Below are 52,196 nucleotides of genomic sequence, written 5' to 3'. Positions count from 1 at the left end.
AAGGCGGGCCCCGGAAGCGCCTATCTCCCGGAGCCCACATCGACCGTACAGGAGGCCCGATGGGCGACCCCACGAACCCCTACGACCCGGACCACTGGGTCGACCACGAAGACGCCTAGGAGGCGCAATGAGCACCACGACCACCCGCTGCTGGGCCTTCACCCACGCCGAAGGACCCACCAAGGGCGACCCCTACGAGTACGGCGAGGGGGCACCGCACTTCCCCACCCGTGAGGCCGCCCTCGAATGGCTCGGCAGCCTGAACGACCACCCCAACCTGAACCTCGCCGAGCTCACTCACGAGTGCCACACCGTCACCTGCGCCACGTGCGGCGGCTCCGACGACGAGTTCCACTACACCACCCAGGAGGCCGAGGCCGCCGCCCGCGACTGGGACTGCCCGACCTGTGCCTGACACGTCGGGACCGGGGCGCCCAATTCGCCCCGGTCCCACCCCAGCAAACCACAAGCGCCCCTGACCGCCGACAACACCAAGGAGACACCGTGAGCACCGACAACCGCCCCCACCAGATCGACCTCATCGACTGGGACGGCGACTGCGAAAACGACGGTCACGTCTACGACGGCGACGGCATCTGCGTCCGCTGCGACCGCGAGAAGTAGCACCCCAGCCCGACCGGGCCCTTTGGGCAGCCGGACACCGCGTGCAAAACGCGGACGGGCGCCAGAACAGACCAGACCGAACAGGAAGGAGAGGCCATGAGGACCACAGCCTGCGCCGCCCTCGGAGCCACCACCGTGCTCCTAATAGCCGCAGCCGCCGGCACACCCGACACCACCGCCGCCGCCCTGCTCGCCCTCGCCGCCATCGGGTGCGTGGCCTCCATCGCCTTCATCGCCACGAGAAGGAAGGCGCCATGACCGCCCTCCCGCCCGAGATCGCCGCGTGGCTCGCCGACGCCATGCCCGACGGCACCGACCAGCCCTGCACCCACTACGACGCCGCACACGGCCGCACCTGCGGGGCCACACCCACACGCCAGTACATCCCCGGGCGGCGGTGCTGGCACCACGCACCCGACCGGAAGAAGGACACCCAGTGACCTACGAAGACAACGTCAACGACCACATGGACCGCCTCACCGTCGCAGCCGAAGCCCTCATCACCCACTGGTCCGACATCCAGGTCCGCGGCCACCTCAAGGAGCACCCCGACCTCGTGCTGCACGACCTGGACCTGATCGCCGCCATGGTCCGCAAGGTCCGCGCCAAGGCCAAGAAGGAGAAGGCCGACTGGGGCGAACTCCAGGCGGACCCGCACGAGGACTTCGAGGACCGGCTCGCGTACTACCAGGCCCACACCTGCGACTGCGACCACTGCTACAAGGCCGTCCGATGAGCCGCCTCGGTGACGCCATCCGCGCCCACGACCGCACCCTCGCGCACCTCGCCGCCGTGTACGCCGACGAGATCACCCGCGGCGGAGGCGAAGACCGGCAGGTCATCGAAGCCCTGGAGCTGCTGCGCCACCAGGCCCACCACTGGGTCGACGAAGCCATCGACACCGAGGAACTCCGCCGGCCGCCCGGAGGCAACGCCTGGAGGGCCCGCAGGTACCGCGAACTCGAAGTCCCGACCGCCTGACCAACCGACCGACCACAACCCACGGGGGCCACATGGGATACGAGCTGTACCGGCACATACTCAACCACGCACCCGGCGACCTCGACGCCGCCGCGCGCCTGGTCCTCGCCGTCATCGCCGACGACGCCAACGAGCACACCCGGCGCAGCTACCTCGGCATGGACCTGCTGTCCCACCGGACCGGGCTGATGCCCGACGCCGTCGGCAAGGCCCTGCGCCGTCTCGCCAAGGCCGACATCGAGATCCGCGTCCCCCTCGGAACCGACAAGAACGGGAAGCCCGTGTTCGCACTCAAGGGCCACCGCACCGTGTACCTGATCCCGGTGTTCCCGGAGCGGGAGTTCATACCCCCAAAGGTCGGCCTACAGGCAGACCTTTGTGACCAAAGCCCGGCCCACAGGCAGACCAAAGACGACGCAAAGGTCTGCCTACAGGCCGCAAAGGTCGGCCTACAGGCAGACCCTCCTCCTCAGTCTCCTCATACTTCTTCTTCTGCCGAAGAAGACGAGGGCGACGACAGCGGCATGCTCCCCGGGTTCGGCGACAAGGCGCCCGCCAAGAAGACCAAGGAGAAGAAGGAGCCCTCCTGGGAGCTCATCGAAGCCCGCAAGATGGCTGACGGGTTCTTCGACAAATACGGCAAGTTCTACACCCAGTCGAAGGTGTCCGTCCGCAAGGTCATCGAGACCGCACTGCGCAACGGCGTCGACCGCAACATGCTCGCGTTCGCCCTCGACGCCGTAGGGAAGCAGCGCAAGAACGTCACCGGAGGCACTCTCCAATACGCCCTCCAGAGGCTCCACGAGACTCGCGGCCACGCCGGAACGGACCCCATGGCCTCCCGCCGCACCGCCACCGAGTGCTCCGAGCACCACATGCCGCTCCCGTGCGCCGGGTGCCTCGCCGACCTCCGCGCCGGAGACGACGAGGTGCCCCGCCGCCTCCTCGCCGAGCACGGACCTCAGGCCCGCCCGGACCTCGCCGAACGACTCAACCAAGGAGAAGCCGCCTGATGACGGTTCACGACATCACCCCGCGCATCCCCCACGACCCCGACACCCCACCGCACGACATCGGCGCCGAACAGATCATGCTCGGAGCCGCCATGCTCGACTCCCGCGCACTACGGGACCTCACCGATATCGCCGGACCCATGGACCTGTACCGGCCCGCCCACCAGATCATCCTGGAGACGATCATGGGCATGGCCGACCTGGGCCTGCCGGTCGAACCCGTGGCGGTCCACCGGGAGCTCGCCAAACGCAAGAAGGACGCCGTCACCGGCGGCGCCCTGTACCTGACCGAGCTCACCGGGAAGGTGCCCACGGTCGCCTCCGCCACCCACTACGCGAAGATCGTCGCCGACCTCGCGTTCCAGCGGCGCCTCATCGCCGCGGGGGAGCGCATCGCCCAGATCGGGTGGCAGGGCGAAGGCGACCCCATCGAGCTCGGCGAGGTCGCCTCCGAGGCCCTGCGCGGCGCCCTGTCGGCCGGCGTCACCGGGGAGCCCGACACCGAACTCCTCGGCGATGACGCCGCGTACATGGACGCCCTGGAGAAGCCGCTCTCCACGGAGAACATGGTGCCCGCCCCCTATGCGGACCTCGCCGAGAAGATTGGCGGGGGGTTCCTGCCCGGCCAGCTCATCTGTGTGGCCGGCCGGACCGGCGGCGGCAAGTCGACGATGGGCATCGACATCGGCCGCGTCGCGGCGATCCGCCACAAGATGCCGACCCTGTACATCACGCTGGAGATGCCCGCCGACCAGGTCCGCAACCGCATCTACTCGGCGGAGGCCAAGGTGGCGTCGTCCCGCTTCACCGAGCACTCCCTCACCGAGGGCGACTGGGAGCGGGTCGCGAAGGTCCGCCCGGCGGTGAACGCGGCTCCGATGTGGATCGCCAAACCCGCCAAGTGCACGCTGACGATGATCCGCCAGCGCCTCCAGGCGATGGGCCGCCGCGGCTACCCGCCCCGCCTCCTGGTGGTTGACCATGTCGGCCTGATGTCGTCCACCGGCAAGACCGAGTCGCGGTACACGGAGGTGTCGGACTACGCGCGGGGCCTGAAGCTGATCGCCCTGGAATTCGACATCGTCGTGGTGATGCTCTGCCAGGTGAACCGTGCGGTCGGCGGTCGGGCGGATGCCATCCCGCGGGTGTCGGACCTGCGCGACTCCGGGGAGTTGGAGCAGTCCTCGGACATGGTCGTGATGGTGCACCGCCCCGACTACGAGCTGTCGGACAAGATCGACGGCCACGAGCGGGCGGGCGAGGTGGATCTGTACATCGTGAAGCACCGCAACGGCCCCACGGCGGTCGTGACCGTCGCCTCCCAGTTGCACTACTCGCGCTTCGCCGACTTGGCGCAGGCATGAGCACACCCCCCGTTGATTCGAGAAGGAAGCCCTGGATGACCCCCGACGAAAAGACCAGCCTCTACCGCTTCTACAACAGCCGCCACCAACTGATGTACATCGGCATCACCAACAACATCACCCGGCGCCTCACCCAGCACGACGCCGACAAGCCCTGGTTCCACCAGGCCGCCACGATCAAAGTCGAGCACTACCCCACCCGCAAGGAAGCTCTCGCCCACGAGGCCGCCGCCATCGTCGCGGAAAAGCCCCTCTACAACATCCACCACAACCAGGGGCGGACCGCCCAAGCTCCCGCGGGCCGCTGGGAGTTCCAGAACCTCAGGTCGGGGTTCAGCCGACAGGTCGACCTGTGGCTGTACCCGGAGCTGGAATGCTCAGCCATCCTCGGCGAGTACATCGAACTCACCCCGCAGCAGCAGTTCGACACCTACGTCGACTTCCTGCGCCGCAAGTACCCGAAGTGGATCGATAGCGACGCGGTCCCCATCACCTGGTTCGTGGCCGGCCCCGGAGTCATGGAAGCGGCTCCCCTCCAGGGCGGGAGCAACGCCCTCGGGGAGGACTTCCTGTCGCACTTCACTTGGCCCTATGAGGTTGGCACGGGCGAGTCGCTGGACTGGTTCTCGCTGCCCGTGGTCAACGACCGGTTCCCCGGGTTCGCGGAGGGCCTCAACTGGACACCGTCTCCGTTGCAGCCGTTCTGTCCGATCGCGAGCCTGATCGGCAGCCGCAACCGGTCGTTCGATCAGCACAGTGTGCGTCGTCGGCTGGAGAGCAAGCGCCGATGGTCCCGCAGCGGAGAGCCCGGGTTCATGGACGCTCCGGAGAACTTGGTCGGCGACTCCTTGGACGAGCACACCTTCGAGGACGAGGGGGACGTGCCGTGGTGACCGCGGTGGCCCACTACAGCCGGATCGTCGACATGGCCGGCACGGGCTGGGCGGGGGGTGCCCGGTGAGGCTTCTGGATGTGTTCTGCTGCCAGGGCGGCGCGTCGGCCGGCTACGAGGCCGCGGGGTTCGAGGTGACCGGTGTGGACCTGGCCCCGCAGCCCCGCTACGCCAAGCGGTTTCCGGGCCGGTTCGTCCAAGCGGACGCGATCGAGTTCATCCGGGCGCACGGCCACGAGTTCGACGCGATCCACGCGTCCCCGCCGCGCCAGGCGTACTCCCTGACCCAGCGCATCCGCGGACGCGAGCACCCGGACCTGATCGGACCCACCCGGCAGGCGTTGGAGGCGACAGGGCGGCCGTGGGTGATCGAGAACGTCCCCGACGCCGCCGACGAGCTCCGTAGCCCGGTGGTGCTGTGCGGGGCGGCGTTCGGGCTCAGGACGTACCGGCACCGCCTGTTCGAGGCCGGCGGCGGACTGACGCTGGAGCAGCCCGGCCACGCCCCTCACACGGAGCCGACGGTGAAGATGGGCCGCCCGCTCAAGCCCGGCGACTGGTACCACGCGGTCGGCAACTTCTCCAACGTGCCCTACGTGCGCCGCGACATGGGGGTGGGGTGGATGGCCCGCGACGGCATCCGCGAGTGCATCCCGCCGGCTTACGCCCGCTGGGTGGGGGAGCGGTTGATGGCTGCGGCTTCGGCCCCGGTGCAGTTGACGCTTCCGGCCGCATGACGACGCCCCGCCAGCTCGAACCTGGCGGGGCGCGTCCCCAGCATCGCACAGGCGCCTCTGTGGCGCACGCTGACGACCGAACAGGGTTTGTCGGCAGTCCGTATAAGACTCAAGAATGCTGAGCGCTCAGCGCTCATCTCAGCCCCAGGAGGGGACATGGCCGAAACCGACCCCCGATACCCCGACGCTGACCGCGGCTTCGAGATCCGCGTGTCCCCCGACGAACGCAACGTCGCGATCTACGACCCCGGCAACGCCCCCTGGTTCATCCCGATCGACCGCGGCCGGTTCGTGCGCACTGCCGACCTCGACAAGGCCGGATGGAAGCAGTACGTGCCCGCCACCGACCGCGACACGATCCTCGCCCTGGTCGCCGACTGGGCACACCGGTCCGCTGAGTACGGCGGCCTCGGCCCAGGTGACCTCGTGTGGGCGTTGGAGCAGGCCGGGTACACGCTGCCCAGCCCGAAAGAAGCCCGCGCAGTGGTGGGGGAGGCGTGATGACCGACCCGCCATGCGCCCCCAAGATCCGCTACCGCGACCGCATCGCCGCACTCATCGCGCTCGAATCCACCCGCCGACGCGAACACCGCCGCCCCAAGAACGAGGTTCGCGCGTACCGGTGCCGGCACTGCGCCGGATGGCACCTCACCTCGCAACCCAAACGCACCAAGGAGAACTGATGGCCACCGACGACCTACTCCGCCGCGCCGCCCGGCGCCTCCGTGAAACCTCGGGTGACGCCGACACGTGGACATGGCTCACCGCCACCGCGAAGGCCGTCACCGCGATCGCCGACCGGGCCCCCGGCGTCCACCAGTCCCACCACGGGCGGGCACCCGAGCTGGCTGTCAGCGACCACCTGACCGTGTTCAGTCCCCTCGTCGGCACGACCCTCGCGGACTGGCTGGAGCACCACGCCCTCCAGCACGACGCCTACGAGTGCGACGAGGACAACGAGACCAACACCTGCCCTGCGCTGGCTGTGGCTCGCGCGATCACCCTCGAAGACCTCAACGACGCACTCAGCAAGGAGCCCTGATGTCCCTGCCGACCATGTCCGTGACCGCCCGCATCGCCGCCGACGTGGAGATGCGACCGACCCAGTCCGGCACCCCCATGGCGAAGCTCCGCCTCGTCGCGAACAGCCGCCGCCTCAACAAGCAGACCGAGCAGTGGGAGGACGCCGACACGTGGTGGGGGACCGCCACCGCGTTCGGCCGCACCGCCGAAGCCATCGCCGACGCAGGGCTCGCCAAGGGCGACCTCGTGACCGTCACCGGCCGGATCAAGACCCGCGACTGGGAGGACAAGACCACGGGGGCGAAGCGCAGCGCGGACGAGGTGACGATCGACACGATCGGGCGGGCGCTCACCCCGCAGCGCCAGCAGCAGTCCGGCTACGCGGCGAACGGCAGCTTCGGGCAGCCCCGGCAGGCCCCCGCTGACGACCCGTGGGGGCAGCGGCGCACCGACGACGCCCCGCCGTTCTGACAGCCCCGGGGCGGGTTTCGGCCCGCCCCACCACACAGGAGGACCAGTGAGCCCCACCCACGAAACACCCCCGGTCCACTTCGGAGAACCCCGACAGACGTGGTGCCCCACCTGCAAGGTGAACTCCGTCGCGAACACCCCCATCTACGCGCTCGCATCAACCGGCCCCTACTGCATCGGAGAGTGGTCTCTGTGCGACAGGTGCGGATTCAGCCCTTACAGCGAGCCCCACACCCAGGAGGACCAGTGACCCAGCGCCCCGGCTACACCGCCACCTACGACGTCATCGACAAGCTCGACGACTACCTGCCGCCCGACCCCGCGCACCGCAACGCCATCATCTGGCGGGCCGTGCAAGCCGCATTGGATGCCGAAGACGCCGCCGGAACCGAAGCCGTCGCCGAACTCGCGACCGAACTCGCGGAAGAGCGCACACTCGTCAACCAGCTCCGCGCCGACCTGGACCACGCCGAACGCGACAACCGGCGGCTCACAGCAGTCATCAAGCGCATCCGGGAGCTGCACCGCCCCGAGTCCGACCAGTACCACGGCAAATGCGTCGAGTGCGCGGAATGGTGGCCGTGCCCGACCATCCGAGACCTGGAGCAGTGACCGTGGGGCGGCCCGCTCCCGCCCCGGAACGCACCCCACCCCACCAACGTCCAACCCGGCGTGGACGAACTCCTTGCCCAACTCACCCCCGTCATCGTGCAGCTCATCCCGGTCATCATCGGTGCGCTCATCGGATGGGGAGCCACCACCTACCAGGCCAACCGAACCCACAAACTCCAGACCGACCGGGACCGACAGGTCCACTACGAAAAGCTCCTCCGCCACCTTCACGCCGAACGCGCCAAAGGCTTCATCGAAGACGACTTTGACCGCTTCGAGAATGCCCGACTCATGCTTGGCCTCATCCCCCCGGGCCACGGCCGAAGGCAGAAGCGGCGAATCAGCCAGATCGAGGCCGCCTGCGTCGGCGCCATTGAATGGATGGAACACCTCCAGTACCTGGAGTTCCGTGCGTACTCCGGGGTTCGCGGAAACGCTTCGGGTATGTACCTCCAGCTCGCGGACCATGCCGTACAGGTCATCAGCGCCGCCTACCACGGAAACCCCATCCCGGGGCGCCCCGACTACTACGACAAACTTGAGGCTGGCAGTAAAGCGGTTGATGAGCACTACGAGATGATCAACGCCGAACGAGAGGCGGACGAGCTGGAACGCCTCGAAGAGGAGAAACGTCGTCGTGCGGTCGAAAAGCCCGTACCATCACCCGAGGAGGGGGAGGCGAAGTGACTCTTGTGGAATTCCTCAACGCGAGGCTCGACGAAGACGAGAAGGCAGCGAAGGCAGCGACCCCCGGCAAGTGGGGCGCGCAACCCGGCCCCACGCCCTACGTCCTCAACGACGAATGGGAAGTCGTCACCGACGCCTACAAGCCCTCCGAGCCTGGCCACCACGTCGTGTACACCGGCTACGAGGGCGGCGGTGTGACCAGTGAGCAGAACGCCGTCCACATCGCCCGCAACAGCCCCACGCGGACACTGCGGGAGGTCGCCGCCAAACGGCAGGCCATCGTGGAAGCCCAGGAAGCCAACGAGCTCGTCAGTGAACGCTTCCGGCTGCCCATCGACCAGGGCGTGAGCGGGTACATGCTGCGACTCATAGCGGTGTCCTACGCCGACCACCCCGACTACCAGGAGGCGTGGAAGCCGTGACCGCGGATCTTCCGATGGCACCCCGGACATGAGTGTGGGGCCGAGTCCCCCGACCACGGCCCCACACAACCCCCGTAGAAGACCAAGAAGCGGATCCCTACAGGTCACAGTCTAGACCGACCACGGGGGACCCGATGACGAACACCTGCGCCTGCGGACGCCCACTCCACGACGCCCACCTCTGCACCGGGTGCATCAACCAAGCCACCGACGCCCTCCGACGCGTCCTCGACGGCCTCGACGCCGACCTCACCACCACCATGGCCAAACAAGGCACCCGCCCCACCTCACACAGCGGCGGCCACGGCAAAGCCAGCGAAGCACCCATGCCACTGCTCTGGCACGCCAGCGAAGCACGCACCGACATCACCACCGCCCTTCGCGAATGGGTCACCGACGCCCGCACCAGCGCATCCCCCATCCACAGCCCCACCTGCAAAACCTGCACCCACCGCCGCTGCCAGGACATCCACCGCCAAACCCGCCCCCTCGAAACCATGGGCGCCATGGCGCACTGGCTCCTCCCCCTCGTCGGATGGTCCGCGCGCCGCCCGTGGGGACCCGAACGGGCGTACACCCTCATCGCAGCCGTCCAGAAGGCAGTGAAGGCGGTCGACACCCCGGAGGAGCGGATCGGTGTCGGACGCTGCCCTCGCTGCGACCACCCCGTGTACGCGCCCGCGTCCCGCATCATCGCGTACTGCAAAACGGAGGACTGCGGCGGCATCGTCGATGTCCAGCAGTGGCAGCAGTCGTTGCAGCAGCTCGCGTGGGACCACCAGGCCGGCGCTACCGAGTTGGCGTCGTTCGCGACCAAGCACCTGGGGATGTCGTTGAAGGCGTCAACGATCAGGTCGTGGGCGCATCGGGGCAAGCTCTCCCCTGCGAACCCGGGCGAGGCGACGCCCCGGTACCGGTTCGCGGATGTTGCGGCTCTCGCGGGTGCTGCGTGAACCCCCGCAGGGTATTGACCCGACCGTGATCCTGCGGTAGTTGCGCGCGAGGCTCTGCAACGCTAGAGTTCTTCAAGGTGGACGAAATGTCCCCAGACTTCAGGCCCGGTGAGCCCCGCTCCCGGGCCTTTGTCGTGCCCGGCGCACCGTCCCCGCGCCGGGCGCACTACGTCCCGGCGCTCCGCATCGGGGGGTTGCGTCGAGCGCCGGGACCACCCCCAAAAAGGAGGCGGCCATGACCTCCGAACCCATCCCCTACAGACCCGAGTCGGACTTCACCCCACCCCGCGACGACTGCCCGCACCCCCACCACTGGCACGCCGACACCGCCGGAGCCACCGAAACCGAAGTCGTCGAACTCATCGGCTCGCTCGTCCGCGCACTCCAACCCGACCTCGTCATAGAGACCGGGGTGCTGCATGGCACCACCACCCGCGCCATCGGCGAAGCGCTCGCACGCAACGGTCACGGCAGGTTGCACGCCCTGGAGATCGACGAACGGTACGCGCAGGAAGCCGCCCGCGCGGTCGCGCACCTGCCCGTCACCGTCCACCAGCGGCCGTCCACCACGTTCGTGCCCCCGGCGCCCATCGACCTCGCGTTCCTCGACTCCAGCCTTGAGGCCCGCCCGCAAGAGCTCATCGACTTCGCCCCGTACATGCACGACCGCACCATCATCGTCGTCCACGACACCGGACCCCAGCACCCCGTGCGCGCGTCCATCGCACCCGTGGCGGACAAGCTCGGGTTCACCCTGTTGGACCTGCCGACCCCGCGCGGTCTCACGATCGGGCGAAGGCAGTGAGCGGGGGATGGGCGGGGTCGAACCGGTCCGAGCGCCTTCCCTCGAACTGGCGTAGCGAGATCCGCCCTGCGGTGTTCGCGACCTACGGGACCGTGTGCCACGTGTGCGGCAAGGACGGGGCGAACGAAGCCGACCACGTTATCCCGGGCGATGACCACTCGCTGGAGAACCTGCGGCCCATCCACAAGTGGCCGTGCCACGCACGCAAGTCCGCACGCGAAGGCGGACAAGCACACGCCGCAAGGCAACGACTCAGGTACAGGCCAACACCCAAGCACCCCGGACTGAGGTGACCCGCATGGCCCGTAGACCACGCACCCGAGGCAGCGCAGAGTCCCTACGCCGCTACTGGTCCACAGGAGAAGGCGGACGAACCAAGATCCGATGGGGCACCAGCGGCGACTACCGGCGCTGCGTCCGCCACCTCACCAAGTACATGGGGCCACGCGCGCGCGGATACTGCGCCAACCTCCACCGCAGAAACACAGGCATGTGGCCCGGCGACAGACGCAACCGGTGAATGACACCAAGACCAGGTAAAATGGGGGCAACAACCAAAGACTGAGCCCGGCGGGTGCGCTAACACCCCCGGGCGACGGCCGACCTGATGGAAGCAGGATCGACGTGAACAAGGCTACCCCAGCCTTCACCTGCCTTGCATGCGGTGAGACCTTCACCCGCAAGCCAGGAACCCGAGGCCCCGCCCCCAAGCACTGCTCCAAGGCGTGCAAGGCCGCCTCCCGTAAAGCACGCGAAGAAGCCAACGGCATCCGCGAACGCAACAAGGTCAAGCAGCAGGCACGAGCCCAAGCAGCAGCGAAACGGGCCACACCACGCGAGCAGCCGCAGAAGCCCTGCCCCTACTGCGGTGCCCTCATGGACAACCTCAGGCGCAAGCAGTGCGGCGCTGATGCATGCCAGAGGGCGCGAGCAGCAGAACGCATGCGGTCATGGCAGCAGCAGTACATGGCAGCAGCAGTACAAGGAACAACACGGCCACTGGCAGACGCGCCCATACGACAAGAGCGATAAGGCACGCAAGCAGGCCAGCGTTCGCCGTCACCGTAGACGAGCACTCGAAGCCCAAGCCTTCGTTGAGGACTTCACACCCGAGTCCATCTACGAGCGAGACTCCTGGACCTGTCATCTGTGCGGGCAGGGCATAGGCAAAACCACCAAGGCACCCGACCCAGGTGCTCCGAGCATCGACCACATCGTGCCCCTCTCGCGAGGCGGAAAGCACGAACGGTCGAACGTCGCCGCAGCGCACTTCGGATGCAACGCCCGCAAGGGCAATCGAACTGCGTCAGTGCAGGTCGTGGCAGCCAACTAGACCAGCAAGTCGGAGGGGGTGGGGGCTTTTCCCTCCCCCCACCTACTGCTGCCTCCGGAACGTATAGCGCCCCGGAATGTTCCCGATCTCTTGGCTCTTGAGATCTTTTCGTTACCCGACGGCGCCCTGGTGGCGCTTTGACCCTGGAGGTCGTGTCGCATGGGTACTGGTATCCGTGGTCGTGTCCCTAAGCGCCCTGAGCAGCGGATGGGGCACCGCACGAAGGCGGAGTTGGCGACGACGAAGGCCCCGGCGGCCGCGGTCGTTCAGGCTCCTGACCCTGACCCTGATTGGCATCCGATCGCCCGCATGTACTGGGATTCGTTTCACGAGTCCGGGCAGGTGCGGTTTTGGGAGCCGTCGGATTGGGTGGCGGCTTTCGACGCGATGGAGGAGATCACCCGGTACAAGGAGTCCGGCCGACGTAGCTCGCAGATGCGTGCGGCGATCGACAGCATCCTGGCCCGCCTCGCCGTCACGGACGGGGACCGGCGTCGGCTGCGCATTGAGCTGACTCGCGGCCTGGAGGAGGCGGAGGACGGCCCGGCTGAGGTGGCGGTGATGGATGACTACCGCGCCCTCTACGGATGAGCTAGGGCTTCCGCCCGGCTACTACCTGGACCCTGCTACGGGTGCGTGGCTGACGCTGCCATGGCCGGGCGACCACGCTCTGCCGTGGGGGCACCCGTCCCGCCTGGAGTTGCTGCCGCCGTCGTTGGGTCCGGCGATCATCCGGTGGGCGGAGTCCACGCTGGTGCATCCGCTGACCGGGGCTCCGTGGCGGTTCACGCCGGGCCAGAAGCGGTTCCTGCACCTGTGGTACGCGGTCGCTGAGGACGGCCGGTGGGTGTACCGGTCGGGGGTGAAGCGCGGCGCGAAGGGCGTCGGCAAGGACCCGCTCGCTGCGGCGATGGCCCTGGTCGAGTTCGTGGGGCCGGTCGAGTTCGTCGGGTTCGATGAGTCGGGGCGTCCGCTGTCGCGGATGCGGAAGATGTCGCTGGTGCAGATCGCGGCGAACTCGGAGTCGCAGGCGAAGGACGTCCTGCGGGTCCTGAACGCGATGATCTCGAAGAAGATGAGGCTGCGGTACGGGATCACCCCGGGCAAGCTCCAGACACAGACGCGTAGCGGCAGCATGATTGAGCTGCTGACGAACTCCGAGCGGTCCGCGGAGGGTGACCCGCCCACGGCGGTGTTCCTGAACGAGTCCCACCATATGACCGTGTCCAGCGGCGGCGAGGGCATTGCCGAAGTGGTGCGCCGCAACGTCGGCAAGAGCCCCGATTACATCGGTGCGCGGGTGCTGGAGCTGACGAACGCTCACCAGCAGGGCATGGACTCGATCGCGGAGCGCTCCTACGAGGCGTGGCAGGCCCAGGCGGCCGGCAAGACGCACCACCGGGACATCCTGTACGACTCCATCGAAGCGGACCCGTCGACGGACCTACTGGACGTGGAGTCGCTGGAGCGCGGGTTGCGGCAGGCGTACATGGACGCCCCGTGGATCGACATCCCGCGTGTGATCGCTGAGGTCCAAGACCTCCGAACCAGCGTCGCGGACAGCATCCGCTTCTACCTGAACGGGTTGGCAGCGGCTGAGGACGCGTGGGTGGACCCGCGCCGGTTCGATGCCTTGGCACGCCCCGACGTCGTCGTCGAGGACCGGGAGCGCATCACCCTGTTCCTGGACTGCTCCAAGAGCTCGGATGCCACGGGCCTTGTCGGGTGCCGTATCAGCGACGGCCACATCTTCACGCTGGGCATGTGGCAGCGCCCCCACGGGGAGCGCGGCAAGGGGTGGCTGGCGCCCCGCCATGAGGTAGAAGCGACCGCCCGCGCCGCCCTGGAGCGCTACAAGGTCATGTGGTTCGGCATCGACCCGTCGCCAGCCCGGGACGACGAGGACGAGTCGCTGTACTGGAAAGAGATGATCGACGGCCTGCACCGCGACTGGCACAAGCGCCTGTTCCTGTGGGCGACGCCGGGTTCCCAGCTCGGCCATTCGGTCATGTTCGACATGCGGATGTCGGCTCGTGGCGCTCGGGAGCGCAACCAGCGGTTCACCGAGGAGGCGATGGAGGTTGCTCGCCTTGTCGATGAGGAGGACGGGGTGCCGTTCACGTGGGATGGGCACGCGGGGTTGCGGATGCACGCCCACAACGCCAAGAGGCGCCCGAACCAGTTCGGTTTCACTCTCGGGAAGGTCACCCGGGACTCTTCGAAGCTCGTTGATCTCGCGGTGTGTGCTGTCGGCGCCCGACTGGGGCGGCGTCTGGTGATGAACCATCCGAAGTTCCGTAAGGGCGCGAAGACGCGCAAGGGAAGGGCGGTGGTGCTCCGATGACCTTGTCCATCCCTGAACTGCCGCTGATCACGCTGAACGACGACGAGCAGGCGACCTTCGAGGCGCTGCGCGGCGAACTCCAAGTGCACCGGTGGAAGCTCGACATCCTGGACGCCTACTACAACGGCGATCAGATCATCGAAGACCTGGGCATCTCGATTCCGCCGCAACTCCGTGGCCTGCACACCGTCATCGGGTGGCCTCAAACCGGTGTGGACGCCCTGGAGTCGCGGCTGGACATCGACCAGATCCGGTACGCGAACGGGTCCAACTCGGACGAGTTGACGGAGATCTGGGGTGCGAACCAGCTCTGGCACGAGTCGCAGCTCGCACACCTGGATGCGTTCGTGTTCGGGCGGGCCTACGCCGCTGTGGGAACGGGCGGGTGCGGCACCTCTGAGTGCCCGCCGCTGATCACCGTCGAGTCCCCTAGGGACATGACCGTCTTCTACGACGTGCGCGCCCGCGCGACCACGGCGGGTCTGCGCGAGTACGTGGAGGAGGGGGGCGTCCGGGCGGCGACCCTGTACCTGCCGGATTCGACGATCTCACTGATCGAGGCCGAGAACGGCTGGGAGATCGTGGACCGCGACGACCATGAGGTCGGAGTGGTGCCGATCGTCCGCTTCAGCAACAGGCAGCGCACCGCGGACCGGATGGGTCGCTCGGAGATCACGCCGGCGGTCATGTCGATCACGGACGCGGCGTGCCGGACCCTGCTGGGGATGGAGGTGTCGCGGGAGTTCTTCGCGGCGCCTCAGCGGTACATCCTCGGTGCGTCGGAGGGCGCGTTCGAGGACCAGGAGGGCCGCCCGGTCGGCGCCTGGGAGACCTACGTCGGCCGCGTGCTGGGGCTGGAGCGCGACGAGGACGGGCAGCTTCCCGAGGTCGGCCAGTTCGCTGCGGGCGACCCCAGCGCGTTCACGCGGGTGCTGGACCAGTACGCGCGCATCATGGCCACCCAGCTCAGCGTTCCGCCGCAGTTCTTGGGCTACACCACGGACAACCCCGCCAGCGCTGACGCGATCCGTAGCAGCGAATCCCAGCTGATCAAGAAGGCCGAACGCAAGCAGAGCCTCTTCAGTACCCCGTGGGCGGATGTGCTGCGGCTGGCGCTGATCTGGCGGCACGGAGACATGCCTGACGCCGCACGGAATATCGACATCGGCTGGGTCAACCCAGCGACGCCGACCGTGTCCGCGCAGACGGATGCCGCGGTCAAGCTCGTCCAGGCCGGCATCATCCCCGCCGACAGTGATGTGGCGCTGGAGATGGTGGGACTGCGCGAGGAACAGCGCGCCCGCGTGCGCGCGGACCGCCGCCGCTCTCAGGGCCGTCAGCTCCTCCAGGAGATAGGCGCCCGCGCGAACACTGAAGCCTCCGAGGAGGTGGCGGATGCCGTGGTCGGCGACGAGAGCGGTTGAGCACCAGGACGCACAGCGCGGGTTGATGGTCGCTCTGCTGCGTGACATCGCGGCGCTGTGGGGCATCATCACGCTCGGGGATTTCGGGCGGACGGTGCCTCAGTGGCAGGCTGCGGTGACGGTCACCGTGAACCGGTACGCCTTGGCAGCATCAACGCTCGCTGCGGACTACTACGAGTCGGAGCGCGAGCTCGCCGACGCCAGCGGGGTCTTCACCCCCGACCTTGTGGATGTCCCCGAGGAGAAGTCGGCGGCGTCGCTCCGGTGGGCAACCTCGGATCTGTGGATCCCGGAGCAGCGGGAGCCGCCTCCGATCGAGCAGCGCCTCGCCGCAGCAGAGACCAAAGCCGCTGGGGCCGCAGAGAAACTCGTCGCGGACGCAGCCCGAGAGACCATCGTCGAAGCCGTCCAGGCGGACCCTGAGGCCCGCGGATGGGTGCGTCAAGCCGCTCTCGGGGCCTGCTTCTTCTGCAAGCTCATGGCCATCCGAGGGCCCGTCTACAAGGACGCGGACTCGGCTGGCCGTGACGCGAACGCGCTCTTCGAAGGTGAGGGCGACTTCAAGTTCCACGATCACTGCCACTGCCACGCGGCTCCCGTGTTCCGGGGCCAGTCGTGGTCTCCGCGCCCTGAGGTGCGGGAGTGGAAGCGTATCTATGACGAGTCCACGAAGGACGTCACGGGCGGCAGCGCAGCAATGCGCAACGCCTTCCGGCGCGCGCTCGCCGACACCTAGACCTCTCCCGCCCGGCGCGGGAGCAACCCCATGAACCCCAGGAGGGTTTCTCAGCCATGCCCGAAGAGCCCACCGGCCAGGAGCCGACCGAGGTGACCGAAGAGCAGGAGCCGACCACGCAGGAGGAGCCCAAGGGCTCATCCGACCCGTGGGCGGACCCGGAGAAGGCCCGCAAGGAGATCGAGAAGCTCCGCAAGGAGGCCGCCTCGTACCGCACGAAGTACAAGGAGGCCGAGCCGCTCGCTCGCAAGGCCAAGGAGATGGAGGACGCGCAGAAGACCGCTGAGGAGCGGCTGACTGCGCAGCTCGCGGAGGAGCAGAAGCGCCGAAGCGCCCTCCTGGACCGTGCCGTGCGCGCGGAGGTGCGGGCGCTGGCCGCTGACGGGTTCGCGGACCCGGCCGATGCGGCTGCATTCCTCGACCTGGCCTCGTATGCGGGCGAGGACGGCGACGTCGACTCCGACCAGATCAAGGCCGACCTGGATGACCTGCTCAAGCGCAAGCCCCATCTCGCGAAGCAGAGCGAACCCCGCCGTCCGGCGCCGGACCGCTCCCAGGGCTCAAGTGGCAACACCCGATCCAAGTCCGACCCGGCGGCCGAGTTCGCCGGTTTTCTGGGTCAGCGGCTTCGCTGACCGCTAGGAGAAACCCACCATGGCCACTGAGCCGCTTCAGCTTTCTGATGTCAACGCCAACCTGCTGCCCCGCAATCTGACGGGGCCGATCTTCGAGCGCGCCAACGAGCTGTCCGCGGTCATGCGGCTGTCTCGCCGTGTGCCGCTGTCGATGGACGCCACCACCTCCATCCCCGTTCCCCTGGACGTGCCGACCGCTGACTGGGTGGACGAGGGCGCTCGCAAGCCCCTGTCGTCCGGCGGTGTCGGTGTGAAGACCATGACCGGCAAGAAGATCGCCGTCCTCATCCCCGTGTCCATGGAGGTCGCGCGCACCAACGCCGGCGGACTGTGGACTCAGCTCCAGTCGGACCTGCCGCTGGCGTTCGCGCGGGCCTTCGACTACGCCGCGATCCACGGCAAGTCCATGAAGGGCGCCACCGGACCCTTCCCCGGCTACCTCGCGCAGACCACCAACACCCAGACCCTGGGTACGTCCTCGCAGGCCACCGGCGGCATCTACGCCGACCTGGTCAAGGGCATGGAGCAGGTCGTCGATGCCGACTACGACTTCTCCGGGTTCGCCGCGGACTCCCGCCTCAAGCCCAAGCTGCTGCTGTCCACCGACACCACCGGCCGACCGATCTTCGTGGACACCACCACGCAGGGCACCGACGCCGGATCCGGGCAGGGCACCCTGATCGGTGAGCCGATCATGTACTCCCGTGGCGTGTCCGGGAAGTACCGCCGCCAGTCCACCCTGGCCGACACCGGTCTGCGGGCGATCGGCGGCGACTGGCAGCAGTGCGCCTACGGCGTCGGCATGGACATCAGCGTGAAGATCTCCCGGGAGGCGACCTACGTCGATGAGGACGGCGTCGTTCACAGCGCGTTCCAGGAGAACCTGGTGCTGCTGCTCGCGGAGGCGTACTACGGGTTCGTGGTCGGTGACGCGGACGCGTTCGTGAAGTACATCGTGGCGGGCGGTGGCTCGTGACCGAGCGGAAGCCCGCTCCGCGTAAGCCCCGGGCGCGTAAGACCGGGGCCTCCGCAGGGGCGAAGAAGGCGCGCTCTCTCGGGAAGGCCGACGACCCGTTCAAGGTGCTCGCCAGGGTGCACGCGTACCCGCCCACCCACAACGCCGGCGCGGAGTGGATGCTCCACAGTCTGCTTCGGGCACTGGTGGAGCGCGGCCATGAGGTGACGGTGTCGCTGTCCCGGTACACGGTGCAGCGTGAGCCGTACACCCTGGATGGTGTGCGGGTGGTGCCGCTGGCGGCGGACCTGGATCTGGCGGGGGAGGTGCGGCGCTCCCGGGTGGTGGTGTCGCACCTGGAGAACGTGCCCAGTGCGGGTGCGCTCGCGCGCGGGTTCGGCAGCAGGTTCGTGGTGATCGGCCACAACACCTTCGCCCGCAGCTTCCAGGACGCCGCGAACGCGGCCCTGGTGGTCTACAACTCGGACTGGATGATCGAGCAGGCTGACGCCTACTACGAATCCCACCAGCCCGCCCCGGGGCGGACCATCCGGGTGTCGCCGTCGGTTCTCGCGGACGACTACCGGACGACCCCGGGCGACGCGGTCACCCTGGTCAACCTCAACGAGGCCAAGGGCGGCCACCTGTTCTGGGAGCTCGCGAAGCGCATGCCGGACCACAAGTTCCTCGGGGTGCGCGGCGCCTACGGGGAGCAGGTCGTCCCGCAGCAGATCCCCGACAACGTCGAGATCATCGACCACGTCAGCGGCCACGAGATGCGGGATGCGGTGTACGCGCGCACGCGGGTTCTGCTGATGCCGTCGGCGTATGAGTCGTGGGGGCGTGTGGGGGCTGAGGCTCTGGCGTCCGGGATCCCGGTCATCACCCATCCCAACCCGGGGACGGTGGAGATGCTCGGGTCGGCGTCGATCCTCGCGGACCGCACGGACCCGGACGCGTGGGTGGCGACCCTGGAGCGCCTGGACGACACCAAGGAGTACCAGGCTGCGTCCAAGCGCGCCTCGGAGCGCTCCGCTGAGCTGGACCCGCACGACGATCTGGTCGCGTGGTGTGAGGCCATCGAGTCCCTGTAGGAGGTCCCGATGGAGGTCACCACTGAGGAGTTGCGCCTCTACCTGGGGCTGCCGGACATCGACGCGGACCGGGCGGCGCTGCTGCTGGAGCAGGCTGCGTCGCTGGCCCGGTCGATCGTGGATCCGCTACCCGATGGGGCGAAAGCGGTCATCTTGTCGATGGCGGGGCGGGCGTACTCGAATCCTCAGGGCATCTCGGGGGAGACGATCGGCCCTTATAGTGTGCAGCGCCCGCAGGCGGGCCTGTACATGACCCGGGATGAGCGCCGCACTTTGTCCCGCTTGGCGGGCAGGGGCGGGGCGTTCACAGTGGACCCGACCCCGGTTGACGCCGGGCCCGTCTACCCGCCCATCGTGGACCCGTGGGGGCCGTGGTGACCGGGGCGCCGTTCCCGCACGGCGAGACTGTGGTTTTCCTCCGGGAGACCCCGGGCGGCACCGACGACATGGGCCTGCCCACCCCGGGCACGGTCGTGGAAACCCCGGTAGAGGGGTGCGCGATCTGGCCCCGCACATCCTCCGAGCAGGACCAGGCCCGCTCCCAGGTCATCGTCGGTCTCACCGTGTTCATCCCGCCCGGGGTGGACGTGCCCGCAGCGGACCGCGCCCGGGTACGCGGCACCGTCTACGAGGTCGACGGCGAACCCGGGTTCTACCGGTCGCCGCTGACCGGGCACGCGTCCGGCACGGAGGTGGCCCTGAAGCGGGTCACTGGCTGAGCCTGGCGACCTGCGCGTCGTACTGCTCGCGGGTGAGCATCCCGCGCTGGTGCATATCCCAGAGCTGCTGGATCTGCTGCGGAATGGACGCTCCAGCGGACTGCTGGGGTGCCTGCGGCTGGGGCATGTGCATGCGGGAGATGGCGTCCTCGATGGCCTGCCGGAGCTGCGTGAACTGGGCAGCCGTTTTGCTGGTGAAGATCACCGAGTTCTCGTCCTGGGCGGCCTGCATGGTGCGGGCGCCCTTCTGGGCCTGACGCTCCATGCCGCCGTTGATCGTGAACTGGATGAACCCGTTGCTGAGCACACCCGGCGGCTTCAGCTGGACCGCGCTGATCTGGCCGATGTGCAGCCGCTTCTCACCGCGGCCGTGCGTGAGCCTCTGCGCACCGTGGCGGGTGATGGTCACCCACTGCCCGTCGAACGTGATCGTGGCGCCCATGTGGCCGTGAGCGGTGAGCATGACGGTGTCCTCCCGGAGGGTGGGGGCGCGAGCGGGAACGCCAAGGGGGCTTCCCAGAATGCCAGGGAGGAGGCCCGGTGGCGACCAAGAAGCCGAAGTTCAACCCGGACATCGACGGCATCGGACGGATCCTCGCGAGCCCGCAGATGCAGGCCGCGATGGCCGAACGCGCCCGTGCCCTCCAGGCACGAGCCGAGGCGCTGGCGGCAGAGCACCGCAGGTCCGGCCAGTACATGAACGCGTTCTCCATCTCCTCCACCGCAAGGGGCGGTGTGAAGCACGACCGTGCGGAGGCGACCCTGCGCAACAACGCGCCGCACGCCACGCTCGTGGAGTGGGGCGGGGAGCACATGGACGCCCAGCGGATCATGGGCCGCGCCGCCGGCGAAGTGTCCGCGAAGAAGACCAAGCGGAAGAAGGCGCCGTGAGTGTGCTCGTGGAGCCGCTGCTCATCGCGTGGCTCACCCAGGACATCCCCGGACTCGCGGGGGTTGCTCCGGAGACTCCGCCGAGCCTGGAGACGAAACTGCCGTTCGTGCAGGTCGCCCGCCTTTCCGGGCCCGATGACGGGTTCCGACTCGACTACCCCAGCGTGGACGTCACCGCGTGGGCTCCGACCCGTCTCGCGGCCGCGCAACTCGCCGAGCAGGTACGGGAGTCGATCCTGCGGCTGTGGCGGCACGGCGTGTACCGGGGGGCGGTGGTCACCGATGTGGAGATCCGCCCCGGACCCCGGTGGCTGCCCTACGACAACACGGCGGTGCGCCGCTACCAAGCCACCTACCACCTGACAACCCACCCCGCCTGAACTGGCGAAACATCAACCCTCGGCCGCTCGGGTCGGGGGTTTTCTCATGGAGGAAACCATGGTGCAGATCGAGAGGTCCGCAGACCTCACTCTGGTCGGCGCGAACGGCGGCGGGTGGGTTGCCCCCCGGCGGACCGCCCAGCCCGCCGAGCTCGAAGAGGCCCCCACGGGGCTGTGGAAGCCGCTCGGCGCGGTCAACGGCGACGGCCTCAACCAGTCGTTCGAGGAGGACCAGGAGTCCTTCATTCCCTGGGGCCTGACCACCCCGTTCCGCAAGGTCACCACCAGCTCGGAGCGGTCCTTCTCCGCAACCCTGTGGGAGACCATGCGGCCCGCCGTGCTCTCCCTGATGTACAAGAAGACCATCGAGGAGATGACCCCCGACGAGGTCACCGGCAAGCTCCAGTTCGCCGAGTCCGGGACCGGTCAGCCCGACCCGCGCGCGTTCATCTGGGACGTCTACGACGGCCCGGCCATCCACCGGTACTACATCCCGGAGGGCGAGGTCACCAACCGCGGCGACGTCGAGCACGCTACGACCGCGATGCGCGGCTACGAGCTGACGTTCTCCGCCTACCCCGACGAGGCCGGCAACACCATCTACCACTCCCTGTACGTGCCCGCGGCGATCGGAGGCTTCGACTCGTGACCGACACCATCCCCGAGGCCCTGGAGTCCCAGCAGGCCGAAGCCGAAGCCGAAGGCCAGGAGTACGTCCTCGTGGCCATGGGGGAGGACACCTACCGGGTGATCCCCCAGAAGCAGTGGCGCATCAGCTTCCTGCGGCACCTCAACGAGGGCGACTTCGAGGCGTGGGCGGAGTGCGTCATGCACCCCGAGGACGCCGAACGCTTCATCGAGAACGACCCCACCCTGGACGAGTTCAAGGACTTCTCCAAGGCCGCCGCCCGCGCTAGCGGTGATGGCCTGGGGAAATCCAGCGGACGGCGGCGCTCCTAGAGCGCTTCCCCGAGGAGATCGAACACGACCTCGCCCAGCGGGGCGTGGACGTCCTGGGCCTGTACCGCGGCGGACAGTCGTGGCGGCAGGTGCGCATCACCATCGAGCACCTGCCGCCCGAAACCGCCACCAAGACCGCGATGCGCCTCGCCGCTGAGGCCGAGGGGGTACAGCCCGACGAGGACGCCTCCCCGGCTGACGCCCCGCACTCCGCTCTGGAGATGTCCGTGATCGCGCTGCGTGATGACGTCCGCTACCTCACCTACGTGGTGCAGGCCTCCAACGGCGGCAAGGGCAAGCCGCCGGAGCCGCTGGAGCGGCCCGGGGTGCGCTCGAAGAAGAACCGCAGACTCAAGCCCGTCGAGGGCGCCATGGCCGAGCACCTTTTCCGGCGCATCAACGCCGCCTAGCACGCCCGGGAGGTGGTCCCGTGGCAGGCGAGTTCACCGCTGGCGACGTGATCGTGCCGGTCAGCCCCGACGCTCGCGGATTCATCCGTGAGCTGCGCCGCGAGATCATGCCCGGCGCCTACAAGGTCGGCGTGGACATCGGCCGCGGCATCTCCCGGGGTGTCAACGACGCCCTGCGAGGCGTCGACATCGAGGTCGGCGCTGACACCACCAAGGCCAAGCGCAGCCTGGACGAGGTGCAGCGCCAGGCCCGGTCGATGCGGGATGCCACGATCGCTGTGGACGCGGACACGGGCCGGGCCCAGGCCGGACTGGCAGCGGTGTCCGCGCAGGCGCGCGCGCTCGACGGCGACGACGTGAACATCCGCGTGGACGTCAGCACCCACCAGGCGACCGCTGGTCTGCTGGCCCTGTCGGTGGCCGCCGCGGGCGTGACGTCCATCCCGATCGGCGCGACCCTCGGCGCGGGGCTCATCTCGCTCCTGGGGCCCCTGTCGGCTGCGACCGCCGGTTTCGGCGCACTCGCCGCGGTCGCCATCCCGTCCATCGGGCGCATCGGCGAAGCCCTCAAGGCGCAGGAGGCCGCGGCCAAGGCTACGGCTCCGGCAACGGCCCAGGTGGGCCGCTCTGCCGCGCAGGCCGCCATCCAGCAGATGCAGCTCGCACAGGCCTCCCGCGCGGTCGGTCAGGCCCAGGAGCAGGCGGCGATCCAGCGTGCGGCGGCAGTGCTGCGAGTGCAGGACGCCGAACGGTCGCTGGCGGACGCCCAGCGCGACGCCAAGCAGGCCCAGGAGGAGCTGACCAAGGCCCGCGCTCAGGCGCGCCGCGAGCTCCAGTCGCTCCAGCTCCAGATCTCCGGAGCGCTGCTCGATGAGGAGCAGGCCGCCCTGTCGGTGACGCAGGCCCAGGAGCGGCTCGCGGACGCCCGACGCAACGCGGTCGACGGTATCGACGAGCACACCGGGGCGACCCTGTCCGCGACCGTGTCCGAGTCCGACCTGAAGGCCGCCGAGCTTGCGGTGAAGCAGGCCGAGCAGGCCCACAAGGAGCAAACGGCCCGCCGCAAGGAGCTCCAGCGGCAGGAGAAGCAGGCCGCGAAGAACGGCGTCGAGGGCGCCGATGTGGTCGTGCGGGCGCGGGAGCGTCTGACTCAGGCGACCCGCCGCGTGGAGGACCAGGAGCGGTCCCTGGCGCGCGCCCGCGCGGACGTCGCCAAGGCGGACCGTGACGGCGCTCGCGCAGTGGAGCAGGCGCGCCAGCAGCTCCGCATGATGCAGCTCCAGCAGGAGGCGTCGGCTGCTGCTGCGGGTACTGGCGCGGTGGCCATGGGCGCGTATGCCGACGCCATGGCGGACCTGTCGCCGGCGGCCCGCGACCTGATGGCGGACTGGGTCAGCCTGACGGACGCTTTCGACGAGTGGCAGCGGGCCCTGGAGCCCGTGGTCCTGCCGATCTTCGGCGGGATGCTGCGGATGGTCGAGTCCCGGCTGGATTCGCTGACTCCGATCGTGTACGGGGCATCGGCTGCTGTCGGCACCCTGCTGGGTGACATGCAGCGCGCCCTGTCGGGAGAGTGGTGGGGCGATTTCGGGGAGCGGTTCGCCGCCTCGGTGGGGCCGTCCACGCTGTCCCTAGGCCGGTCTCTGGGCAATGTGGGCACCGGGTTCGCGGGGATCGTGAACGCGTGGCTGCCGTATGCCCCCGAGTTCCTGGGCTATTTGGAGCGGATCACCGCGCAGTTCGCCGAGTGGGGCAAGGGCCTCGACGGCTCCGAGGGCCTCACCACCTTCATGGACTACATCCGTGAGACAGCCCCGATCGTGGAGACCTTCCTGGGTCGCCTGTGGGGTGCGGTCACCACCCTCACCTCAGGGCTGGCCCTGCTCGGCCCGCTCGCCCTGGGGGCGTTCGGTGGCCTGCTCTGGGTCATCCAGCAGCTCCCCCCGGAGGTTCTCGCCGGCCTGGCCGTGAGCATCGGCCTGGTCGCCGCGGGCGTCAAGGCGTGGCAGCTCGCCCAGCTCGCCCTGAATGCGGCGATGGCGGTCTCGCCGATCGGGTGGATCCTCATCGCGCTCGCCGCCCTCGTGGGCGTCGTGGTGTGGGCGTACAACACCTTCGATGAGTTCCGTGAGGTCGTCGATGGTGCTTTCGCGGGTATCAAGCAGTTCTTCCTCGACATGTGGAACGGCGGCTTGAAGCAGGGCTTCAACCAGATCGTCACGACCATCCGCGAGCAGATCATGCCTGCGGTGCTGGAAATGTGGAAGAACGTTTTCCAGCCCGCATTCAAGGCGATCGGCGCGATCGTCTCCTGGGTTTTCCTGAAAGTCCTGGTACCGGCTTTTCAGCTGTACGTGGCCTATGTCGCCAACGTGGTCGTCCCGATCGCCCTGTGGCTGTGGAGGAACATCCTCGTCCCCGTTTTCCAGGGGATCGCGGCCGTGGTGACCTGGGCGTGGAGCAAGGTCATCAAGCCCGTTGTGGCGGCGCTGGTCTGGCACTTCCAGAACGTCATCGCGCCGACCGCCCTGTGGCTGTGGCAGAGGGTGCTTCAGCCCGCGTGGAAGGGGATCAGCCTCGCGGTCAAGATCGCGTGGGGGATCATCAAGATCATCTTCGCGGCGATCAAGTTCGTCATCCAGAAAACCCTGGGGCCGATCTTCCTGTGGCTGTGGAACAAGATCATCAAGCCCGCCTGGGTCGGCATTAAAACGTCGATCCAGGTGGTGTGGGCGTATCTGCGCGACAAGGTGTTCTCACCGATGCGGTCCGGCACGGGCAGGCTCGGCGAGGCGTTCCAGACGGCGAAGAAGGTCATCGCGAAGGCCTGGGAGGACATCAAGAAGGCCGCCCGCGCCCCGGTGCGGTTCCTCGTGGAGACGGTGTACGGCAAGGCCATCAAGCCGATGTGGGACAAGGTCGCCGACCTGGTCGGCGCCGACCCGCTGCCCAAGGTGACGCTGCCGCGCGGGTTTGCGCGTGGTGGTGTGCTGCCCGGGTACTCGACATGGCGGCAAGGCGATGACCAGCTCGTCCCGATGCGCCGCGGTGAAGGCGTCGCGATCTCCGAGGCGATGAAGGTCCCGGCGCTGCGCGGCGAGCTACTGCGCTGGAACAGCATCGGCCTGTCCGGCGGCGTATCGGCCCTGCGGTCTTATGCGTCCGGGCAGCAGGGGTACGCGCGGGGTGGCATCGTCACCCCGGATGTGTCCCGGATCCAGATGCCGGACATCCCCGAGCTGCTGCTCGATCTGGCCGTGAAGGGGGCCGCGGCTTTCGCGGGCACGGGGTCGTGGAAGGACGCCATCAACGTCATCGCCACGCCCACCAGGCGTGCGCTGTCGACGATCGGCACCACGGGGATCCCCGGCATCCCGTACATGGCGGTCGGCACGATCCGGGACGCCCTGGTGAAGTGGCTGGACGGCAACGCGATCGGCGGGGGCGACTTCACCGGTCTCGGCGTGGGGTCCGCGCGGGGCCTGCCGTCTCGGGTACTGGCGATCGCCCGCGGGGCTGTCGGAAAGTACCCCGAGGTCCCGAACGGGTCCAACACCAACGCGATCACGAGGTGGTACGGGCTCAACGACCAGTGGTGCGCGATGTTCATCAGCTGGCTTTTCGCCCAGGCCGGGGCCAGCGGATCACTGGGGCGCGCGCGCAGGACCGCGTGGACGGGCGACTACTACACCTCGGGGATGCCGCGCGTGTACGGGGCCCGCCGTCCCGGTGACGTCCTCGTCTACGGGCGCAGGCACGTCAACCTGTCCCTGGGTGGGCGGGCGACCATCGGCGGCAACGAGTCCAACAACGTCCGATACTCCAGCAGCTACCCCGGCTCGCCTGCGGTGTTCCGGCCGTTCTGGCAGACCAACACCCGAGGCGGCTACGCCAAGGGCGGAGTCGTCGGACGGGACATGCTCACCGCGAGCATGCTCCGCCGCATCGGCGCCCAGGACGACCGCAAGAACTCCATCCTCCGCGGGTACGCGTCCGGCACCCTGGGTGCGCGGCGCGGCCTCGCGTGGGTGGGGGAACAGGGCCCCGAGCTGGTCGATTTCCGGGGCGGGGAGCACGTGTACCCGCACGAGGTGTCCACGATCCTGGCCCGCGCAGTCGGCATCAGCGACAGCGACGGCTACGCGTCCGGGACCTTCCCCTCCTATCGGGGTGTGGGGCGTGTGGAGCGGACGCTCCGCGAGGACGGGGCGGTGTCGCGCGGCTACCGCTCCCAGGGGCGGACGACGGTCGTGAACGTGCAGCCGCCGCCGGCGACGGTGGGGCAGCTCGTGGACGGTGTCGCGAAGGGCGTCCGGAGGGCCGACAGGGCCGGAAAGTACCGGAGGTGACGGTGCTCGAAGAAGGCCAGTTCTCGGTGAACGGCTACGTTTTCGGTCGCGGGTGCCCGGTGGAGGTCATGGACTTCCTGCCGGGCGCCCCCGACGCCGAGGATGCCGACACCACCCGCCCCTACGGGGACGGGACCGTGTTCGGCATCGACCGGGCGGGCGGCCCCGTACACACCTGGGAACTCAACACCAGCGGCGCGTACACCGCCGCTGAGTGCCTGGCAGCGTGGCAGCAGCTCACCGCTGCGTGGAACGACCCCGCACTGCGAGCCCGTCCGCGCGCCGTCACGGAGCTGCGCGCCCGCGTGTACGGCGGCGAGGAGGTCGTCGCCTACGGGCGCCCCCGGGCACTGGAGCCCATCGCCACCCAGCTCATCCGCGCCGGCGTCGTCGAATTCTCCGCGGACTTCCGGGTCGTCGACACGTCCTTCTACGCCGCAGAGCCGGAACAGCCGCTCATCCTGGGCCTGGTCGCCCCGGGCGGCGGCGGAGTGGAGTGGCCGGTCACCTGGCCGATCACATGGGGGGAGGCACCGGGGGAACGCAGGGACGCCCTGACGAACCCAGGCCCGAACCCGGTGTGGCCGGTGATCACGATCGAGGGGCCGGTGTCGCAGCCGTCCATCGGCATCGTCGGCACCACCGTCCTGGTGACGCTCCAGACGTCGCTGCTGGACGGCCAGACGGTGACGATCGACCCCCGCCCGTGGGCAGGCACCGTGCTCCGCTCTGACGGGGCATCACTGCGCGGCCAGCTCTCCGGGTCTCGGCTCTCAGACCTGCGCATCCCTCCCGGGACGCACTTCATCAACTTCCGCGGGACGGACCCCACAGGCACGGCGCGCGCCGTCGTGTCGTGGCGACGCGCCCGCTCGACTCCCTAGGGGGATCGTGTGACGTGGCAGACCGACCCCGATGAGGGGTCCGTGTGGGCTGTCCAGGGAGCCAAGAGTGGCGCTCGGATGGCGCGGCTCCAGCTCCAGTCGGCGACCCGGTCGGCGCAGGGCATCATCGAACCCACCGACCTGGAAGTGCGCGCCACCACCATCCCCGGCGGGACCGTCACCGTCGCCGCCGGCGGGTGTGTGGTCGCCGGGCGGGAACAGGGCTTCCAGGGATCGTACTTCGGGTACAACGTCGGCCTGGACGAGGTGTCGATCGCCCCGAACGACACCGCGTCGGCGCGCTCTGACCTGGTCATCGCCCGCGTGGAGGACCCCACCGTCGAAGGCCCCAACGTGTGGGACCACGCCCTCACGGACCAGCTCATCCACACGCGCGTCCTCCAGGGTGTGCCGTCCACGGCCACCGATGTACCAGCGGGCATGACCTACTCGGCGATACCGCTGGCCAGGATTGACATCCCGCCGTTCACGTCCACGATCACGCAGTCCTACATCAAGGACATGCGGCGGATGCTGAACCCCCGTATCGAGCGCACCATGCGCACCATGTACGGCATGGGCTTGGCGGACGGCCGCTACGACCTCGCCGACTACAAACCCGACTTCGAGCGGTGGCCTCAGCACGAATGGACGGGCCTGGTCATCCCCAAGTGGGCGACCCAGGTCGCGGTCCGCGCGGACTGGCTGAACACCCTCTACCCGGCTCCCGGGGCCCCGGGAGCGACGACCCGGGACGCCCGCGGGCTCGTCCGAATCGGGTTCATCGGCAGTGGCGGCAACGCCCTCTACTCCGTTTCCCCCGCGTACAACTTCAACCCGCAGGGCGACACGAACGGATACCGGGCGTCGGTCGGCCTGGCGGACACCATCACGATCCCCTCGGCGATGCGCGGCATGGCCGTGGCCTTGCGCATGTACGCGAAGGCCGACTCCGAAACCACGAAGTACCTGGTCGCGGACGGGTTCGCGAACTTCGTCGTGGACATGGAGTTCCGCGAGGTGGCCGTGTCCGCCGCGTCCCTGTAGGAGGCTGACGTGGACGGATGGCGGTGGCACGCGGCGCGGCTCCCCCCGGGCCCTGGCGGAGTGTTGACGTGGCTGGATCGGGACCTGCCGGCGTCGGCGCCGACGATCGGGTACACCCTGTCCGGTGCGGATGCCCTGTCGGCGACGATCGACCACACCTATGAGCATCTTCAGGCGGACGATGGGCAGCCGCTGCTGAGGGATCACGGAACTCTGCTGGTGGTCGAGTTCGACGACGTGGTGCAGGGCGTCGGGATCCTCCGCTCCCACGAGAAGGCGGGCGAGTCCCTCCAGTTGGAGTGCGAGGGGTTCTCCTCCATCACGGACGGGCAGCGCATCACCCAGACCCTGACCTGGGGCGGGAAGACCACCGGCGGCACCTCGGGAAACGGCGCGGACCCGTTCGATGTGGTGCGCGGCGTCTACAGCTTCTTGCAGGGTCGCCCCCGGTCGAACCTCGGCATCACCGTTGGCTCCGGGGTGAGCCCGTACAGGGTGGGGTCCTGGTACAACGCTCGCAAGCTCGCCACCCCGGACGACCCGAACCCCAAGGCGTCCGACATCGAGCCGGAGATTCCCATCAACCGGGTGTGGACCACCGCGGACCGCAAACCTCCGCCGGCGACGGGACAGGAGGTGTTCTGGCTGTACCAGCTCGCCTGGTACGACGACCACCAAGCCGACTCGGTCATTGAAGAACTCGCGCGGATGGCACCCTTCGACTTCCGGGAACGCTACGCGTGGGACGGCACCGGCCCCGACGGAAAGAACGGCCTCGCCCTGCGGCTGGAGCTCGGCTACCCGCGGCTCGGAGGGCGCCGCCGCGGCCCGGTGATCACGGACGAGAACCTCATCGGCGACCCGGTCACGGAGTCGTCGACGGGCGGCGACTACTTCAATGCGGTCACGGCTTACGGGGCCGGTGAGGGCGCGAAACGCCTGCGGGTGACGGTGTCGAAGGACGACGGGCGCCTGTACCGGGAGAAGTCGATCGACGTTCCCGACGCAACGAACACGGCGGTTTTGAAGGCGTCAGCGGAGATGGAGCTCGCCCGCGTCAGCGCACCCTATGACGTCACGGGGTTCACGGTCGACGGCGAGCACCCTGCCGCGCCCATCGGGAGCTTCGCCCCGGGTGACGACATCCGTATCGACGCGCACGGCGAGTGGGGCGACATCGACATGTGGGTGCGGGTGGCCGCAATGGACATCGACACGGAGACGTCCCGCGTGGACGTGACGTGCGCACGCTCGGACAGTTTCGACTACTCGGGAGGTACAGGGTGACGACCGCCCGCGAACGCGAACTCGAAGGCGCTGTGCGGCGACTGGAGCGTTTGTTTCAGGATCAGCAGCGGGAGATCCGTGCGCTGAAGACGGCCCGCCGGGCACCTCAGCTCGGTCACTCCAGCATCGAGTCTGGAGCTCTGGAGGTGCGGGACCCGGAGACGGGTGCGACGCGCCTCCGCTTCGGCTACCAGCCGGACGGGCGTGCAGCGGTGGTCACCGAGGGCGGAGAGCCCGTGACCGCGCCGACCGCCCCCACCGTGACGCCGATGCCGTCCGGGCTGCGGGTGTCGTGGGACGGCGCGCTCGCGGACGACTCCGCGCTCCCCAGCGACTTCGACCACGTCAACGTGCACGTCAGCACCGAGGATGGGTTCACCCCGTCCGAGGCGACGTTCGTCGCCACCATCCCCCGCTCCGCCGGCGCGGTCCCCATCGCCCCGCTCACCGTGGGCACCACCTACTACGTGCGCCTGGTCCCGGTCACCACCGGCGGCATCGTCGGCGACCCATCTGCGCAGGCGTCCGGTGTGCCGGCGGCGGTCACGGACATCGCCCCCGGGTCCATCACCGAGACGGAGATCGCGGACGACGCGATCAGCACGCCGAAGCTGCGCGCGGAGGCTGTGACCGCTTTGAAGATCGCTGCGGAGGCCATCGAGGCGGGGCATATCAAGGCGGCGGCGGTGACCGCGTCCAAGCTCGAAGCGGAACTGGTGTTGGGGACGAGGATCATCGCGGGTACCCCGTCCGGGGCCCGGGTCGAGCTGGACAGCACTGGCATCAAGGGGTACAACGCGGCCGATGAGCTGGTGTTCGTCGTGGACGACACGGGGACGGCGTTGTTCAGCGGCGACATCGTCGCGTCCGAGATCTCCGGCTCCCGGATGGTCGTGGGCACCGCTCCCGGCCCGACCGGCGTCATCGAGGGCGACGCGAACGTCGTGACACAGCGGGTGCGGGTCGGGAACATGACCGCCCAACTGGTCGCATCATCGGCGTCGAACCAGTCGGCGTTCACCGCCACCTCGGACGCCACCTCCCCCTCCTCGCCGCTCGCCGGATTCGCGGCCACCGCCGGGTCGGTGTCCTTCGCGATCGACTCCTCGGCATCCACCGCCGACGGCCTGCCCTCGATCACTGGACTGGCGAACTCCACGCTGTCCCAACTCGCGGTGTGGTCCAAGCGCAACGACGTGGCCGAACCGATGGCGACCCTGACCGCCACCACCACCGAGACCAGCGGCGCATGGACCTCCCCCGGAGGCGGCCAGGTGCGCCTGGTCGCGGACTCGGGGTCTGCGTCGGTCCGGCTATCCGGGCCCAGCGCGGCCACGAACTCGTTCAAGTGGGGACGCGTCTACGGCATCGACGGCGCCAGCGGCACCCGGGCCCTCTCGCTCCGGTCGCCGAACGCCGACGCCGACAACCTGCGGTCCACGATCGTCCTGGAGGGCGCGAGCCCGTCCCGCACCAGCTCGCGGGCGATCATCTACGCGCGTGAGCTGGTGCTGACCAACGAGATCGACGGTGACGCGCTCGCATCGGGTACCGCGCAGGTGCGGCTGGTGTCCGGGGTGTACCTGAACGCGCCCGCCCATGCGCCGGTGCGCACCGACATGGTGTCGTGGCCCGCATCGCTCGCGGCGGCCGGCAGCTGGCACGCGTTCCCGTCCGGGAACTACCCGGCCGTGAACTTCACGACCGGCCCCTCGGGACGGGTGCGCATCACCATCACTGCCGCCTTGGGCAACAACACCGGGACCACCACGACCATCCACATCGGCGCCGCACTGTCGGGGGCTTCCTCGGTGTCCGCGGCCGTGGGGCGGGCGTGGACGGCCCGGGGTGTGCTCATGCAGTCGTGCTCGCGGGTCCTGTACCTGGACCTGGTGCCGAACGGCACGTACACGCTCACCCCGTCGTACAACTACAGCTCGGGGACGGTGAACGTGTACACGACCTTTGAGCACTCCATCGTCGCCGAACCCCTTCCTTAGGAGGACGCATGTCCGAGATGCCTACGGAGCCGGAGCAGCCCGCAGAAGGGACTCCCGTCTTGGAGGACCCGGTGGAGGTGACGCCGGATCCTGAGGTGCCGACTCCGCCGGTGGCTAACCCGGAGCCCCCGCCGCCTCCGGCGCCGCCGATGCCGGAGTACCCGCCGGACCCGCCCGACGTCGACGGATAGGAGACCTCCGTGTCCATCAGTCAAGTCCTGGTGCAGTACAACGGGCACCCGAACAGCATGCCCGAGGACGACCCGGGAGAGATCCTGGTCCGCGGCGGGTGGGGTGCGGCCCCTGAGGTGGTCGCGGCCGGTGTCGCGGCGGTGCTCCGCGGCGAGGGGATGCAGACGCGCACCCGCACGACATCGACGGTGTACTCGTCCGAGCCCGCTCCGGGCGGCGGCACACAGCACGTGGCGACGACCACTGTGGTGACGTCCCCATGGACCCTCCCCGACCCCGAGTAGGAGGTCCCGTGCGCCGCTTGCGCTCGATCCTTGACGCCATCTCCCTCGCCCCTTTCGAGGCCATGCTCGGCGTCGTCGGCGTCATCAGCGGAACCACGACCTTCCTCGGCGTCGCACCACCGTCCATCGCGGAGATCCTGCCCGCACCCATGGTCCTGGCCTGGGCGGTGTCGCTCCTGGTGGGATCCCCGCTCATCCTCGTCGGCTTGGCCACCCAGCAGCTCCGCGTGGAGCAGGCCGGGCTGGTGCTGCTGGCCGCGACCACCCTCATCTACGGTGCCGCGATCGTCGCTGTCCAGCCCGCAACTGCGACGACCGCCGCCGCCACCTATGTGCTGTACGCCGCCGCGTGCCTGCTTCGTATCCGGGTGCTGACCCGGGCGTTGCGGGCGCGTGAGGTGCCTAGATCGGAGACCGAATGATGGGCTTGGACGGGGTGGTGATCGGCGGGGCCGGCGCGAGCCTGCTGGGTGCCGTGGCGTGGGCGATCAGCTTGCTGTTCCGGGCTGCGCAGACCCGGTCCGATGCGGGTACGGCGACGGTGACGGATGCCGCTGCTGCGAACGCCGCCCTGGTCTCCTCCCTCAATGGCTTGCAGCAGGAGAACGAGCGGTTGCGCGCTCGGGTCAGTTCGCTGGAGGACGAGCTGAGCCAACGGGATGAGCGTATCGACGCCTTGGAGGCCCGTATCCGGGAGATGGAGTCGCGTTTGCACGATGAGCAGACGCGTCTACGCCGGATGGCTGATGAGTTGGCGGAGCTACGCCAACGCTAGCCCGATTTCTCCACATATGTGCCCCCTTGTGGGGCTTTTTTCATGCCCAGGAGGGCCCAGTGACCGAGCTTGACCCCACCGCCTACGTCTTCGACCCCGACGTCGAACCCGGGCCCGCAGACGCCGGACGCGACGCCGTCGGCGCCACAGAGAACCCCGACCCCGCCGAACCCGACGACGCCGGGTGCACCTGCGAGGAGGACCACGCATGAAGCTCGTCTCCCGCGCCGCATGGGGCGCACGCTCCCGCTCCACGTCCACGAACATCACCCCCTCCAAGGGCGGGGTGACCATCCACTACGTGGGCGCGTCCCCCATCAACGACTCCCACAGCGCGTGTGCGGGCCGGGTGCGCGGCATCCAGAACCACCACATCAACGGCAACGGGTGGGCTGACATCGCCTACAGCCTGCTCGTGTGTGCCCACGGCTATGTGTTCGTCGGCCGGGGCATCAACCGGCGCACCGCCGCCAACGGCACCAACTCCGGCAACCAGAACTGGTATGCGGTGTGCGCTCTGCTCGGTGGGTCGCAGCAGCCGACCGACGAGATGGTGCAGGGCATTCGTGACGCGGTCGCGTACCTGCGCAAGTCCGGTGGGGCGGGGTCGCGGATCAACGGCCACCGGGACCACTTGTCTACGTCGTGCCCCGGCGGTCCGCTGTACGCGCTGGTGAAGTCGGGGGCTTTCGGCTCGGGGGGTTCGTCGGCTCCGTCGCCGGGCCCGGGTGCGTCGAAGCCGGTCCCGGGGGTGAAGGCCCCGGCGTTCCCGCTGAAGTCGGGCCACTGGTTCGGGCCGGAGTCCAGTGACAGCCGGAATCACTCCGGTTACTGGTCGGCGGACCGGCCGCACATCCGGAGGGTCCGTGACCGGCTGCGTGAGCGCGGCTGGAGCGTGGCCAAGGGTGACCGGTACGACCAGGCGCTGGCCAACACCATCCGGGCGTTCCAGCGCGAGAAGAAGATCGGCGTCGACGGGCTGACTGGCCCGCAGACGTGGCGGTCCCTGTGGGAGGCCCCGGTCACATGAGCACTTCCGGCTGGTCCTGGTACTAACCCAACCTGAAAGGCAACCCATGCGTATCGAAGCCAAGGTCGTCATCGCGGCGATCGCCAGCATCCTGACCCCGCTCGTGGCGGGGTTCCTGCCGGACGTGGACGTGTCCTCGGTGGACGCGGTCGTGATCGGCGTCGTGTCTCTGGTGGTGACGTTCGCTGCCGGGTATCTGGCCCCGCACACGTCCCGCCCGGACGTGGAAGCCAAGCGCTGACCGCACACACGCGCCCCTCCCTTCGCGGGAGGGGCGCTTTTCTCATTCCTGGGTCTTCTTCTTGCGTCCAGCGGTGCTGGCGCCCTTGGCGATGTCGGAGGCCCGCGCCCGGGTGATGCCGAGTTGCTTGCCGATTTCGTCGAAGGTGGCGCCGGTGGCGCGCATCTCCAGGACGGCTTCCTGTCGGGCTTCGCGGAGTGCGCGCTGTAGGGCGGGGATGTGGTTGAGCATGTCTCCGGCGGCGCGTGCGCGGTCGGCGGGGTCGTTGATGCTGGTGAGGGCGTTGGTGATGGCTGCGGTGTGGGTGTCTGGGAAGCTCATGGAAAAAGTGTACTGCCTAGGCTTGCCTATGTCACGCCTAGGCAGTACACTGAAAGCACAACAGAAGAGAGGAGGTGGTAACCCCCCCGCCAGAGCCACTGACGGAAAGGAGGAAACACCTACATGGGAGCCTACGAGCTGATCACCCTCATCGCGGCCCTGGCGACACTGATCGTCAACACCGCAGCGGCGGTCGCGGCCACCATCACGCTCTACGTGATGGTCCGCCCGGCGCGAGGGCGACACGCGAAGGGCCGTCACCGCAAGCGTGAGCTGAAGTGACGGAAGGGGCCCGGGATGGAGTTAGCACCCCGGGCCCCGCTCCCAGACTCTCATGACAGGAACAGACGGGACAACGGAGAGGACAAGGAGATGGAGGACATCACGCGGGCCCGCCGCGTCACCGGGTGGCTGGTCGTCGCGACCGGCGCGAGCCTGATCGGCCTGGGCGCGTACACGCTGACCTACGGGGCCGCCTGGTACGTGTGGCTGCTGTGGGCATGGTGGGCGATCCTGGCCGGTGTGACGGTGTGGGCTGTGGTCCAGGTGAACCGGGCCGGCTAGCCCGGGGCGGCAGCGCCGGCGCCCCGTCCTCCTTGGGAGGGCGGGGCGTTTCGCCGTCCGGGTACGGCCATTGCCTGCGCGTGTCTGCGTCTGCTGGGATCATGCGCCCATGAGCGACTGTGTGACTGTCCGCCTCATTGGCGGGCCGTGCGATGGCGGGACCCTGGAGGTACCCGCCGACGAGATGCAGGACCCGGAGCCCGGCTACGACTTCGTCCCCGAGGACGGGTCGGGCGCCCCGGAGGAGCTGCCTCGGGTGGCGTACTACGCGCGCCCGGGGGAGGCTCCGCACGTCTGGTACTGGCGCGGTTGGACTTGCTAGCATGCGAAAACCCCCGCCCACTGGCAGTGGACGGGGGCCGGGTCCGGCCATGCTTCCCCACCGGACCCTCCCCGGGATCCCAACCCGGGGCCCTCCCCGCGCTTTGATCACCTCAGCGGTGTAGGGACGCGGGAGCTTGGTGGGGCGACGGCCACCCGCCGCCCCTGCCCGACACCCATGCGGTCGGGCGGTGCCGATCCCCTCGAGACGGTTTCGGCGTCTAATCCGGTAGGTCAGCTACCGAAGTCGTAGTCCTCGCCCCGGCGCGCGCCCGGCTCCCCGAGCATCGGCACACCAGCGGCACGGGCGGCGGCGATGCGCTCGCCCTGGAGGCGGACCGCTTCCTTCTCTTCCTTGGTGAGGTCGTCCGGGATGGGGTCCTCGGACGGGTCGGTGTGTCGGCGCGGACTCATGGGTGTGCCTCCCTGGGGAACGGCGCCCCGTACCGGGGGCCGGGGTTGCGGAGTCGGGCTTCGAGGGCTTCGGGGGTGCGCTCCATCAGCGTCGGGGTGATGCCGTCCACGAGGGCGCTGCCCATCCACCAGTCGGCGGTACGCCACACCCGGTACACGTGCCCATAGACGCCCTGGAGACGTTCCAGCTCGGCGTCGCCGCGGTTGTGGTCCTCCAACCGCACCAACAAGTGCGCGCAGGTGGGCGCGGACAGCGTCACCGTGCCCCGCCGTGCCACCCACGCCGCAGGACGGTCAGCGCGGGGCGCACGGCTGATCTCCCAGTCGGGGTACGCGCCGGCGACCGCAGCGAGCGGACCCGTGTGCCTGTACTCGTCGACCGTCATGCCTCACCCCTCTCAGTGGGCACGACGTTAAGCCGGAAACCCCGCACGGTTTCGCAGCCCAGAAAAGGTAAAAGACCCGCAGAATCCTGCGGGTCCCAACGGAAGCAGGCGGACGCTACGCGACCCCGGCGCGCTGCGCCAACGGCCGCAGCTCCGGAGTCGACCTGCGGTGCTCCCGCCGCAACAACTCCGTGATGACCGCACCCGTCGCCGGGTCGTGGCGCACCAGCTCTGCGGCGATTCGCTCCGCCTCCAGCAGGGTGTTCACCGCCGCGGCATCCTGCCGGGTCTGGGTGTAGGCGCGCGCGAGGTCCAGGTGCACCTGTGCCCGTCGCCCCACCAGACCGGAAGGGAGGCTGGCGACGTCCAGGTCCTCGCCGGCCGCCACGGCGGCCTTGGCGTCTCCGACCTTCACGTTCGTGCTGATGGTGTGGATGGCGACGTTCGTCGGCCCGAACGCCGTCCCGTGCAGATTCAGATCCGTCCCGAGCCGGTCCGCTGCCCGCTGCGCCTGCCGCAGGAACCGCGGCACCGCCGCACGGTCGTACTCCGCCGCCGCCGCAGTCGCCGCCGCCAAGTGCAGCCCCCCGTACACCGACAGCTCCTCCGGGGTACCCGGGTGCATCCGACGCTCCAGGGCGTGCGCCGCACCCATCGCGAGCTCCGCCGCCACATCCGGGTTGCCGCGGCTGATGAACACATAGGACAGCCGGTACGCGCCGACCGCGGCGAGCAGCGTCTCGTCCGCCCACTCCGCTGCGGCCATCGCCCGGTCCGCGGCCTGCCACGCCAGATCCGTGGCACCCACCCGCCGCAGCACCGCAGCAGCGGTGTTGTAGACCATCGCCCGCGCCGAGCACACCGCCGGCCGGTCCGCACCCCGGGACCTCGCCGCCGCTTCCACGTCCCGGATCAGCCGGGGGAGCCTCCGCCCCGCCTCGCCGTACCGGGTGGCCTGGTAGGCGGCGTAGGTGCGGTGCGCCTCAGAACGCAGCCGGGCCACGTCCACCGGGTCCTCGCGGCCGGTCTCCGCGACGATCACCTCCAGGGACGTGTACCGCATCATGGCGCGTTCGATGTCGACGGCGGGCGTGTAGCGCACGGGGGCGGCCTCGGGTTCGGATCCGGTGAGCTCGGACAGGGGGAGCCGTAGGACGTCGGCGAGCCGCGACAGCACCTCGTGGGAGTCCACGGCGAGTTTGCCGCGCTCGACCTGGGACAGCCATGACTCGGAGCGTCCCACGAGGCCGGCGAGGACGGTTTGGGAGTAGCCGCGCCGGCGGCGGTGGGAGCGGATGATCTGGCCCCTGGTGGCTGCGTCCACGCCGGGCCTCCTGTCTAGAGAGTACGGATGACCTGGAGTAGGTGTTCCCAGGTGGGGAGGCGGGATTCGTAGGGGGCGTGGTGGTCGTAGACGAGGGTGACGGCGGGGATGGACCGGAGGGTCGCTAGGGAGCGTTGGAACGCGGGGTGGGAGGCGAGTTGAGGTTTGCAGTGGGGGACGACGACGGTGGGGACGTCGTAGCCGACCATTTCGCAGAGGAGCCCGAGGGCGAAGTTGTCGGAGTGTCCGTCGGCGAACTTGTTCGTGGAGTTGAACGTGAGCGGGCAGGCGAGTACGAGGTCGGCTTTGGGGGAGCCTTCGCCTTGTCCGGGCATCCGGTATTCGGTGCGAACAGGGGCTCCGGTCAACCGCTCCAGTTCGGCGGTGTCGTGGAACCGGACGCCCATGGGGGTGGACATGCACACCACTTGCCAGCCGTCGCTTTGGAGCGTCCTGGCGAGCTCGGGGGTGCCTTCGGGGGCGGGGGCGCCGGAGACGACGAGGTAGAGGGTTTTCGCCATGTGGGCAGTGTAGGGGTGGGGGTGTGGGGGGTAGGGTGTTTCGCGAAACGGGTCCCGCCGCTGCGTAGGCGGGGCCCGTTTTTGTTGGGCGCGCATGGGTGTGGGCCCCGCCGTGCGGCAGGGCCCAAGGGGTCAGCGGTCGGCGGCCTCGTCCAGCCAGGACACCCCGTCTCCCGCATTGCGGTGGTAAGGGTCCTCGTGCCCGGGGTCTTGCGCGCACCTGTGTTCGCCGCCCCACGGGTCTGTGAACGCAACGCCGCACTGGTCGGCTTGGGCGTTCTTGATCTTGGTGAGGATGCTGCGGTAGGGGGCTGCCATGTCCGGCCGTGGCCCTGCTTCGTATTCGTTGATCGCTCGGCGGAGTTGGTGTTCGAGGACGTTGATCTCGCCGCCTACGAGGGTGATGGTCGCGGTGGTCACTGCGGTCCTCCGTTCTCGCGCGCCCGCTCCAGGGCGGCTTCCAGCGCGGCCTCCTGCGTCGCGTGACGCTCGGTCGGCTCCCACGACCGGAAGAACCAGTCGCCATCCGGGCGGTTCTGTTCGGCGCGGGTGACTTCGGCGTGGCTGGCCATGTCGGTGCCGAAGCTGAACTTGACGGCGTGCGACAGGTAGAGACGCAGCTTCGCGTTCTCCTCCTCCAGTTCCCGGACGCGCGCCACCAGCGCGGGCACGTCCGTGCGGGCGGCAGCGGCGAATGCGGCGTCAGGGTCCCCCATGCACGCCACTCCGACGGTCGGCTCCATCTCCTGGTCCAGGGGGCGTCCTGGCCTGCGGCCTCGGAGTTCTCCGTCGGCGTCGATCCACCACGGCCCTTCGGTGGCTGCTCGGGTCCTCTGCTCGATGGCGTCCAGGTCCATCACGCTTCCTCCTTGTGTTCGCGGTCCATGTGCAGGGAGTGCGCCGCCGCAGCGGCCTTCCGGGACGTCGACACGGCCGTCGCGCCGCACCCGGGGACGAGGCATTCCCAGCGGGCGGGGTATGCGCGGTCCGGGCGGCGGGTGATCCGCACAGGGGGCTCGGACATCAGAACTCCTCCTTCGCGGTCCATCGCAGGTGCTGCGCTGCGGCCCTGAACCCCGCGCCGTTCCTGCCGTTCGCTTCGTTCGTTCGGGCGTCGTGCTCCAGGATGTCGGCGGCCTGGTTCACGATGTGCGGCCATACCCGGCGGATGGTGTCCTCCATCTGCCACTGGGCGAAATCCGCCCCGAGGGTGTGGTGCTGGTCTGTGTGCGGTGTACCGAGGGCCGCCATGACGGCGTGGACCTGCTCGGTGGTGGGCTCGGACATCACGCCTCCTCGGAGGTCAGGGCGGTCACGCACACCGGGCAGGTGACCGGTTCCGACCGGGACACTTTGCTGATGGCGCGTTCACCGACCCATCGGCCGCATGCGGTCTGCCGGTTGTTGACGCCTACGGTGCGGGCTGCGTGGTTGTCGTAGTCGCCGTACCAGGCGAGGGCGACGAGGTGCGGGTAGGAGGCGTTGGTGTAGGTCTGTCCGGGCTGTACGGCGGTCATGGTGTCTCCTTGGTTCCTGCGCGCGGTCAGGCGGTCAGCGGGTGGGGATGACGGCGGCCACGAACCCGTCCCGGCGCAGGCCGCGCACGGTGCAGCCGGGGTAGATGGTCTGGATCTTCTCGCGGGCTTCCTTCGGACCGGGGGCGATGACGTCGCACCATTTGCGGGTGCCGTCGGGGAGGACGGCGGTGGAGCGGTACAGGTACTGGTCGGTCTGCGGCATCGGGTCTCCTTGGGTTCGCTCGGGCGTGGTCAGGCGTTGGCGAGGCGGTCGAGCAGGTCCCCGGACATCCCGGAGCCGACGTAGCCGCCGCCCGGTCCGTAGGCGGTGGACGGCCCCTGCTCCTTGGTGAGTACGGACCCGAGGAACGTGTCGTCGGACGGCTGGTCGCCGCGCCAGAGGAACAGGCGGCGGTTGCCGAGGGGGTCGTAGCCGTAGGCGAGGGTGCATCCGGTGGGGGTGGTGTCGTCGGTGCCGACCCAGTAGAGGTCGAGGTCGGCGAGGGTGAAACGCATCGGGGTCTCCTTGGGGTCAGGCGGTCAGGCGTCGAACAGGGCTTGCTGGACGGTCGCGCAGCGGTCGCACCTAATCCGCCCGAACGTGTGGTCCTCCATCTGGCGATGCCACACGTTCACTCCCGGGCACCGCGCCCCTTCGGAACACACCGATGCGTCGTAGTGGTGCACTAGGCCACCGGGGCAGTACAGCCGCCACGAGCGTCGCGGGTCCGCTGCAATCCAGTGCTTCTCGTAGGCGGCAGCCTCACCGTGGCATCGACTGCGGGTGTGGAAGCGCACGGGGGAAGGACCGCCCGGCAGGACCAAGTTGTCTCCGTCGAAGCTGATGGACTTCTGTCGTTTCGTAATGGGCTCGCAGCAACCCCAGCACGAATCGACGGTGAGGGATGTGAGCCGGTTCAGCTTTGCCTGACCGGCCGCCACTTCCCGGTCTGTGGTGACGTGTTGGCAGGGCACCAATTCCAAGCACAGATTGCACACGGGGTAGTGCTCGGATAGCACCTCGAACCGACGCTTCACATGTCCTCCCGAGCAGCGTGCGTGGCGTCGCTTCCCGGAGGGGAGCGGGTCCAAGACCAGCACCCACGGCCGCTGGGGCCATTCCTCTGGGGGCACGGCGGCAGCGTTGCCGGCGGGATACTGGCGAACGTAAGCGGACTGCTCGGACTCGGTCCAGTTCGCAGGGCTGATCTCGCGGGTTTCAACGATCCGCCACGGCTGACGCTGAAGGGCGATGATGAGTCCGGCTGGAGGCCGGGCGTGCCATTCGGGGTGGCTTCCGACTGGTCGCCACTGGGGGACGTACTCGTCGATGCGGCTTTCCATCCGACCTCCAAGCCCATGATGTAGATGGCGTATCTACATCATACGCGAGAGTCGCGTAATTGTCGAGTCGGTGCCTACAAGCTACGATCGGAGCATGATCCCCGGATACCTGACCATCGCAGCCGTCGCCGAACGCATCGGCGTCAGCCCCAAGACCGTCCGCCAGTACCAATGGCGCGGAGACATGCCCCCGCCCGACGAGCGCGTCGGCCAGTCGCCGCTGTGGAAGGAGACCACGATCGAGCAGTGGGAGAAGGACCGCGCGTCGGCTTCGTGGAACCGTAAGAAGTGACCGGCCGGCGGGGGTTCCGGCCCTGCCCGCCCCCGCCTTGCGCCCGCCCGCTGCACGTGCACACGGGGTAGAATGGGCCCACAACCACATAAAGCGAGCCCGCCGGGTGCTGGTAACACCACGACGGGCTCTGAACCACCGTCCTGACATCACCAGGAGGCGGCCTTGTCTAAGGCTAATGGTACCTCGCGCGCGCCCCGTGTAGGGGGTCGCTCGTGCTGAAGGTTCACCACATGCGCCACGAAGCGCACTTCACCATCCTCGCCAACGAGGCGATCCGCGATGGCCGACTCTCCGGCCTCGCCCGCTCCGTCCTTATGGAGCTCATCTCCCGTCCCCCCGGCTGGCAGACCAACGCTGACCAGATGTGGCGTCAGGCCCGCAAGGACCGAGGCGACCGCGCCGAAGGACGCCGCGCGTTCCGAGCCGCGTTCGCAGAGCTCGAAGAGTTCGGCTACCTCACCCGCGAGCTCAAGCACAACGGCAAGCGCGTCGAGACGGTCATGCACCTGTTCCACCTCCCGCAGGAGGGTTCCGGGAAGGCTTCGGGTAACCCTTCCGGTAACGGTTCCAGTAACGGCGTTACTGGTCAGGGCGACGAACAGGGCAGCTCCGACGACTCTGACGCCGAATCAGGGGACACGTGGGGTACCGGTTCCGGTACGTCACATTCCGGTACGTCACAAAGCGGTACGTCTGAAACCGGTACGTCTTTAAGAAGGACTGAAGACGGAAGTACCGATGTACGAAGTACCGAAGAAGAAGAGTCCTCCGAGCTCGCTGACGCTCGCTCGGGCTCGATCGCAAGCGATCGCGCGCGCGAGATCGAGCAGCAGCGACAAGAGCACCAGAAGAGGCTCCGCGCTGAACTCGAACGCCGATGGACCCTCGTCGACAGACTGACCCCTCAGCAGCTCCGAGAAGCCCTCTACCAGTTCGAGAAGAAGCGCCCCCGCATCTACCGGGAGTGCCGACAGCTCTCCATCCGCCAGTTCGCCCAGGACGACCTCAAAGAGCGCGCCGTGGACGTGGACAGGCTGAGCTACAAGTACGCGCTCCAGCACTACGCACAGGCCGTCGTACCCATGTGCATTGCTAGGCCCATCGGCATCGCCGCCTAACAACACAGCGGGCCCGTCTGGTGGTGGATCACCGGACGGGCCCTGACCCACCCACTCGCCGCAACGAGAAAGACAGGTCATGGCCAACCCTAACGGCATCACCCCCGATACTCCCGGAGCTCCCTTCTTCGCCCGCTGGAACGCGTTCGTCCGCGAGCTCAACATCGACCCCTCCGTCAAGCTGGTCGCTCGCACCATGGCGGACCACGCCGACGACCAAGGCAAGCAGTGCGCCCCCGGAAGCAACACCCTCGCCTTGGAGACCTCCTACAGCAAACGCACCATCTACAACGCGCTCGTCGCCCTCAAGGAACTCGGCATCGTGGTCCGAACCAAGCAGGGCGTTCCGTGGCAGGGCACCCACGACGAGTACCAGCTCCTCATCCCCAGTAACTGGGAAGACGTCTTGCGCGCCGGAGACAAGCCGCAGATCAGTGCCGCTCCGGAGCCGCACGAGGCCATGCCCGTGATCCTCTTCGAGGGAAACGAGGAGACGCAGGAACTCCCGCCCGCGCCACCCCAGCCCGAGCAGCGTCGCAAGAAGAAGGCAAAGCAGCAGCGGGACAACGGCCCAACGGTTCTCTACCGCTACTACGACGAAGAAGACCTCCTGCTGTACATCGGGATCAGCAACGACATGCGTCACCGTCTGTCGGGGCACGAGAAAGCGTCGACGTGGATGGACTTCGCGGTGCGCTCAACGATCGAGAGGTTCCCTACCCGCGATGAGGCGGAGGCGGCAGAGCGAGAGCAGATCGGCGCGCACAGGCCCTTGTTCAACTCCCAGTTCAACGACTACCCCGAGCGGCAGAAGAACTTGGTGGAGTACCTGATTGGCAAGGGCCGGTACGACCTGCTTGCTGCCAACGTCTCGCGGGGTTGACCCCGTAGGCCGCCCGGCGCACGTCGGGCGGCCCCACACCCCCACCAGGCAAGCGACACTAGAACCAGGAGGCAACGTGGACATCATCAGCAGGATCGACGACACCCTCGAAGCATGGGAACGCGGCCCCGACGCCGCGAGATGGACACCAGACGGCGGGAAGCCGCGAAGCAAGGGAATCAGTGTCGGTGTCCCAGCGGACGCCGGACAGGTGTTCTTCGCGCCCCTGGGAACCCCCACGGAAGACTTCAGCGCCTGGACCCCGCTCGGCGCCGTCGACCTCGGGCCCACGGTCTCTACCGAGCTGTCCGTGCCGCAGCTCGAACCGATCACCCTCGACAACGCGGCGCCCATCACCCTCTCCGAGGAGCCTCCGCCCGCTCCAGAGTGGATGCACTTGGCGTCCTGCGCTTACTGCAACCGCACCAGTGACGAGGACACCACCGCTCTGGTGTTTCCCGACCAAGTCGCCCGCCGCGAGTGGGTTGACGCTCACCAGGAGGCGACCGGGCACACCCTGTGGTCGCTGACGTCGGTCCGCCGCGACGCGATCGCCTTCGAGTACTGACCCGGCCCGTCCGCTGACCCAAGGAGGACACATGACCGACACCGCGATTCCGATCCCCGACGACGCACAAGAGCGCATGGACGACATCACCGACGCCATCGTGGGCGCGGTCGCCAACGCGCTCGCTCCCATGGCCCCCGAGACGCAGAGCGAGGAGACGTGATGGTCGTCCTTTGTACCGGGTGTGGGCACGTAGGCCCCGACGACGGGCTACCCCAACGCACCATGTGCCCCCAATGCCCACCCCGAACCTGCGAGTGCGGACACGCCGACTCGATCGCCGCCCCGTGCGGGTGCTGGGTGGACGTGGAGGTGTTCCCGCTCGCGGACCTGAAAGCGGCCCTGGCCCGTGACGGACTCAGCGTGGACGCGGCGAGAGAGTGACAGGGCGCCCGACCCGCACAAAGGCGGGCGGGCCCCGCGGACACGGGAACCCGCCCACAACCCCTGCAATCTGGAGGCGCTGTACACGCTAGCAGCGCCCAACTCCCAGCGTTGGGAGAAGCGAAGATTCAGGTCTTGGAAGCTGACTCCTGCGGGGACATGAACACCACAACGCTCGGTGTCGAATCGCTCTCCCCGCCCATCCCCATGGGCGCCCACATCACTCGCTGCACTATGAAGAGCCGCTCATCGGGAAGCAGAACCGTGTCGCCTTTGCGGGGCACCACAGAGAGGTCCACTGCTTCATCGGTCCAACCGGAATCCTGACCGCCAACCACATTGAACCTGACATGCATGACTTCCCCCAGGAAGCGGAACCAACTGCGTCTTGAGGCCCCATTATTTGCGCCGCTGGATCCTCTGTCTCGCGACGTGCCAGAAGTTGGGAAGTTCCTGGCTAACGCATGCCTGACCCCGGACACGCAGAAGGCCCCACTACGTGTGGGGCCCTTGATCGCACACCTACACCGCCCATTCCGGGGCGGGTCAGCGCGCACCACCAGTCTACGTCCACCGCCCCATGACCGGCCACGGGTCCGGATCCGAGGTCGCCTCGAACCCCAGGGCGTGCACCCACCGCAGCCGCCCGGCAGCGTCGCCGTCCTCGTCCGGGGCCGCGAACACCCACCCCACGCCGGCCTCCCGCGCACGGTCCAGGAACGCCTCCACGAGCGCAGCGCCAACCCCACGCCGGCGCGCCCCCGGATGAACGACGACCGCCTGGATGTAGCCCGCACGACGCACCGGCGCCACCGGGTGGGAAGCGTCCAGGGAGCCGCACAGCCAGCCCACAACGGCCGGGGAGGCAGCGACCAGGACAACGTCACCAACGGGCGTGTACGCGACCCCAGCAGCCGCAGACACAGCGCCCATGGCGTCCCGATCCCCAGCGGCGGCGTCCCGGATCAGCACCCCGGCCTCCAATACTGGGCGGCGATATCCGACACCACCTCCGCCAACGCGTCCCGCACCTCACCATCCGCCGCGGCGAACATGTCCAACACGGCCAGTTGCGCGCGCACGTCCTCCATGGACCCGAGCGGGTCACCGACCAGACGCAGGAACGCGGCGTGTCCCTCGATCTGGCCGCGCAGCCACCGCAGATCGGTCACCGGCATCCCTCCCCTGGTCATGATCGCATCATGCCCTGGTCACCCACCGCCGGTACCGCCGCCACACCCACCCGCCCTGCACGTACAGGACCACCAACGCGCACACCAGACCGGCGGCAGCAGCGACAGGGTGCGGGCCGGCCAACCCCACGGCGCACGTGATCGCGGACCACAGGATGAGCGCCAAGAACACGAGGCGGCGGGCGAGGTAGACGGCAGCCCAGTAACGGCGCTCCAGCGGGGAGCGGGAACGGCGGGGAACGAACTCGGCAGGGGTACTCACAGGGGGCTCCAAACAGGGGGTCACAGCCCCCAAATGGGGGCCTCCAATAGCGCAACTCAGTAGTTTCCGCAGCTCAAACAGTTGCGGGCCCGGTATCGCAACCAGGCCCGCAACCCGCCGCTACTCGCCCTCCGTGGCGGCCCACACCTCATCCGGAACCCGCAACGCACCCGACCGGACCCGCTCCACAGCGACCGCGAACACCTCCAACTCGTAGGCACGCGCACCCCGCCATGGCGACTGGCGCGGCTCCACACCCACCACCCGAAGCAGCTCACCCAACCGCCGGGACGTCAGTCCGAAACGGCGAGCCAGCTCCGCCATCGGCACCAAGCCCTCACCGGCCGCCATGTCCCGGCCCACGGTCAGCAGACGGGGCACCTGGAGGTCGGACAGGGTGTCCGACGCGATGCCCTCGAACCCGTCATCGGCGGTCTCCTGCGGCCTCTCCGGAGTCTCTCCGGGCACCGGCAGGCCGGCGTCCCGGTACGCCTTGCGCATGGCCTCCAGGGCCACGTCACCGCCCGCAGACGGATCGATCGGACCCGAAGTGGGGCGCGGCCGAGACGGCCCCTCAGGAGCCCCCTGAGAGGCTCTCGTGGTCGCCGTTTGCGGGGCCTTCTTCCCTGACAGCCACGTCTGCTTCGCGCGCTCCCACCGCGAGTCGTACAGACCGTCAACCTGCACACCCCGGGTCACCTCATCCAGGACCGGGCGCCGCTTCGCGGTCTTCACCGCAGCGTCCTTCGCCGCAGACGGCTTCGCCCGGAACCCCTTGAACAGCCGCGGAACACCGCCTTCCTCGCCGTACACGCCGAACCCCACCCCGGGGATCTCCTCGCACCGGGGCGCCTTTCCCCAGTTGAACAGGTACGCCAACTCCTGGTCCCCGTCGACCTGCATCGACATCTTCACCCGGGCCTGCGTGTTCAGCTCGATCGGCAGCCCGTTTCCGCCCGCGTCCACCGCCCGCAGCGCGCACACCAGCGTCGACACCGACGCCCCGCCGCCCACGTTCGACACCGCGACCAGCCGGTCCTTGATCGACTTGGGCAGGTTGTTGGACTCGTCGGTGATGATCAGGATGTGCGGCACCTGGTGCGAACTGGGAACCTTGTCGTCGTCCTCGCTGTCCATGAGGTCGTCGTAGCCGATCACCCGCGCCGGAATCCCCGCGATGGCCATGTCGAGCATGCGGATGGCCTCTTCCTCGTCGGTGGCCACCCAGTCGATCGCGGGACGGTCGACCTCGCCGGCCAGCCACGGCTTCAGGTAGGGCTTGAACACGCCGCCGCCTTTGAAGTCCACGCCCCAGATCAGCACGTCGTCGCAGGCCAGGATCTGTGACATGAGGGTGACGAGCTGGTTGGATTTCCCGGACCGCTTCTGGCCGATGAGGATGCCCGACGCCCACTTCAAGTTGACCTCGGCGTACTGCCCGTCGGGGGTGATACCGAAGCGGATGGGGTCGTAGAAGGTGGCCTTGTCGAAGTCGCCCGGCAGGGGCAGGTCCTCGGCCAGGACGTTGACGGTGGTGATGTCCAAGATGACCTCGCGGGCCGTCCCACCTGCACGGACTTCGATGCCGCACCCGGTGGGCAGGTTCGCGTCCGAGACGAGCTCCAGGCGCTTGGCGGAGATGTCCGTCCACCGGTACCCGCCCGACGGCAACTCGATGAGCAGCGAATACCCGGTCTCCCGAGTCTCGTTGGGCTCACCGGGCACGGGACGCTTCCACGGGTCGATGCCAGTGACCTTCACCCCGGGAATGTGGCACACCCGCTTGATGCGGACTGCCCATTCCCCGGCAATCCCGTCCTTGCGCTCCTCCTCCGCCACCAACGCCTGGTGTTCGCGGACGTTCTCGGTGTGCACCGCCGCGGCCTGCGCCGCCACCACCGCCACCGCGGTACCGGTAGCGAGAGTGGCGATACCGTCCACCGAGTAGGGGGTGGCGGTCGCGAGCGCCTGCCACGTCCACCATCCGTGGAATCCCCACGCCCCCAGATGGGTGAGGCGGGCGAACACCGGCAGGCGCCGCTTGACATCCATCGCCAGGGTGAGCAGCCCGCACGCACCCGCACCCGCCGCCGCATACCAGGGCGACAGGCCCACCACGTCACCCCACCCGGCCACCGCCAGGGACGTGCACGCCGCCGTGAACGGCCCCGACACGGGCCCGTAGTGGCCCCACTCGATCGCCTTCTGCTTGCGCTTCTTGCCCACCGCTACCCCTCTCCTTCCGCTACCGGTGGCTACCGCTGGTTGTGGGCGTGATCCCACTTGTGGCCGTTCGGGCGGACATCCTCACGCAGTCGCACCAGGTCATCCCGGTGCAAGTCCTCGACCATCGGCCGCAGGTGTGCCGCGGCCAAGCCGATGTTGGCCTGACCCGCAGCGATCCCCGCGATGAAGTCGCTGATGCGCGGATCCAGGGGCTGCTCCTGAAGCGCCGACACAGCGAGGTTGTTGATGCCGTTCGCGACGACGTCCAGCGCCTGCGGAAGGGCGTCCAAGCCCTCCACGTAGTCCAACATGCCCTCCTCGTTGTAAGCGCTCAGCGCGTTCGCGAGCTCGTGGGCCGCGAGCATGACCCTGTGGTGCGAAGCTCCGGACATACGGCGTGCCACCTCGTTCCCCGGCTTGGCGCCGGATCGGCCGGGCTCGAACCCGGACCTGTACTTGGACTTCTCGTTCTTGCGCTTGCCCCTCAGGAGCAGCTCCGACCAGGCGCCGGCCAGGTACGCTCCGGCGCGCTTGGCGTGCGGGGACACCCACCGCCACGCCTTTTTGCTGATGGCCCACAGTCCGGCGGAGAGGGCGCCGATTCCGGCTCCGAGCAGGGCCACGCCCCTCCCGGCGCGCAGCACCATGCGGCCTCCTGGGGTGCGGGACAGGCGGCGCCGAGCGCGGGCTCGCAACCGCTCCCCGAGAGTGGCCGGCCGCCCGGCCACGGCACGCAGGCCGCGCCGGGCAGCGGCGCGCTCCCTCCCGGTGAGCCCGTCGCTACCAGGGCGGGCGCCACCCCACCGGCGCCTACCGGTACGACCCCCGGCAGCCCTACCGCCACCGGCGCCGGGCCACCACCGGGATCCGCCGGTAGCGCGCGGGCCGATACCGCCGTGGCGGCGACCGAACGCCGCACCCCCACCAGTACCGCGACCGCCACCGAACCGGCGACCACCGGTAGCACCACCCCTACCGGACCACCCCGGACGGCTACCGGTGCCGCCCGGACGGGCCGCACTACCGCGACGCCCCGAGTAGCCGACACCGCTACCGCCCGTCCGCCCCGGGGACTGGCGCAGGCTGGCAGCGGCCATACGACGGCCGCCCACCATGCCGCGCGCCACCCCCGCCGAGCGGGCCGCATGCGACCGGGTACTACCGGTACGGGCACGGGGCAGCCCCCGACCCATCCGGGACGAAGCGGCCATGGCCCGCAGCCCCCTACCGGTACGGCGCATCTTCGGGGGCCTACCGGTACGGGACGCACGGATACGGGCGCCTACCAGTAGCGCCCCACCGGCCGCTGCCACCGCCCCGCCGGCCACCAGCCCCAGGGGGCCGAACGCCGAGAACACAGCAGCCGACGAGGCGGCGGTAGCGGACAGGGTGCTACCGGCCACCGGCACCACCCCCACCGGGCTACCAGTACCGGTGGCAGTGGTGGTGGCGGTATCGGTAGGGGTGGTGGACTCAGAAGCGGTAGTGGTGTCCTCGCTCATCCGGTGGCCTCCGACTCAGCGCGGAGCTTCTGGTGCAGCGGGTGGGCCTTCTTCATGCCAACCCCCAGCGCCTGCCGGAAAGCGTTCAACGACATACCCGGGGAGTACACCTCCCGAGCCTTCGCCTCCAGCTCCAGCGGAGACACGGCAGGACGAGAAGTCCTCGGAGGCGCTCCGAAGCCCAGCATCGACAGGTGATCCGTTGCCTCACCCTGCGGTGGGCGAGGCGCAGGCAGCCCGGACAGGTCGTCCGGGACCTCGCCGGCGGGCAGGGCGAACTGGATGGGCTGGGCTGCGCGGATCTCCCGAATCAGCTCCATGCGCTGCTTCACCGTCGCCGCCTCCTCCCGCTCCGCTTCCCGCTGTTCCTTCGCGTCCCGGCGGATCTTCGCGAGCTTCAGCTTGTGGTCCCGCTCGGCCTGGGCGTCCGCGAGCCGCACCTCGGCGTCAGCCAGGTCCTCCTCGTGCTTGGCCTGCTGGAGCTTCTCCGCGACGATGCGCTTCTGGTCGTGAGTCGGGTCCGTGGACAGCTCCGCCTCCCGCTGCGCCTTCTCGGCGGCGGCGACGCGGTCTGCTTCAGCCTGCGCGGCCTCCGCGGCGGCCTGCGCGAGGCGGGCGTTGAGAGCGAGGTGCCACAGGCCCTTGGCGACCAGCGGGACCAGGCCCAGGCCGGCGAGCACCGGCAGGATCGTGTAGGCGTGGTAGCCGACCAGCAGGGCGGCGACGAGCGCGATCAGCCAGCCGGTGATCTTCGCGGGCTTGGCGACCTGCGGGGCGATCCACGCGATCGCGACCGCCGACACTAGCGCCACATCCAGCACCACACCCGCCACGAGCCCGACGGGCAGCGGGGCGGGGATCATGTCGATCAGCGACCATGCCGTCCACACCAGCGACGCAGCGGACGGGACAGCGGCGATCGCGACCGTCGCCCGGGCGGAACCGGGAGCGGCGCGCACCCCCTCCGGGGCTCCGGACGGGATCAGAAGACGTCGCCAAAACCCCTGGTTGCGGCTGGTTTCACTGCTCTGTACGGTGTTCATCATCGTCCTCCAGTAGGGCGGTAGCGGCCCGGCCCGGACAATTCAGGTGTCCGGGGCGGGCCGTCTTCGTGTGTCAGATGAGGCCGTTGACCTCGCCCACCAGGGCGTTCATCAACCGGCCGAGCGATTCGGCTCCGGCGACCACCAGGTCCAGGCCGGTGCCGACCAGGCCCGCCACCGACTCCGGGTACCGCAGCACCCACAGCACGACGGCGAGGATCAGACCCCATGTGAGGGCCTGGCTGAGGCACCCGCGGATCACGTCCGGTCCTCCTGGGTCACTCCCAGTCCCGCCAGCACCGCCGCGAGCTTGCGAGCCGCCTCCGTGCCCGGATCGGGCAGCGACACCGACGCCGACACCAGCCCGGTGCACCCCTGCTCCGTCACCGTCAGCTCCTCGCCCACCAGGGTGATCCGCCGCCCCGACGGGTCGACGTAGGAGAAGTCACCACCCCCGACCAGGCGCCCGCCCGACACGGTTTCGCGGGTGTCGCCGTACAGGGCGCGCACCTTACGCATCACCCGCCCGTCAGCGACCTGGACCACGGTGTCGAAGAACCCCGCGTCCGGTTGGTAGGGCCTCTCCAGGACCGAGAGGATCTCCGCCCACACCGGCTCCAGGCCGGGGGAGGCCTCCCACTCCTCCTCGGTGACCTCTCCGCGGGCGTAGGCGAAGGTGCGCTCCGCGAGCTCCTGCACCTCGCTGGGGGTGTACCAGCGGGCGTCGGTGGCCTCCTCCTCGGCGCGCACCACGGTGCCCGACCAGCGGGTCGCCACGTACACCTGCCAGTCGTGGCCACCGGACGGGTGCGGGACGTCGGCGCCGCACCGACTCTGGTGCCACTGGATGTAGACGCGCCGCAGATCCTCCTCGGTGACGGTCAGGCCGACCTCCTCGCGGGTCTCCGCGATGGCGGCGTTCAGGTGGGTGTAGTCGGGGTTCTCGTCGCGGACGTGGCCGGCGACGGGGGCGATCCCGGACGGGGCGTGGGCGCGGGTGATCATCAGCAGGCGGTCATCGGCGTCGAAGATGAGGACGCCGACGGACATGCCATCGCACTTGTAGAGCATCGGGGTTCTCCTTCTCGGGGGGTGGACCGTCTGGTCCCCTTGCCGCCCCAGGACGGTGGGGCGGCGCGGGCACCACACGGGCGCGTCAGGAGGAACGGCGAGCCTGGTCAGCCTCGGTGATCTGCCGGGCGACCATCTCCGCGGGAGCAGCAGGACGGAACGTCCACGTGAACCCGCCGGCCAGCAGCAGAGCTACGGCGGCGAGGAGGGCGGGGTGCGCGAGAGCGAGCTCCATCGCGCGGGAGAGAGCGTCAAGGGCGCCCGGGGGTATGGTGGTCACAGCTCGAATCTCCTGTTCAGGCAGGTGCTTCGGGTCAGGGTCCGTTCGGCGTTGCAGTCGCCAGAACGGGCCCGTTTTACGCTGTGACTAACGGATGTTGAAGCC

The 52,196-nt window shown here is 69.0% G+C and carries 75 protein-coding genes (1 of these 75 running past the window's edge); 53 read left to right on the top strand and 22 right to left on the bottom strand.

Annotation, left to right across the window (positions count from 1 at the left end; genetic code table 11):
• From ABZ249_RS30205 to ABZ249_RS30065, 29 genes are all read left to right on the top strand, one after another.
• A protein-coding gene (locus ABZ249_RS30205; protein ID WP_355269569.1) for a hypothetical protein crosses the window boundary here: on the top strand, window positions 1-2 show a 2-nt sliver of it. 295 nt of this gene lie to the left of the window's left edge; a 2-nt sliver of its 297-nt coding sequence is all that appears in the window; the start codon falls outside the window, past its left edge; the stop codon is cut by the window's left edge — 2 of its three bases fall inside, at window positions 1-2.
• A 125-nt stretch (window positions 3-127) separates the two neighbouring features.
• Window positions 128-415, top strand: coding sequence for a hypothetical protein (locus tag ABZ249_RS30200; RefSeq protein WP_355269567.1), 288 nt, complete (start codon window positions 128-130; stop codon window positions 413-415).
• Between the two features lie 305 nt (window positions 416-720).
• Window positions 721-882 (top strand): hypothetical protein, encoded by a 162-nt coding sequence (locus ABZ249_RS30195; RefSeq protein ID WP_355269565.1) that lies wholly within the window; start codon window positions 721-723, stop codon window positions 880-882.
• The gene (locus ABZ249_RS30190; RefSeq protein WP_355269563.1) at window positions 879-1,064 is read left to right on the top strand and encodes a hypothetical protein; all 186 of its coding nucleotides are present in this window, start codon (window positions 879-881) and stop codon (window positions 1,062-1,064) included. Before ABZ249_RS30195 ends, ABZ249_RS30190 begins: the two co-directional genes overlap by 4 nt.
• A complete protein-coding gene (locus ABZ249_RS30185) occupies window positions 1,061-1,360 on the top strand; it encodes a hypothetical protein (protein WP_355269561.1) in 300 nt (99 codons plus the stop codon). Before ABZ249_RS30190 ends, ABZ249_RS30185 begins: the two co-directional genes overlap by 4 nt.
• Window positions 1,357-1,605, top strand: coding sequence for a hypothetical protein (locus ABZ249_RS30180; protein ID WP_355269559.1), 249 nt, complete (start codon window positions 1,357-1,359; stop codon window positions 1,603-1,605). Before ABZ249_RS30185 ends, ABZ249_RS30180 begins: the two co-directional genes overlap by 4 nt.
• Before the next feature lie 32 nt (window positions 1,606-1,637).
• Entirely contained in the window at window positions 1,638-2,618 is a 981-nt protein-coding gene (locus tag ABZ249_RS30175; protein WP_355269557.1) for a hypothetical protein, read from the top strand.
• The gene (locus ABZ249_RS30170; RefSeq protein WP_355269555.1) at window positions 2,618-3,982 is read left to right on the top strand and encodes a DnaB-like helicase C-terminal domain-containing protein; all 1,365 of its coding nucleotides are present in this window, start codon (window positions 2,618-2,620) and stop codon (window positions 3,980-3,982) included. The genes ABZ249_RS30175 and ABZ249_RS30170 overlap by 1 nt, the downstream gene beginning before the upstream one ends.
• A 35-nt stretch (window positions 3,983-4,017) precedes the next feature.
• Entirely contained in the window at window positions 4,018-4,875 is an 858-nt protein-coding gene (locus ABZ249_RS30165; RefSeq protein ID WP_355269553.1) for a GIY-YIG nuclease family protein, read from the top strand.
• Window positions 4,876-4,939: 64 nt separating this feature from the next.
• On the top strand, window positions 4,940-5,611 hold the full coding sequence (locus ABZ249_RS30160) for a DNA cytosine methyltransferase (protein ID WP_355269551.1): 672 nt from the start codon (window positions 4,940-4,942) through the stop codon (window positions 5,609-5,611).
• Window positions 5,612-5,767: 156 nt separating this feature from the next.
• Entirely contained in the window at window positions 5,768-6,112 is a 345-nt protein-coding gene (locus tag ABZ249_RS30155; protein ID WP_355269549.1) for a hypothetical protein, read from the top strand.
• Window positions 6,112-6,294: a hypothetical protein gene (locus ABZ249_RS30150; RefSeq protein WP_355269547.1), complete on the top strand. Its 183-nt coding sequence runs from the start codon at window positions 6,112-6,114 to the stop codon at window positions 6,292-6,294. The genes ABZ249_RS30155 and ABZ249_RS30150 overlap by 1 nt, the downstream gene beginning before the upstream one ends.
• Window positions 6,294-6,653, top strand: a complete 360-nt coding sequence (locus ABZ249_RS30145) for a hypothetical protein (protein WP_355269545.1) — start codon at window positions 6,294-6,296, stop codon at window positions 6,651-6,653. The genes ABZ249_RS30150 and ABZ249_RS30145 overlap by 1 nt, the downstream gene beginning before the upstream one ends.
• Entirely contained in the window at window positions 6,653-7,105 is a 453-nt protein-coding gene (locus ABZ249_RS30140; RefSeq protein WP_355269543.1) for a single-stranded DNA-binding protein, read from the top strand. Before ABZ249_RS30145 ends, ABZ249_RS30140 begins: the two co-directional genes overlap by 1 nt.
• A 246-nt stretch (window positions 7,106-7,351) precedes the next feature.
• Window positions 7,352-7,717, top strand: a complete 366-nt coding sequence (locus ABZ249_RS30135) for a hypothetical protein (protein ID WP_355269541.1) — start codon at window positions 7,352-7,354, stop codon at window positions 7,715-7,717.
• Window positions 7,718-7,777: 60 nt separating this feature from the next.
• Window positions 7,778-8,404, top strand: coding sequence for a hypothetical protein (locus ABZ249_RS30130; RefSeq protein ID WP_355269539.1), 627 nt, complete (start codon window positions 7,778-7,780; stop codon window positions 8,402-8,404).
• The gene (locus ABZ249_RS30125; protein ID WP_355269537.1) at window positions 8,401-8,826 is read left to right on the top strand and encodes a DUF6221 family protein; all 426 of its coding nucleotides are present in this window, start codon (window positions 8,401-8,403) and stop codon (window positions 8,824-8,826) included. Before ABZ249_RS30130 ends, ABZ249_RS30125 begins: the two co-directional genes overlap by 4 nt.
• Before the next feature lie 134 nt (window positions 8,827-8,960).
• Window positions 8,961-9,779 (top strand): hypothetical protein, encoded by an 819-nt coding sequence (locus tag ABZ249_RS30120; RefSeq protein WP_355269535.1) that lies wholly within the window; start codon window positions 8,961-8,963, stop codon window positions 9,777-9,779.
• A gap of 235 nt (window positions 9,780-10,014) precedes the next feature.
• Complete coding sequence (locus ABZ249_RS30115; RefSeq protein ID WP_355269533.1) at window positions 10,015-10,584, top strand: class I SAM-dependent methyltransferase; 570 nt, start codon at window positions 10,015-10,017, stop codon at window positions 10,582-10,584.
• 910 nt (window positions 10,585-11,494) lie between these two features.
• On the top strand, window positions 11,495-11,917 hold the full coding sequence (locus ABZ249_RS30110; protein WP_355269623.1) for an HNH endonuclease: 423 nt from the start codon (window positions 11,495-11,497) through the stop codon (window positions 11,915-11,917).
• A gap of 231 nt (window positions 11,918-12,148) precedes the next feature.
• Window positions 12,149-12,508, top strand: coding sequence for a hypothetical protein (locus ABZ249_RS30105; protein ID WP_355269531.1), 360 nt, complete (start codon window positions 12,149-12,151; stop codon window positions 12,506-12,508).
• A complete protein-coding gene (locus ABZ249_RS30100) occupies window positions 12,483-14,261 on the top strand; it encodes a hypothetical protein (protein ID WP_355269529.1) in 1,779 nt (592 codons plus the stop codon). The genes ABZ249_RS30105 and ABZ249_RS30100 overlap by 26 nt, the downstream gene beginning before the upstream one ends.
• Window positions 14,258-15,685, top strand: coding sequence for a phage portal protein (locus ABZ249_RS30095; RefSeq protein WP_355269527.1), 1,428 nt, complete (start codon window positions 14,258-14,260; stop codon window positions 15,683-15,685). Before ABZ249_RS30100 ends, ABZ249_RS30095 begins: the two co-directional genes overlap by 4 nt.
• A 25-nt stretch (window positions 15,686-15,710) precedes the next feature.
• Window positions 15,711-16,421 (top strand): hypothetical protein, encoded by a 711-nt coding sequence (locus ABZ249_RS30090; RefSeq protein WP_355269525.1) that lies wholly within the window; start codon window positions 15,711-15,713, stop codon window positions 16,419-16,421.
• 56 nt (window positions 16,422-16,477) lie between these two features.
• Window positions 16,478-17,056 carry a hypothetical protein gene (locus ABZ249_RS30085; RefSeq protein ID WP_355269523.1) on the top strand — a complete coding sequence of 193 codons (579 nt, stop codon included), beginning with the start codon at window positions 16,478-16,480 and terminating at the stop codon, window positions 17,054-17,056.
• 19 nt (window positions 17,057-17,075) lie between these two features.
• Window positions 17,076-18,032 (top strand): phage major capsid protein, encoded by a 957-nt coding sequence (locus ABZ249_RS30080; protein WP_355269521.1) that lies wholly within the window; start codon window positions 17,076-17,078, stop codon window positions 18,030-18,032.
• A gap of 116 nt (window positions 18,033-18,148) precedes the next feature.
• Window positions 18,149-19,105 carry a glycosyltransferase family 4 protein gene (locus tag ABZ249_RS30075; RefSeq protein WP_355269519.1) on the top strand — a complete coding sequence of 319 codons (957 nt, stop codon included), beginning with the start codon at window positions 18,149-18,151 and terminating at the stop codon, window positions 19,103-19,105.
• Between the two features lie 9 nt (window positions 19,106-19,114).
• Complete coding sequence (locus ABZ249_RS30070; protein ID WP_355269517.1) at window positions 19,115-19,483, top strand: hypothetical protein; 369 nt, start codon at window positions 19,115-19,117, stop codon at window positions 19,481-19,483.
• 29 nt (window positions 19,484-19,512) lie between these two features.
• Window positions 19,513-19,824, top strand: coding sequence for a hypothetical protein (locus ABZ249_RS30065; RefSeq protein ID WP_355269515.1), 312 nt, complete (start codon window positions 19,513-19,515; stop codon window positions 19,822-19,824).
• On the opposite strand, the gene ABZ249_RS30060 is transcribed toward ABZ249_RS30065, so the two are convergent.
• Window positions 19,814-20,287 carry a DUF4429 domain-containing protein gene (locus tag ABZ249_RS30060; RefSeq protein ID WP_355269513.1) on the bottom strand — a complete coding sequence of 158 codons (474 nt, stop codon included), beginning with the start codon at window positions 20,285-20,287 and terminating at the stop codon, window positions 19,814-19,816. The two genes, ABZ249_RS30065 and ABZ249_RS30060, sit on opposite strands and share 11 nt — an antisense overlap.
• Before the next feature lie 77 nt (window positions 20,288-20,364).
• Here ABZ249_RS30060 and ABZ249_RS30055 point away from each other — a divergent pair, with 77 nt between their 5' ends.
• From ABZ249_RS30055 to ABZ249_RS29980, 16 genes are all read left to right on the top strand, one after another.
• Complete coding sequence (locus ABZ249_RS30055; RefSeq protein WP_355269511.1) at window positions 20,365-20,715, top strand: HK97 gp10 family phage protein; 351 nt, start codon at window positions 20,365-20,367, stop codon at window positions 20,713-20,715.
• On the top strand, window positions 20,712-21,095 hold the full coding sequence (locus tag ABZ249_RS30050) for a hypothetical protein (protein WP_355269510.1): 384 nt from the start codon (window positions 20,712-20,714) through the stop codon (window positions 21,093-21,095). Before ABZ249_RS30055 ends, ABZ249_RS30050 begins: the two co-directional genes overlap by 4 nt.
• Window positions 21,096-21,153: 58 nt before the next feature.
• Window positions 21,154-21,744 (top strand): hypothetical protein, encoded by a 591-nt coding sequence (locus ABZ249_RS30045; RefSeq protein WP_355269508.1) that lies wholly within the window; start codon window positions 21,154-21,156, stop codon window positions 21,742-21,744.
• The gene (locus ABZ249_RS30040; RefSeq protein ID WP_355269506.1) at window positions 21,741-22,055 is read left to right on the top strand and encodes a hypothetical protein; all 315 of its coding nucleotides are present in this window, start codon (window positions 21,741-21,743) and stop codon (window positions 22,053-22,055) included. Before ABZ249_RS30045 ends, ABZ249_RS30040 begins: the two co-directional genes overlap by 4 nt.
• Before the next feature lie 44 nt (window positions 22,056-22,099).
• Window positions 22,100-22,465 carry a hypothetical protein gene (locus tag ABZ249_RS30035; protein ID WP_355269504.1) on the top strand — a complete coding sequence of 122 codons (366 nt, stop codon included), beginning with the start codon at window positions 22,100-22,102 and terminating at the stop codon, window positions 22,463-22,465.
• 20 nt (window positions 22,466-22,485) lie between these two features.
• Window positions 22,486-26,814 (top strand): hypothetical protein, encoded by a 4,329-nt coding sequence (locus ABZ249_RS30030; RefSeq protein WP_355269502.1) that lies wholly within the window; start codon window positions 22,486-22,488, stop codon window positions 26,812-26,814.
• On the top strand, window positions 26,811-27,698 hold the full coding sequence (locus ABZ249_RS30025) for a hypothetical protein (protein WP_355269500.1): 888 nt from the start codon (window positions 26,811-26,813) through the stop codon (window positions 27,696-27,698). Before ABZ249_RS30030 ends, ABZ249_RS30025 begins: the two co-directional genes overlap by 4 nt.
• Window positions 27,699-27,776: 78 nt before the next feature.
• Window positions 27,777-28,745, top strand: coding sequence for a hypothetical protein (locus ABZ249_RS30020; protein WP_355269498.1), 969 nt, complete (start codon window positions 27,777-27,779; stop codon window positions 28,743-28,745).
• A 63-nt stretch (window positions 28,746-28,808) separates the two neighbouring features.
• Entirely contained in the window at window positions 28,809-30,032 is a 1,224-nt protein-coding gene (locus ABZ249_RS30015; protein WP_355269496.1) for a hypothetical protein, read from the top strand.
• Between the two features lie 236 nt (window positions 30,033-30,268).
• Complete coding sequence (locus ABZ249_RS30010; protein ID WP_355269494.1) at window positions 30,269-32,032, top strand: hypothetical protein; 1,764 nt, start codon at window positions 30,269-30,271, stop codon at window positions 32,030-32,032.
• Between the two features lie 200 nt (window positions 32,033-32,232).
• Window positions 32,233-32,508, top strand: a complete 276-nt coding sequence (locus ABZ249_RS30005) for a hypothetical protein (RefSeq protein WP_220561494.1) — start codon at window positions 32,233-32,235, stop codon at window positions 32,506-32,508.
• Between the two features lie 17 nt (window positions 32,509-32,525).
• The gene (locus tag ABZ249_RS30000; RefSeq protein ID WP_220561493.1) at window positions 32,526-32,930 is read left to right on the top strand and encodes a hypothetical protein; all 405 of its coding nucleotides are present in this window, start codon (window positions 32,526-32,528) and stop codon (window positions 32,928-32,930) included.
• On the top strand, window positions 32,927-33,283 hold the full coding sequence (locus ABZ249_RS29995; protein ID WP_220561492.1) for a hypothetical protein: 357 nt from the start codon (window positions 32,927-32,929) through the stop codon (window positions 33,281-33,283). The genes ABZ249_RS30000 and ABZ249_RS29995 overlap by 4 nt, the downstream gene beginning before the upstream one ends.
• Window positions 33,284-33,342: 59 nt before the next feature.
• On the top strand, window positions 33,343-33,495 hold the full coding sequence (locus tag ABZ249_RS29990; RefSeq protein ID WP_355269491.1) for a hypothetical protein: 153 nt from the start codon (window positions 33,343-33,345) through the stop codon (window positions 33,493-33,495).
• A complete protein-coding gene (locus ABZ249_RS29985) occupies window positions 33,492-34,313 on the top strand; it encodes an N-acetylmuramoyl-L-alanine amidase (protein WP_355269489.1) in 822 nt (273 codons plus the stop codon). Before ABZ249_RS29990 ends, ABZ249_RS29985 begins: the two co-directional genes overlap by 4 nt.
• A 46-nt stretch (window positions 34,314-34,359) precedes the next feature.
• Window positions 34,360-34,554 carry a hypothetical protein gene (locus tag ABZ249_RS29980; protein WP_355269487.1) on the top strand — a complete coding sequence of 65 codons (195 nt, stop codon included), beginning with the start codon at window positions 34,360-34,362 and terminating at the stop codon, window positions 34,552-34,554.
• A 42-nt stretch (window positions 34,555-34,596) separates the two neighbouring features.
• On the opposite strand, the gene ABZ249_RS29975 is transcribed toward ABZ249_RS29980, so the two are convergent.
• Entirely contained in the window at window positions 34,597-34,875 is a 279-nt protein-coding gene (locus ABZ249_RS29975) for a hypothetical protein (protein WP_355269485.1), read from the bottom strand.
• A 123-nt stretch (window positions 34,876-34,998) separates the two neighbouring features.
• On the opposite strand from ABZ249_RS29975, the gene ABZ249_RS29970 reads away from it, so the two are divergent.
• The 3 genes from ABZ249_RS29970 to ABZ249_RS29960 all read left to right on the top strand — a co-directional run bounded on the left by ABZ249_RS29970 (window position 34,999) and on the right by ABZ249_RS29960 (window position 35,761).
• Complete coding sequence (locus ABZ249_RS29970; RefSeq protein WP_355269483.1) at window positions 34,999-35,157, top strand: hypothetical protein; 159 nt, start codon at window positions 34,999-35,001, stop codon at window positions 35,155-35,157.
• Between the two features lie 90 nt (window positions 35,158-35,247).
• Window positions 35,248-35,439, top strand: a complete 192-nt coding sequence (locus tag ABZ249_RS29965; protein ID WP_355269481.1) for a hypothetical protein — start codon at window positions 35,248-35,250, stop codon at window positions 35,437-35,439.
• A gap of 109 nt (window positions 35,440-35,548) precedes the next feature.
• Entirely contained in the window at window positions 35,549-35,761 is a 213-nt protein-coding gene (locus tag ABZ249_RS29960; protein WP_355269479.1) for a hypothetical protein, read from the top strand.
• Window positions 35,762-35,994: 233 nt separating this feature from the next.
• Here ABZ249_RS29960 and ABZ249_RS29955 read toward each other — a convergent pair whose 3' ends face one another.
• The 11 genes from ABZ249_RS29955 to ABZ249_RS29905 form a co-directional block, all read right to left on the bottom strand.
• A complete protein-coding gene (locus ABZ249_RS29955; protein WP_355269477.1) occupies window positions 35,995-36,174 on the bottom strand; it encodes a hypothetical protein in 180 nt (59 codons plus the stop codon).
• Window positions 36,171-36,560, bottom strand: a complete 390-nt coding sequence (locus ABZ249_RS29950) for a hypothetical protein (protein WP_355269475.1) — start codon at window positions 36,558-36,560, stop codon at window positions 36,171-36,173. Before ABZ249_RS29950 ends, ABZ249_RS29955 begins: the two co-directional genes overlap by 4 nt.
• Before the next feature lie 115 nt (window positions 36,561-36,675).
• Window positions 36,676-37,884: a helix-turn-helix transcriptional regulator gene (locus ABZ249_RS29945; protein ID WP_355269473.1), complete on the bottom strand. Its 1,209-nt coding sequence runs from the start codon at window positions 37,882-37,884 to the stop codon at window positions 36,676-36,678.
• A gap of 14 nt (window positions 37,885-37,898) precedes the next feature.
• Window positions 37,899-38,405: a flavoprotein gene (locus ABZ249_RS29940; RefSeq protein ID WP_355269471.1), complete on the bottom strand. Its 507-nt coding sequence runs from the start codon at window positions 38,403-38,405 to the stop codon at window positions 37,899-37,901.
• Between the two features lie 132 nt (window positions 38,406-38,537).
• Window positions 38,538-38,825 carry a hypothetical protein gene (locus ABZ249_RS29935; RefSeq protein ID WP_355269469.1) on the bottom strand — a complete coding sequence of 96 codons (288 nt, stop codon included), beginning with the start codon at window positions 38,823-38,825 and terminating at the stop codon, window positions 38,538-38,540.
• The gene (locus tag ABZ249_RS29930; protein ID WP_355269467.1) at window positions 38,822-39,265 is read right to left on the bottom strand and encodes a hypothetical protein; all 444 of its coding nucleotides are present in this window, start codon (window positions 39,263-39,265) and stop codon (window positions 38,822-38,824) included. Before ABZ249_RS29930 ends, ABZ249_RS29935 begins: the two co-directional genes overlap by 4 nt.
• Window positions 39,262-39,429 (bottom strand): hypothetical protein, encoded by a 168-nt coding sequence (locus ABZ249_RS29925; protein WP_355269465.1) that lies wholly within the window; start codon window positions 39,427-39,429, stop codon window positions 39,262-39,264. The genes ABZ249_RS29930 and ABZ249_RS29925 overlap by 4 nt, the downstream gene beginning before the upstream one ends.
• On the bottom strand, window positions 39,429-39,692 hold the full coding sequence (locus tag ABZ249_RS29920; RefSeq protein WP_355269463.1) for a hypothetical protein: 264 nt from the start codon (window positions 39,690-39,692) through the stop codon (window positions 39,429-39,431). The genes ABZ249_RS29925 and ABZ249_RS29920 overlap by 1 nt, the downstream gene beginning before the upstream one ends.
• A complete protein-coding gene (locus tag ABZ249_RS29915) occupies window positions 39,692-39,922 on the bottom strand; it encodes a hypothetical protein (RefSeq protein ID WP_355269461.1) in 231 nt (76 codons plus the stop codon). Before ABZ249_RS29915 ends, ABZ249_RS29920 begins: the two co-directional genes overlap by 1 nt.
• A 34-nt stretch (window positions 39,923-39,956) precedes the next feature.
• The gene (locus ABZ249_RS29910; protein ID WP_355269459.1) at window positions 39,957-40,145 is read right to left on the bottom strand and encodes a hypothetical protein; all 189 of its coding nucleotides are present in this window, start codon (window positions 40,143-40,145) and stop codon (window positions 39,957-39,959) included.
• 29 nt (window positions 40,146-40,174) lie between these two features.
• The gene (locus ABZ249_RS29905) at window positions 40,175-40,438 is read right to left on the bottom strand and encodes a hypothetical protein (RefSeq protein ID WP_355269457.1); all 264 of its coding nucleotides are present in this window, start codon (window positions 40,436-40,438) and stop codon (window positions 40,175-40,177) included.
• 922 nt (window positions 40,439-41,360) lie between these two features.
• On the opposite strand from ABZ249_RS29905, the gene ABZ249_RS29900 reads away from it, so the two are divergent.
• The 5 genes from ABZ249_RS29900 (at window position 41,361) to ABZ249_RS29880 (ending at window position 44,293) form a co-directional block, all read left to right on the top strand.
• The gene (locus tag ABZ249_RS29900) at window positions 41,361-41,558 is read left to right on the top strand and encodes a helix-turn-helix domain-containing protein (RefSeq protein ID WP_355269455.1); all 198 of its coding nucleotides are present in this window, start codon (window positions 41,361-41,363) and stop codon (window positions 41,556-41,558) included.
• Between the two features lie 233 nt (window positions 41,559-41,791).
• Window positions 41,792-42,679 (top strand): hypothetical protein, encoded by an 888-nt coding sequence (locus ABZ249_RS29895; protein ID WP_355269453.1) that lies wholly within the window; start codon window positions 41,792-41,794, stop codon window positions 42,677-42,679.
• A gap of 79 nt (window positions 42,680-42,758) precedes the next feature.
• A complete protein-coding gene (locus tag ABZ249_RS29890; protein ID WP_355269451.1) occupies window positions 42,759-43,562 on the top strand; it encodes a helix-turn-helix domain-containing protein in 804 nt (267 codons plus the stop codon).
• 76 nt (window positions 43,563-43,638) lie between these two features.
• A complete protein-coding gene (locus ABZ249_RS29885; protein ID WP_355269449.1) occupies window positions 43,639-44,130 on the top strand; it encodes a hypothetical protein in 492 nt (163 codons plus the stop codon).
• Between the two features lie 31 nt (window positions 44,131-44,161).
• A complete protein-coding gene (locus tag ABZ249_RS29880; RefSeq protein WP_355269447.1) occupies window positions 44,162-44,293 on the top strand; it encodes a hypothetical protein in 132 nt (43 codons plus the stop codon).
• A gap of 785 nt (window positions 44,294-45,078) precedes the next feature.
• Here ABZ249_RS29880 and ABZ249_RS29875 read toward each other — a convergent pair.
• The 9 genes from ABZ249_RS29875 to ABZ249_RS29835 form a co-directional block, all read right to left on the bottom strand.
• Window positions 45,079-45,447 (bottom strand): GNAT family N-acetyltransferase, encoded by a 369-nt coding sequence (locus ABZ249_RS29875; protein WP_355269621.1) that lies wholly within the window; start codon window positions 45,445-45,447, stop codon window positions 45,079-45,081.
• A gap of 32 nt (window positions 45,448-45,479) precedes the next feature.
• On the bottom strand, window positions 45,480-45,686 hold the full coding sequence (locus ABZ249_RS29870; protein ID WP_355269445.1) for a hypothetical protein: 207 nt from the start codon (window positions 45,684-45,686) through the stop codon (window positions 45,480-45,482).
• Window positions 45,687-45,714: 28 nt separating this feature from the next.
• Complete coding sequence (locus ABZ249_RS29865) at window positions 45,715-45,969, bottom strand: hypothetical protein (RefSeq protein WP_355269443.1); 255 nt, start codon at window positions 45,967-45,969, stop codon at window positions 45,715-45,717.
• Window positions 45,970-46,089: 120 nt separating this feature from the next.
• The gene (locus ABZ249_RS29860) at window positions 46,090-48,195 is read right to left on the bottom strand and encodes a hypothetical protein (protein ID WP_355269441.1); all 2,106 of its coding nucleotides are present in this window, start codon (window positions 48,193-48,195) and stop codon (window positions 46,090-46,092) included.
• A gap of 29 nt (window positions 48,196-48,224) precedes the next feature.
• Window positions 48,225-48,890, bottom strand: a complete 666-nt coding sequence (locus ABZ249_RS29855; RefSeq protein ID WP_355269439.1) for a hypothetical protein — start codon at window positions 48,888-48,890, stop codon at window positions 48,225-48,227.
• Between the two features lie 803 nt (window positions 48,891-49,693).
• The gene (locus ABZ249_RS29850) at window positions 49,694-50,740 is read right to left on the bottom strand and encodes a hypothetical protein (RefSeq protein ID WP_355269437.1); all 1,047 of its coding nucleotides are present in this window, start codon (window positions 50,738-50,740) and stop codon (window positions 49,694-49,696) included.
• 73 nt (window positions 50,741-50,813) lie between these two features.
• A complete protein-coding gene (locus tag ABZ249_RS29845) occupies window positions 50,814-51,002 on the bottom strand; it encodes a hypothetical protein (RefSeq protein ID WP_355269435.1) in 189 nt (62 codons plus the stop codon).
• Window positions 50,999-51,811 carry an NUDIX domain-containing protein gene (locus ABZ249_RS29840; RefSeq protein ID WP_355269433.1) on the bottom strand — a complete coding sequence of 271 codons (813 nt, stop codon included), beginning with the start codon at window positions 51,809-51,811 and terminating at the stop codon, window positions 50,999-51,001. Before ABZ249_RS29840 ends, ABZ249_RS29845 begins: the two co-directional genes overlap by 4 nt.
• An 85-nt stretch (window positions 51,812-51,896) precedes the next feature.
• Complete coding sequence (locus ABZ249_RS29835; RefSeq protein ID WP_355269431.1) at window positions 51,897-52,091, bottom strand: hypothetical protein; 195 nt, start codon at window positions 52,089-52,091, stop codon at window positions 51,897-51,899.
• Window positions 52,092-52,196: the final 105 nt, after the last annotated feature.

Source organism: Nocardiopsis sp. NPDC006139, assembly GCF_040614155.1.
Lineage (GTDB): Bacteria > Actinomycetota > Actinomycetes > Streptosporangiales > Streptosporangiaceae > Nocardiopsis > Nocardiopsis changdeensis.
This window is presented reverse-complemented; position numbering and strand designations above follow the sequence as displayed.

Bases quoted from the DNA above. Each gene is read 5' to 3' on its own strand.
- ABZ249_RS30195 (WP_355269565.1), top strand. From the start codon at position 721: ATGAGGACCACAGCCTGCGCCGCCCTCGGAGCCACCACCGTGCTCCTA.
- ABZ249_RS30080 (WP_355269521.1), top strand. From the start codon at position 17,076: ATGGCCACTGAGCCGCTTCAGCTTTCTGATGTCAACGCCAACCTGCTG.
- ABZ249_RS30115 (WP_355269533.1), top strand. From the start codon at position 10,015: ATGACCTCCGAACCCATCCCCTACAGACCCGAGTCGGACTTCACCCCA.
- ABZ249_RS29940 (WP_355269471.1), bottom strand. From the start codon at position 38,405: ATGGCGAAAACCCTCTACCTCGTCGTCTCCGGCGCCCCCGCCCCCGAA.
- ABZ249_RS29900 (WP_355269455.1), top strand. From the start codon at position 41,361: ATGATCCCCGGATACCTGACCATCGCAGCCGTCGCCGAACGCATCGGC.
- ABZ249_RS30070 (WP_355269517.1), top strand. From the start codon at position 19,115: ATGGAGGTCACCACTGAGGAGTTGCGCCTCTACCTGGGGCTGCCGGAC.
- ABZ249_RS30085 (WP_355269523.1), top strand. From the start codon at position 16,478: ATGCCCGAAGAGCCCACCGGCCAGGAGCCGACCGAGGTGACCGAAGAG.
- ABZ249_RS30165 (WP_355269553.1), top strand. From the start codon at position 4,018: ATGACCCCCGACGAAAAGACCAGCCTCTACCGCTTCTACAACAGCCGC.
- ABZ249_RS30190 (WP_355269563.1), top strand. From the start codon at position 879: ATGACCGCCCTCCCGCCCGAGATCGCCGCGTGGCTCGCCGACGCCATG.
- ABZ249_RS29880 (WP_355269447.1), top strand. From the start codon at position 44,162: ATGACCGACACCGCGATTCCGATCCCCGACGACGCACAAGAGCGCATG.
- ABZ249_RS30155 (WP_355269549.1), top strand. From the start codon at position 5,768: ATGGCCGAAACCGACCCCCGATACCCCGACGCTGACCGCGGCTTCGAG.
- ABZ249_RS30120 (WP_355269535.1), top strand. From the start codon at position 8,961: ATGACGAACACCTGCGCCTGCGGACGCCCACTCCACGACGCCCACCTC.
- ABZ249_RS29955 (WP_355269477.1), bottom strand. From the start codon at position 36,174: ATGAGTCCGCGCCGACACACCGACCCGTCCGAGGACCCCATCCCGGAC.
- ABZ249_RS29905 (WP_355269457.1), bottom strand. From the start codon at position 40,438: ATGCGTTTCACCCTCGCCGACCTCGACCTCTACTGGGTCGGCACCGAC.
- ABZ249_RS30045 (WP_355269508.1), top strand. From the start codon at position 21,154: ATGGTGCAGATCGAGAGGTCCGCAGACCTCACTCTGGTCGGCGCGAAC.
- ABZ249_RS29910 (WP_355269459.1), bottom strand. From the start codon at position 40,145: ATGCCGCAGACCGACCAGTACCTGTACCGCTCCACCGCCGTCCTCCCC.
- ABZ249_RS30150 (WP_355269547.1), top strand. From the start codon at position 6,112: ATGACCGACCCGCCATGCGCCCCCAAGATCCGCTACCGCGACCGCATC.
- ABZ249_RS29875 (WP_355269621.1), bottom strand. From the start codon at position 45,447: ATGGGCGCTGTGTCTGCGGCTGCTGGGGTCGCGTACACGCCCGTTGGT.
- ABZ249_RS29965 (WP_355269481.1), top strand. From the start codon at position 35,248: ATGGAGGACATCACGCGGGCCCGCCGCGTCACCGGGTGGCTGGTCGTC.
- ABZ249_RS30175 (WP_355269557.1), top strand. From the start codon at position 1,638: ATGGGATACGAGCTGTACCGGCACATACTCAACCACGCACCCGGCGAC.
- ABZ249_RS29960 (WP_355269479.1), top strand. From the start codon at position 35,549: ATGAGCGACTGTGTGACTGTCCGCCTCATTGGCGGGCCGTGCGATGGC.
- ABZ249_RS29970 (WP_355269483.1), top strand. From the start codon at position 34,999: ATGGGAGCCTACGAGCTGATCACCCTCATCGCGGCCCTGGCGACACTG.
- ABZ249_RS29895 (WP_355269453.1), top strand. From the start codon at position 41,792: ATGCGCCACGAAGCGCACTTCACCATCCTCGCCAACGAGGCGATCCGC.
- ABZ249_RS29890 (WP_355269451.1), top strand. From the start codon at position 42,759: ATGGCCAACCCTAACGGCATCACCCCCGATACTCCCGGAGCTCCCTTC.
- ABZ249_RS30060 (WP_355269513.1), bottom strand. From the start codon at position 20,287: ATGCTCACCGCTCACGGCCACATGGGCGCCACGATCACGTTCGACGGG.
- ABZ249_RS30090 (WP_355269525.1), top strand. From the start codon at position 15,711: ATGGTCGCTCTGCTGCGTGACATCGCGGCGCTGTGGGGCATCATCACG.
- ABZ249_RS29925 (WP_355269465.1), bottom strand. From the start codon at position 39,429: ATGTCCGAGCCCCCTGTGCGGATCACCCGCCGCCCGGACCGCGCATAC.
- ABZ249_RS30110 (WP_355269623.1), top strand. From the start codon at position 11,495: ATGCATGCCAGAGGGCGCGAGCAGCAGAACGCATGCGGTCATGGCAGC.
- ABZ249_RS29980 (WP_355269487.1), top strand. From the start codon at position 34,360: ATGCGTATCGAAGCCAAGGTCGTCATCGCGGCGATCGCCAGCATCCTG.
- ABZ249_RS29975 (WP_355269485.1), bottom strand. From the start codon at position 34,875: ATGAGCTTCCCAGACACCCACACCGCAGCCATCACCAACGCCCTCACC.
- ABZ249_RS30140 (WP_355269543.1), top strand. From the start codon at position 6,653: ATGTCCCTGCCGACCATGTCCGTGACCGCCCGCATCGCCGCCGACGTG.
- ABZ249_RS30170 (WP_355269555.1), top strand. From the start codon at position 2,618: ATGACGGTTCACGACATCACCCCGCGCATCCCCCACGACCCCGACACC.
- ABZ249_RS29920 (WP_355269463.1), bottom strand. From the start codon at position 39,692: ATGTCCGAGCCCACCACCGAGCAGGTCCACGCCGTCATGGCGGCCCTC.
- ABZ249_RS29840 (WP_355269433.1), bottom strand. From the start codon at position 51,811: ATGCTCTACAAGTGCGATGGCATGTCCGTCGGCGTCCTCATCTTCGAC.
- ABZ249_RS29985 (WP_355269489.1), top strand. From the start codon at position 33,492: ATGAAGCTCGTCTCCCGCGCCGCATGGGGCGCACGCTCCCGCTCCACG.
- ABZ249_RS29995 (WP_220561492.1), top strand. From the start codon at position 32,927: ATGATGGGCTTGGACGGGGTGGTGATCGGCGGGGCCGGCGCGAGCCTG.
- ABZ249_RS30020 (WP_355269498.1), top strand. From the start codon at position 27,777: ATGGCGCGGCTCCAGCTCCAGTCGGCGACCCGGTCGGCGCAGGGCATC.
- ABZ249_RS30100 (WP_355269529.1), top strand. From the start codon at position 12,483: ATGACTACCGCGCCCTCTACGGATGAGCTAGGGCTTCCGCCCGGCTAC.
- ABZ249_RS30145 (WP_355269545.1), top strand. From the start codon at position 6,294: ATGGCCACCGACGACCTACTCCGCCGCGCCGCCCGGCGCCTCCGTGAA.
- ABZ249_RS30200 (WP_355269567.1), top strand. From the start codon at position 128: ATGAGCACCACGACCACCCGCTGCTGGGCCTTCACCCACGCCGAAGGA.
- ABZ249_RS30180 (WP_355269559.1), top strand. From the start codon at position 1,357: ATGAGCCGCCTCGGTGACGCCATCCGCGCCCACGACCGCACCCTCGCG.
- ABZ249_RS29915 (WP_355269461.1), bottom strand. From the start codon at position 39,922: ATGACCGCCGTACAGCCCGGACAGACCTACACCAACGCCTCCTACCCG.
- ABZ249_RS30095 (WP_355269527.1), top strand. From the start codon at position 14,258: ATGACCTTGTCCATCCCTGAACTGCCGCTGATCACGCTGAACGACGAC.
- ABZ249_RS29850 (WP_355269437.1), bottom strand. From the start codon at position 50,740: ATGAACACCGTACAGAGCAGTGAAACCAGCCGCAACCAGGGGTTTTGG.
- ABZ249_RS29950 (WP_355269475.1), bottom strand. From the start codon at position 36,560: ATGACGGTCGACGAGTACAGGCACACGGGTCCGCTCGCTGCGGTCGCC.